The organism is Christiangramia sp. (assembly GCF_029937855.1).
In the GTDB taxonomy this organism is placed as follows: domain Bacteria; phylum Bacteroidota; class Bacteroidia; order Flavobacteriales; family Flavobacteriaceae; genus Christiangramia.
This window is the reverse complement of record NZ_JAPYPC010000002.1, coordinates 173,015-230,685: the sequence shown is the minus strand read 5'-3', so window position 1 is coordinate 230,685 and position 57,671 is coordinate 173,015. Positions and strand designations below refer to the sequence as shown.

General features: G+C 37.5%; 42 protein-coding genes and 1 tRNA gene (2 of these 43 running past the window's edge). 13 read left to right on the top strand and 30 right to left on the bottom strand.

The features are described 5' to 3' along the window. Together der and era are read right to left on the bottom strand one after the other, a co-directional pair. On the bottom strand, positions 1-1,253 hold the 5' portion of the coding sequence (gene der / locus Q1K34_RS02155) for a ribosome biogenesis GTPase Der (RefSeq protein ID WP_300434029.1). The gene continues 52 nt to the left of window position 1, outside the view; the window shows 1,253 of its 1,305 coding nt (coding positions 1-1,253); its start codon is at positions 1,251-1,253; its stop codon lies off the left edge, out of view. A 78-nt stretch (positions 1,254-1,331) separates the two neighbouring features. Continuing rightward, positions 1,332-2,219 (bottom strand): GTPase Era, encoded by an 888-nt coding sequence (gene era, locus Q1K34_RS02150; RefSeq protein ID WP_300434028.1) that lies wholly within the window; start codon positions 2,217-2,219, stop codon positions 1,332-1,334. A gap of 261 nt (positions 2,220-2,480) precedes the next feature. On the opposite strand from era, the gene Q1K34_RS02145 reads away from it, so the two are divergent. After that, positions 2,481-4,022: a SulP family inorganic anion transporter gene (locus Q1K34_RS02145; protein ID WP_300434027.1), complete on the top strand. Its 1,542-nt coding sequence runs from the start codon at positions 2,481-2,483 to the stop codon at positions 4,020-4,022. Here the strand turns inward: Q1K34_RS02145 and Q1K34_RS02140 are convergent. Beyond that, positions 4,019-4,468: a VOC family protein gene (locus tag Q1K34_RS02140; protein ID WP_300434026.1), complete on the bottom strand. Its 450-nt coding sequence runs from the start codon at positions 4,466-4,468 to the stop codon at positions 4,019-4,021. The two genes, Q1K34_RS02145 and Q1K34_RS02140, sit on opposite strands and share 4 nt — an antisense overlap. Positions 4,469-4,837: 369 nt before the next feature. On the opposite strand from Q1K34_RS02140, the gene Q1K34_RS02135 reads away from it, so the two are divergent. Further along, on the top strand, positions 4,838-6,277 hold the full coding sequence (locus Q1K34_RS02135; protein ID WP_300434025.1) for a TonB-dependent receptor: 1,440 nt from the start codon (positions 4,838-4,840) through the stop codon (positions 6,275-6,277). Between the two features lie 4 nt (positions 6,278-6,281). Here the strand turns inward: Q1K34_RS02135 and Q1K34_RS02130 are convergent, their stop codons facing one another. Both Q1K34_RS02130 and Q1K34_RS02125 read right to left on the bottom strand, forming a co-directional pair. Beyond that, on the bottom strand, positions 6,282-6,746 hold the full coding sequence (locus Q1K34_RS02130) for an RNA methyltransferase (RefSeq protein WP_300434024.1): 465 nt from the start codon (positions 6,744-6,746) through the stop codon (positions 6,282-6,284). A 115-nt stretch (positions 6,747-6,861) separates the two neighbouring features. After that, positions 6,862-7,851, bottom strand: coding sequence for a hypothetical protein (locus Q1K34_RS02125; RefSeq protein WP_300434023.1), 990 nt, complete (start codon positions 7,849-7,851; stop codon positions 6,862-6,864). Positions 7,852-8,078: 227 nt separating this feature from the next. On the opposite strand from Q1K34_RS02125, the gene Q1K34_RS02120 reads away from it, so the two are divergent. The 4 genes from Q1K34_RS02120 (at position 8,079) to Q1K34_RS02105 (ending at position 16,052) form a co-directional block, all read left to right on the top strand. After that, positions 8,079-10,022: an alpha-1,4-glucan--maltose-1-phosphate maltosyltransferase gene (locus tag Q1K34_RS02120; RefSeq protein WP_300434022.1), complete on the top strand. Its 1,944-nt coding sequence runs from the start codon at positions 8,079-8,081 to the stop codon at positions 10,020-10,022. A 3-nt stretch (positions 10,023-10,025) separates the two neighbouring features. Continuing rightward, complete coding sequence (locus Q1K34_RS02115; protein WP_300434021.1) at positions 10,026-11,672, top strand: trehalose synthase; 1,647 nt, start codon at positions 10,026-10,028, stop codon at positions 11,670-11,672. Between the two features lie 8 nt (positions 11,673-11,680). Continuing rightward, entirely contained in the window at positions 11,681-13,588 is a 1,908-nt protein-coding gene (gene glgB, locus Q1K34_RS02110) for a 1,4-alpha-glucan branching protein GlgB (protein ID WP_300434020.1), read from the top strand. A gap of 64 nt (positions 13,589-13,652) precedes the next feature. After that, a complete protein-coding gene (locus tag Q1K34_RS02105) occupies positions 13,653-16,052 on the top strand; it encodes a glycoside hydrolase family 31 protein (RefSeq protein WP_300434019.1) in 2,400 nt (799 codons plus the stop codon). Positions 16,053-16,214: 162 nt separating this feature from the next. Here the strand turns inward: Q1K34_RS02105 and Q1K34_RS02100 are convergent, their stop codons facing one another. The 3 genes from Q1K34_RS02100 to Q1K34_RS02090 form a co-directional block, all read right to left on the bottom strand. Next, positions 16,215-20,078 (bottom strand): triple tyrosine motif-containing protein, encoded by a 3,864-nt coding sequence (locus Q1K34_RS02100; RefSeq protein WP_300434018.1) that lies wholly within the window; start codon positions 20,076-20,078, stop codon positions 16,215-16,217. Positions 20,079-20,475: 397 nt separating this feature from the next. After that, positions 20,476-21,102, bottom strand: a complete 627-nt coding sequence (locus Q1K34_RS02095) for a DUF4403 family protein (protein WP_300434017.1) — start codon at positions 21,100-21,102, stop codon at positions 20,476-20,478. Between the two features lie 534 nt (positions 21,103-21,636). Continuing rightward, on the bottom strand, positions 21,637-23,070 hold the full coding sequence (locus Q1K34_RS02090; RefSeq protein ID WP_300434016.1) for an amidohydrolase family protein: 1,434 nt from the start codon (positions 23,068-23,070) through the stop codon (positions 21,637-21,639). Positions 23,071-23,423: 353 nt separating this feature from the next. Between Q1K34_RS02090 and pckA the strand changes: the two genes are divergently transcribed. From pckA to Q1K34_RS02070, 4 genes are all read left to right on the top strand, one after another. Further along, on the top strand, positions 23,424-25,001 hold the full coding sequence (pckA, locus tag Q1K34_RS02085; RefSeq protein ID WP_300434015.1) for a phosphoenolpyruvate carboxykinase (ATP): 1,578 nt from the start codon (positions 23,424-23,426) through the stop codon (positions 24,999-25,001). 123 nt (positions 25,002-25,124) lie between these two features. Further along, positions 25,125-25,277, top strand: coding sequence for a hypothetical protein (locus Q1K34_RS02080; protein ID WP_300434014.1), 153 nt, complete (start codon positions 25,125-25,127; stop codon positions 25,275-25,277). Between the two features lie 264 nt (positions 25,278-25,541). Further along, positions 25,542-26,075, top strand: coding sequence for a lipid-binding SYLF domain-containing protein (locus tag Q1K34_RS02075; RefSeq protein WP_300434013.1), 534 nt, complete (start codon positions 25,542-25,544; stop codon positions 26,073-26,075). Between the two features lie 221 nt (positions 26,076-26,296). After that, positions 26,297-27,004 (top strand): hypothetical protein, encoded by a 708-nt coding sequence (locus Q1K34_RS02070; RefSeq protein ID WP_300434012.1) that lies wholly within the window; start codon positions 26,297-26,299, stop codon positions 27,002-27,004. A gap of 115 nt (positions 27,005-27,119) precedes the next feature. Here Q1K34_RS02070 and Q1K34_RS02065 read toward each other — a convergent pair. The 7 genes from Q1K34_RS02065 to abc-f all read right to left on the bottom strand — a co-directional run bounded on the left by Q1K34_RS02065 (position 27,120) and on the right by abc-f (position 35,595). Beyond that, positions 27,120-27,192: transfer RNA gene (locus Q1K34_RS02065), tRNA-Met, on the bottom strand. A gap of 61 nt (positions 27,193-27,253) precedes the next feature. After that, positions 27,254-27,607 (bottom strand): STAS/SEC14 domain-containing protein, encoded by a 354-nt coding sequence (locus Q1K34_RS02060; RefSeq protein WP_300434011.1) that lies wholly within the window; start codon positions 27,605-27,607, stop codon positions 27,254-27,256. A 59-nt stretch (positions 27,608-27,666) separates the two neighbouring features. After that, entirely contained in the window at positions 27,667-27,849 is a 183-nt protein-coding gene (locus tag Q1K34_RS02055; protein ID WP_300434010.1) for a CPXCG motif-containing cysteine-rich protein, read from the bottom strand. A gap of 3 nt (positions 27,850-27,852) precedes the next feature. After that, entirely contained in the window at positions 27,853-29,187 is a 1,335-nt protein-coding gene (locus Q1K34_RS02050) for a TolC family protein (RefSeq protein WP_300434009.1), read from the bottom strand. A gap of 6 nt (positions 29,188-29,193) precedes the next feature. After that, the gene (locus Q1K34_RS02045) at positions 29,194-32,451 is read right to left on the bottom strand and encodes an efflux RND transporter permease subunit (protein WP_300434008.1); all 3,258 of its coding nucleotides are present in this window, start codon (positions 32,449-32,451) and stop codon (positions 29,194-29,196) included. Beyond that, complete coding sequence (locus Q1K34_RS02040) at positions 32,448-33,617, bottom strand: HlyD family efflux transporter periplasmic adaptor subunit (protein ID WP_300434007.1); 1,170 nt, start codon at positions 33,615-33,617, stop codon at positions 32,448-32,450. Before Q1K34_RS02040 ends, Q1K34_RS02045 begins: the two co-directional genes overlap by 4 nt. Before the next feature lie 61 nt (positions 33,618-33,678). Next, positions 33,679-35,595, bottom strand: coding sequence for a ribosomal protection-like ABC-F family protein (abc-f, locus tag Q1K34_RS02035; protein WP_300434006.1), 1,917 nt, complete (start codon positions 35,593-35,595; stop codon positions 33,679-33,681). A 53-nt stretch (positions 35,596-35,648) separates the two neighbouring features. Between abc-f and Q1K34_RS02030 the strand changes: the two genes are divergently transcribed. Next, complete coding sequence (locus Q1K34_RS02030) at positions 35,649-36,035, top strand: DUF983 domain-containing protein (protein ID WP_300434005.1); 387 nt, start codon at positions 35,649-35,651, stop codon at positions 36,033-36,035. On the opposite strand, the gene Q1K34_RS02025 is transcribed toward Q1K34_RS02030, so the two are convergent. The 8 genes from Q1K34_RS02025 to Q1K34_RS01990 all read right to left on the bottom strand — a co-directional run bounded on the left by Q1K34_RS02025 (position 36,032) and on the right by Q1K34_RS01990 (position 46,725). Next, positions 36,032-37,090 carry an FAD-binding oxidoreductase gene (locus Q1K34_RS02025; RefSeq protein ID WP_300434004.1) on the bottom strand — a complete coding sequence of 353 codons (1,059 nt, stop codon included), beginning with the start codon at positions 37,088-37,090 and terminating at the stop codon, positions 36,032-36,034. The genes Q1K34_RS02030 and Q1K34_RS02025 overlap by 4 nt on opposite strands. Positions 37,091-37,178: 88 nt before the next feature. Continuing rightward, positions 37,179-38,072, bottom strand: coding sequence for a gliding motility protein GldN (gldN, locus tag Q1K34_RS02020; protein ID WP_300434003.1), 894 nt, complete (start codon positions 38,070-38,072; stop codon positions 37,179-37,181). Between the two features lie 12 nt (positions 38,073-38,084). Next, positions 38,085-39,626 (bottom strand): gliding motility protein GldM, encoded by a 1,542-nt coding sequence (gene gldM, locus Q1K34_RS02015; RefSeq protein ID WP_300434002.1) that lies wholly within the window; start codon positions 39,624-39,626, stop codon positions 38,085-38,087. Between the two features lie 51 nt (positions 39,627-39,677). After that, positions 39,678-40,325, bottom strand: a complete 648-nt coding sequence (gene gldL / locus Q1K34_RS02010) for a gliding motility protein GldL (protein WP_300434001.1) — start codon at positions 40,323-40,325, stop codon at positions 39,678-39,680. 59 nt (positions 40,326-40,384) lie between these two features. Further along, positions 40,385-41,749 (bottom strand): gliding motility lipoprotein GldK, encoded by a 1,365-nt coding sequence (gene gldK / locus Q1K34_RS02005; protein WP_300434000.1) that lies wholly within the window; start codon positions 41,747-41,749, stop codon positions 40,385-40,387. Positions 41,750-41,864: 115 nt separating this feature from the next. Beyond that, entirely contained in the window at positions 41,865-43,025 is a 1,161-nt protein-coding gene (locus Q1K34_RS02000; protein ID WP_300433999.1) for a formimidoylglutamase, read from the bottom strand. 3 nt (positions 43,026-43,028) lie between these two features. Then, a complete protein-coding gene (gene topA / locus Q1K34_RS01995; RefSeq protein WP_300433998.1) occupies positions 43,029-45,557 on the bottom strand; it encodes a type I DNA topoisomerase in 2,529 nt (842 codons plus the stop codon). A gap of 151 nt (positions 45,558-45,708) precedes the next feature. After that, positions 45,709-46,725 (bottom strand): hypothetical protein, encoded by a 1,017-nt coding sequence (locus Q1K34_RS01990; protein ID WP_300433997.1) that lies wholly within the window; start codon positions 46,723-46,725, stop codon positions 45,709-45,711. 224 nt (positions 46,726-46,949) lie between these two features. Between Q1K34_RS01990 and Q1K34_RS01985 the strand changes: the two genes are divergently transcribed. Together Q1K34_RS01985 and Q1K34_RS01980 are read left to right on the top strand one after the other, a co-directional pair. Beyond that, complete coding sequence (locus Q1K34_RS01985; protein WP_300433996.1) at positions 46,950-47,174, top strand: hypothetical protein; 225 nt, start codon at positions 46,950-46,952, stop codon at positions 47,172-47,174. Between the two features lie 83 nt (positions 47,175-47,257). Next, positions 47,258-47,761 carry a hypothetical protein gene (locus Q1K34_RS01980; RefSeq protein WP_300433995.1) on the top strand — a complete coding sequence of 168 codons (504 nt, stop codon included), beginning with the start codon at positions 47,258-47,260 and terminating at the stop codon, positions 47,759-47,761. A 4-nt stretch (positions 47,762-47,765) separates the two neighbouring features. On the opposite strand, the gene Q1K34_RS01975 is transcribed toward Q1K34_RS01980, so the two are convergent. From Q1K34_RS01975 to Q1K34_RS01945, 7 genes are all read right to left on the bottom strand, one after another. Continuing rightward, a complete protein-coding gene (locus Q1K34_RS01975) occupies positions 47,766-49,832 on the bottom strand; it encodes a cytochrome c biogenesis protein CcdA (RefSeq protein WP_300433994.1) in 2,067 nt (688 codons plus the stop codon). A 166-nt stretch (positions 49,833-49,998) separates the two neighbouring features. Then, positions 49,999-51,207 (bottom strand): GAF domain-containing sensor histidine kinase, encoded by a 1,209-nt coding sequence (locus tag Q1K34_RS01970; protein WP_300433993.1) that lies wholly within the window; start codon positions 51,205-51,207, stop codon positions 49,999-50,001. Continuing rightward, a complete protein-coding gene (locus Q1K34_RS01965) occupies positions 51,208-51,657 on the bottom strand; it encodes a response regulator (RefSeq protein ID WP_300433992.1) in 450 nt (149 codons plus the stop codon). Next, positions 51,650-53,452 (bottom strand): PAS domain S-box protein, encoded by a 1,803-nt coding sequence (locus Q1K34_RS01960; protein WP_300433991.1) that lies wholly within the window; start codon positions 53,450-53,452, stop codon positions 51,650-51,652. Before Q1K34_RS01960 ends, Q1K34_RS01965 begins: the two co-directional genes overlap by 8 nt. 1,280 nt (positions 53,453-54,732) lie before the next feature. Beyond that, complete coding sequence (locus tag Q1K34_RS01955; protein ID WP_300433990.1) at positions 54,733-55,683, bottom strand: putative phage abortive infection protein; 951 nt, start codon at positions 55,681-55,683, stop codon at positions 54,733-54,735. Positions 55,684-55,822: 139 nt separating this feature from the next. Further along, on the bottom strand, positions 55,823-56,902 hold the full coding sequence (locus Q1K34_RS01950; RefSeq protein WP_300433989.1) for a serine hydrolase domain-containing protein: 1,080 nt from the start codon (positions 56,900-56,902) through the stop codon (positions 55,823-55,825). Between the two features lie 143 nt (positions 56,903-57,045). Further along, on the bottom strand, positions 57,046-57,671 hold the 3' portion of the coding sequence (locus Q1K34_RS01945) for a hypothetical protein (RefSeq protein ID WP_300433988.1). 1,309 nt of this gene lie beyond the right edge of the window; 626 of the gene's 1,935 nt are visible here — the last part of the coding sequence; its start codon lies beyond the right edge, outside the window — the gene reads right to left on this strand; its stop codon occupies positions 57,046-57,048.

The following is a 57,671-nucleotide window of genomic DNA, read 5'->3' as shown; positions in this document are numbered from 1 at the left end:
TGACGTAATTTGTTCTCTATAAATCTTTTATAAGGATCCCTTACATATTGAGGAAGATTACAGAAAAAAGCAAATTGTGGATGCGGCGTTGGTAACTGCATACAGAATTTAATCTTCACATACTTCCCTTTGTAAGCAGGTGGTGGATTTTTTTCTATAATAGGAAGCATCACATCGTTTAACTGACGTGTTTTTATCTTCGTACTTCTACTTTCAAATACTTTTACGGCAGTCTCAATGGCCTTAAAAACTCTTTGTTTGGTCAGTACCGAAATGAATATGATAGGAACATCTGTAAAAGGTTCAATCTCGCGACGTATCATAGCCTCGTACTCCTTCATGGTATTCGTTTCCTTATCTAAAAGATCCCATTTATTAACTAAAATCACAATCCCTTTATGGTTTCTTTGCGCCAGCCAGAAAATATTCTGAACCTGCCCATCAAAACCTCTGGTAGCATCCAATACCAGCAAACAAACATCACTATTTTCAATGGCTCTAACAGAACGCATTACAGAATAAAACTCCAGGTTCTCCTTAACTTTCGATTTTCTTCGAATTCCAGCTGTATCCACTAGATTGAACTCAAAGCCATATCTATTGTACCTGGTATCAATAGAATCGCGGGTAGTTCCGGCGATATCGGTTACTATATACCTGTCTTCCCCAATCAGCGCATTAATAAAGGAAGATTTTCCTGCATTTGGCCTTCCAACGACTGCAAATCTCGGTAATTCAGACTCTTCCTCTTCCTCGATTTCCGGTAAGGCTTCAATAAGTGCATCCAGCAGGTCTCCAGTTCCGCTACCATTGGTACTGGCTATGGGGAAGTATTCTCCTAAACCTAAGGAGTAAAATTCAACCGCATTGGCCAAACGCTTATTATTATCTACTTTATTTACCGCAAGCAGTACTGGTTTATTTACTTTTCTAAGCAAAGTAGCCACTTCTTCATCCATTGGGGTTACCCCAGATTCCACATCAACTATAAAAATTATAGCATCGGCTTCATCTATGGCCAGTTCTACCTGCTTATCAATTTCAGCTTCAAAAATATCGTCACTGCCCTTTACATAACCACCCGTATCGATTAAAGAAAATTTACGACCATTCCAGTCAGACTTTCCATAATGCCTGTCACGGGTTACCCCGCTTACCGAATCAATGATCGCTTCACGACGCTGTATAAGTCGGTTAAAAAAAGTTGATTTCCCTACATTAGGTCTACCCACAATGGCGACAATATTGCCCATAACTATAAATTGATTTCAGGGAGCAAAATTAATGGTTTTAAACCAATTAAACTTCCCCCCAGTATTATGCTGAAAAGTTTATTTTTTATCGGTATATCCGAATCTGCGAAGTTGCTGTGCGTCACTACGCCAATTTTTATTCACTTTTACGTATAGCTCCAAATGCACCTGTTTACCGAAGAATTTTTCCAGATCCTTCCTCGCCTCTACTCCAACTCTCTTTAAAGCCGTTCCTTTATGACCAATGATGATCCCTTTTTGAGTTTCCCTTTCCACCATAATAATGCTACGCATTCTAATAATGGTTTCTTCTTCAAAAAACTCATTGGTTTCAATTTCCACACTATAAGGAATCTCCTTTTTATAATGCATCAGGATCTTTTCGCGAATAATCTCATTCACAAAAAAACGTTCCGGTTTATCTGTAAGTGTATCTTTCGGGTAAAAAGCCGGTGATTCCGGCAATAATTCTATAATTCTATTGAATACTTCAGAAACATTGAAGCCTTCCAGAGCTGAGATTGGATGAATTTCAGCCGTAGGAACTTTCTCTGTCCAGTATGTCACCTGTTCTTCCAGTTGTTCCTGGTTAGATTTGTCAATCTTATTCAGCAATAACAACACCGGGACTTCTGAATTCGCAATTTTATTGAAAAAGGCCTCATCTTTTAAACCCTGCTCCCCTATCTCTACGATATAAATCAACACATCTGCATCTTCAAAAGCAGATTTTACAAAATCCATCATAGATGCCTGAAGTTCATAAGCCGGTTTAATTATTCCCGGCGTATCACTCAGGATCACCTGGAAATCCTCTCCATTTACAATACCAAGGATTCGGTGACGTGTGGTTTGTGCTTTCGAGGTAATGATAGAAAGTCTTTCCCCAATAAAAGCATTCATTAAAGTTGATTTTCCCACATTGGGATTTCCAATAATATTTACAAAACCAGCCTTATGTGCCATAATGAAAATTTTTGCAAAGGTATTTCATTTGCAAACTGCTACCTAATCTTTATTGAAATTCTAACAATTGTCATTGAACGATTTAATATTTTAAGGATATCCATTTAAACTATTTTAGTGACTCAATATAACTTACTGAAAATCATAATTTAATAAAAATAGGAATCTATACTATCCATGGCTTGCTCTTCTGTTTTTAATGACTATTTTTGCCGCTTCTTAAATTTTGCTGAAAAAGCCAGATTTAAAATAATATTCCAGATGAAAAGAGTATTGAACTTATTCGATTTTTCTCAAAAAGTTAATTATAAAACTGAAATTCTGGCCGGTCTTACCGTTGCCCTGGCCTTAATCCCTGAAGCAGTTGCTTTTGCCATGATCGCGAAACTTTCGCCGCTCACAGGGTTGTATGCCGCTTTTGTAATGGGACTGGTTACCGCTATCCTTGGCGGGCGACCGGGAATGATTTCTGGAGCTACCGGTGCAGTTGCTGTGGTGATCGTGGGGCTTTCAATTTCCCACGGACCGGAATATATTTTCGCCACCGTAGTATTGGCCGGAATTTTACAGGTGTTATCGGGAGTTTTCAGATTAGGAAAATTGATAAGGCTTGTCCCACATTCGGTAATATTTGGTTTTGTAAACGGACTCGCGATCATCATCTTTATGTCTCAATTAGCCCAGTTTAAAACGGTAAACGCAGTTGGTGAAACAGTATGGATGACTGGACCTCCATTTTATATTTTCTTAGGTTTGGTGTTAATTACGATGTTTATTATTTGGGGGCTTCCAAAGCTTACCAAAGTATTCCCTTCATCACTTGCAGCAATCCTCGCAATTTTCGGGATTGTAGTGGCATTGGGAATAGACACCAAAAGCGTTGGTGATATGGCTTCCATAAACGGTGGGTTTCCCCCGTTCCATATACCAATGGTGCCGGTAAACTTTGAGACTCTATCACTTATTTTTCCTTATGCCTTGATTATGGCTGGAGTAGGACTTATTGAAAGCCTGCTTACTTTGAATATTATCGATGAAATTACTGAAACCCGGGGAAGGGGAAATAAAGAATGTGTTGCACAGGGTTCAGCCAATATACTTTCCGGTTTCTTTTCCGGAATGGGAGGCTGTGCAATGTTGGGTCAAAGTTTAATTAACGTTTCTTCCGGAGCAAGGGCCAGGCTATCTGGAATTACGGCAGCCGTTATGCTGCTCGTTTTTATTATGTTTGGAGCCGATCTAATTGAAAAATTACCTATGGCTGCATTAACCGGAGTAATGGTCATGGTGGCAATAGGAACCTTTGAATGGGCTTCCCTAAAGACCTTTAATAAAATGCCTAAATCTGACGTGATCGTGATGGTATTGGTTACACTGGTCACTATCTTCCTTCATAACCTGGCGCTGGCGGTATTGGTTGGAGTGATCATATCTGCACTGGTATTTGCCTGGGATAATGCAAAGAGGATACGCGCGAGAAAAAGTATAGATGCAGATGGGGTTAAACATTATGAAATTTATGGTCCGCTTTTCTTCGGATCTATTTCTGCTTTCAATAGCAAGTTTGATGTATTAAACGATCCTGATGAAGTGATCATCAATTTTTCTGAAAGTCGTGTCGTAGATATGTCTGGAATTGAAGCTTTGAACAAACTTACGGAACGCTATTCAAAACAAGGAAAAACTCTTCATCTTAGGCATTTAAGCAATGATTGCCGCAGGTTGCTTGAAAATGCTGATGCCATTATTGAAGTAAATATCCTGGAAGATCCTACTTACAAGGTCGCAACTGATAAGATCTAAAGGCTGCCGTCATTAATCTCAATCCAGTAACCATCCGGATCCTGCAGGTATATTTGTTTAATACCGTCTGGCCGGGTATTCGTAGTTTCAACTTCACCTGTCCAGTTCTCAAAATGGATGTCCTTTTCTTTTAAGAATTTCATCACTTCCTGCAAGTTATTCGTATTCAAAGCCATATGCACCCCTTTTTGGTTCTCTGGAATACTATCACTTTCAATTAGGTGTATTTGCACCGCGTTACCTAGCTGGAACCAGCGAATATGTGCTGGCAGTCCGCCATTTGGAATTTCCTTTAAACCCAGAACATCACCATAGAATTTAGCAGAAGCCTTCAGGTCTTTCACCTGGATCGCATCATGATCTTTATTTAATTGAAATTGATTGGATTGCGCATTGGAAATAGCCATAAATAATAATGTAAATATCAGTATGTAACGTGTTCTCATGTAGGAGAATTTTTTAGAATCCACATGAAAATACATTTTATTTTCTTTCGATCCATTTTTTCCGCAATAATAATAAAGCATAAAATTAAAATGCATCGTTTTCTGTCCCAAAAATTCATTCGTCACACTAATTTAATGCGGCGTCTCAATATGGCCTGAATTTACCTGGAAATGAAATTCTGAAACAAGTTCAGAATAAAATCATTTTTCAATTTAGGATACTTTGCGCACAAACAAAATTTAAAACAAGACCAACTAAAAAAGCCTATAAAACTTGGTAAAATTATTTTAAACATTACTTAAAAAGACCTACCAGAAAATATAATATTCCTAACTTTCAGGAACCAGAAAATCAAAATAGTTTATTACATGGCCGAGCTAAGTGAAGATGAATTTCAGAATATCCTATCCATTCAGAATAAATGTACCAGGTTGAATCTCAACGAGAATATCTACGGGACATTTGCTGAAATTGGAGCAGGGCAGGAAACGGTTCGTCACTTTTTCCGGGCCGGCAATCCGAAGGGAACTATTGCCAAAACCTTAAGTGCTTACGATAAAGATTTTAGCGATGCTATTTATGGCCTGGATCCCCAAAACAGGTATGTAACTGAAGCCCGCTTAAAGCGGATGATAGATTATGAAGCTAACCTTATTGAAGAGCGACTTTCCCGAAAAAAATATCCCAATAAACTGTTTTTTAGTTATGCCAATACGGTGGCAACCATAGACTGGGCTAAAAAGTATAAAGGGCATGGTTGGTTGGGAATTAAATTTCAGCGTGAACCTAAGCAGGAATACAGTGAGATTTTGCTGCACGTGCAGTTTCACGAAAACAATGCTTCCCAACAACAAATAAGTTTGGGGATCATGGGTGTAAATTTAATTTACGCAGCCTTTTACCAGAGTGACGACCCAAAACAGCTTATCAAGAAATTATACGACCATCTTAGCGTAGATAAGATTGAAATAGATAATATTAACTTTAGAGGCCCCGTTTTTAAAGAGGTAGACAACCGATTAATGAGCCTGGAGCTGGTGAAAGAAGGTATCACCGATGCGGTGATGTTCTCTACCGACGGCAATAACATATTGCCTGCCAATGTACTTTACAAAAAAAATATCCTTACCCTAAGAGGAAGTTTTAGACCGGTTACTAATTTGAATCTCAATATGTATACCTCGGCCAGAAAACTTTTTCTGGAAGAAGAAGATGTGAATCCTGATAAGACGGTCATCATTTTCGAAATGACTCTAAATAACCTGAAAGCTGAAGGTGAAATTGATGAAAAAGATTTCCTGGATCGGGCAGATTTACTTTGTGCATCAGGACAAACGGTAATGATCTCTAATTTTCAGGAATATTATAAAGTGGTGGAATATTTTTCCATGCACACTAAAAAACAATTAGGTCTCGCCATGGGTGTTGATAACCTTGTCGACATTTTTAATGAAAAATATTATCGGCACCTTAGTGGAGGAATCCTGGAAGCCTTTGGGAAATTATTCTTTAAAAGCCTGAAAGTCTATTTATATCCCATGAAGGATGAAAAAACCGGTGAGATTATTACCAGTAAAAACTTAAAAGTGCATCCTAGAGTTAAAGAACTTTACAAATTTTTTATGGACAATGATAAAGTGATAGACATCAAAGATTATGATGAAGAGTCGCTGGGGATTCATCCAAGGAAGGTATATGAATTAATTCGTGAGGGTAATCATGAATGGGAAAATATGGTTCCGGGACTTACTGCTAAAATGATAAAGGAAAAGAATCTTTTTCAGGAAGAAGAAACTTCCAAAAGCTAAATAATCAGGTAGAAAAGTCGGTTTTCATTCCCCTATCATACATTACGATACTTCCGGCTACTGAAACATTTAAACTCAAAGTAGATTTAAATTTTACCAGATAATGGGCTTTATCGATAGCCTTATTAGATAATCCATGATCTTCAGCTCCTAGTAAGTAAACACATCTACGCGGATGCTTAAACTCCTCTAATGGCTGAGCATCTTTGGTGAGCTCCACTCCAACCAGCATTGCCCCTTTAGGTAAATGGGCGTAAAAATCCTCAAATGTTTTATAATGAAAATACGGCATGGCGCCTACCGCTTTATGGGTATCGCATGCCTGTTTAGAATATCGGTTTCCAATGGTATATATAAAACTAGCGCCCATATTCTGGGCAGAACGCCAGAGTACTCCAAGATTTTCAGGGGTTTTACCATTTTGAATCCCTATTCCGAAGAAACCCTGTTGCAGATTATTTGTTTGCATAAGGCAAAAATAAACTTCTTCTTATTTCTATCATAAAATTCCCAAATTGAACATGTATATTATCTTATTTCAAAACGCATTTATCAGTTACTTTACTGTTTATCTGAATACACCATTAGTTTACCGTAAATGTTTTTAACATCCCTTTACTTTGTGGATCCGGAACTTCAGCAATCAAGGCATATTTCCCCGATTTTAGATCTACTGTAAAATAACCGATACCGCCTTCTTTCATTTCCTGCATTCCTCCAAGAAATTTAAACCCGGCAGGAGCGGGTGTCTGTAATCCGTCCGGGGCAGACCAATTCACCCAGCTGTTTAATTTAGAAATATCGGCCCCTTCTTCAATCCATACTAAATTTACATCATGCATCAGGTAATGCTCATGTACCTTTTGTTTACCAAAATTCACAGCGAAGGTTCTTTTTCCCGTACTCACATTTTCATCAAACACAATTCCTTCATTTGCTGAAATTGTTATGCTATAATCTGCATCTGGTTGTTCCATTCCACTATTGTTTTCAACGACTTCAATTTGCTTTGCCATTCCTTCAGTAGTATGAAAAACCCCATTTGGCATTTTTACATAACACTCAATAATATAGGTTCCCGGTTCGAGGTATAGGGTAGATTGAGCCGTTGATTTCGGTGAAATAAGTCCAACTCCTCCCACAAACTCAACCTCCTGGAACCATTCTGGCAATTTTCCAAATGCCATTCCCGCTTCTTCTATTTTCCCTTCGTTAATAAGATCCATTCCCTGCTGGAATGGTGGAACAATATCTGTTTTTGTATCTTCTAATCCTTTTCCTTCAGGATATTTATCAAAAAGAATTAGATGGGTTTCATTAGATCTGTTCTTATACCTAATAGTATTCCAGCCGGAAGGAAACTCATCTTTAGTTTGAAATTCCATAGCATTAGTAAGAATGGTGATCACCTCCGTCTTTGCATCTTCATCAATTCTTTTTTGAAATTCTGCACGTACTTCATCCTGAACCTCATCATTTTTTTTCGCTTTATCCTGGCAGGAAAAGATGATTATGCTAAGAAGAGTAAAAACAAAGGATTTCCCTAAATATCTATTTAATTTTTTGATGTCCATAACTATAAAATTTAATTGACCTATTAAGAATATCTTCACTAACCTCTCTAATTTCTTAAATTTTAACGAATAGTCCAAGGATTTGATAGTTACAAATTTTATCAAAATCAATAAACCTTAATTAATTGTCAAAAAACTAAACAAGTTTCCTAATCGGTACGATTTTAAAAATCTGTTTATTAAATTTAATATTCTGACGATCAAAAAATTAAAACTCAAATATCTATATGCTAGAGAAGAGTAGAATTATAATTGAAAATATTAGCCCTGTAATAAACTGTGGCGAATATGCTGTTAAAAGGGTCCTGGATGAAATAGTAAATGTGAAAGCCGATATTTTTGGTGATGGCCATGATATTATCCAGGCTTCTATATTTTATAAGCACTCGGGGAAACGTACCTGGAATGAAACGAGAATGTATCCTCTTGAAAATGATAGCTGGAAAGGAGCATTTTCAGTAGAGACCCAGGGAAATTTTCAATTCTATATCCAGGGGTGGGAAGATCATGGCCTAAACTGGAGACATGGTATCATCAAGAAAATTGAAGATGGGCAAAAGGTAAGCTCAGAATTATTGGAAGGTGCAGAGCTTCTTAAACCCCTTTTGCAACAAAGTAATAAGACAGACGCGATTCTAATAAAACGGGCAATTACAGCCTTCAGCGAAAAAGAAAAATATGAAGAAGCGGTAAACATTTGCCTTGATAAGGAACTAGAAACTATCCTTATAAAATATCCACATAAGGCTGTTCCATTAGAAACTAAGAAATTCCCGGTCTATGTAGATAGAAAAAAAGCAAGGTACAGTACCTGGTATGAATTCTTTCCCCGTTCGGCCTCCTTGGAAAAAGGGAAACATGGTACTTTTAAAGATTGTGAACGCCTCCTGCCACGCGTAGCCGAAATGGGTTTTGACACCTTATATTTTCCTCCGGTTCATCCTATTGGCGAAGTAAACCGTAAGGGAAAAAACAACGCAAAAGATGCGGGAGAGGGTGATGTGGGCTCCCCATGGGGTATTGGTTCCAATAAAGGCGGACACAAGGATATTCATCCGGAATTAGGAAGTCTGGAAGATTTTAAATCGCTCGTTAACAAAGCAAAAGAAATGAACATTGAAGTTGCCATGGATTTTGCTTTGCAGGCCGCCCCAGACCATCCTTATGTAAAGAAACATCCAAACTGGTTTAAATGGAGACCCGATGGAACTATTCAATATGCTGAAAATCCTCCAAAAAAATATCAGGATATACTTCCTATCTACTTTGAATCTGAAGAATGGAAGAAAATGTGGAAAGAATTCCTGGATATCGTGTTATACTGGATTGAAGAGGCGGGAATACAGATTTTTAGAGTAGATAATCCACATACCAAACCTTTTTATTTCTGGGGGTGGCTTATTGATGAAGTTAAAAAGAAACATCCTGATATCATTTTCCTGGCCGAAGCTTTTGCCAGGCCAAAAATTATGGAGCAACTGGGAAAACAAGGCTTTACTCAATCGTATACCTATTTTACCTGGAGAACCAATAAACATGAATTAACCGAATATGTTAATCAATTAACCAAAACAGAATTAAGTGAATATTTCAGGCCTAATTTCTGGCCAAATACGCCAGATATTAATCCTTATCACCTTCAGGGTGCTAATGAGGCTATGTTCATGATACGCTATTTTCTGGCGGCCACCCTAAGCTCCAATACCGGCATTTACGGGCCTGTATTCGAATTTATGGTGTCTGATGCTGTTCCGGGAAAAGAGGAGTATATGGATTCTGAAAAATATCAGATTAGCCATTGGGATTGGAATGCTGAAAACAAGCTCATGCGCGTGATCACTAAAATTAACGAAGCCAGAAAAAATAATGCTTCCCTTCAACAAACCAATAATATCCAGTTTTGGGAAATCCATGATGACGGGTTGATGGCCTATTACAAATACGATCAGGAGAAAGAAAATCAAAGCCTTATGGTGGTGAGTCTGGATCCCTATAATTCCAAACAAGGATCAGTAAAGGTTCCCAGACACGAACTTGGCCTTCAGCCAGGACAATTCATTAGAGTTGAAGATCAAATTACAGGGAATTCTTACCACTGGGATCAGGAATGGTGCTACGTAGAACTACATCCTGGTATGCCATTCCATTTGTTCACGATCCATAAAAATTAAAAGATGACAAAGAAGGCACAACCAAAAGCCAATACTTCAGATTTCCAGTTTAAAAATAGCTGGGAAACCGCATTTGAGGATCAGGAATTTATAAAGACTTTCAGCACCGAAATTCTTGAGAATTATATTTTGAAGAAACGCTGGTATGCCGGAAAATCCAGCACCTTAAAATATATTGAAGTCGTAGATCATTGTAAACTTAGTTCAGAGAAGCATACCTATTACGGTGTTTTAATTGAAATTAATTTTAGTGAAGCTTTTTTTCAGGATTATTTTATCCCCATCTGCTTTTTCCCGGGCAACAAAGAAGATCTGGAAACCACTACTGTGATCGCCCCGGTAAGTTTTCACGATGAAGAAGGTTATTTGATAGATGCATTGCATATAGAAGATTTCAGGATCCTGATATTCGACAGGATTATGGGATATAGTGCAGATCAATCCCATAAAAAGATCCTTTTCCACAGGTCTGAAACCATGAAACCGGAGAATTATAAATCATCTACTTTTATGGGGGGTGAACAGAGTAATACCTCTATTATTTATAATAACAGTCTGGTAATGAAATTCTTCCGAAGGATATATACTAGCAAAAATCCAGATTATGAAATAAGCCGGTTTTTAACTGAAAAAAGCAATTTCAAAAATATCCCTGCTTATGCCGGAAGTATTAATCTGGCACTCGATAACGGAGACACGATTACCCTTGGCCTTATGCAGGATCTTATCGAGAATGAAGGTGATGCGTGGAAATATATGCTGGAAGAATTAAAGTCAGTTTTTGTCAATCTTGAAAAGAAAAAGATAAAGGTTAAAAAATTACCCCCTATCCCGCTATATCAAAGACAACCTATCAATTCCATTCCGCCCGAAATTATTGATTTTGCAGGATTAAATATTTTTCTAAAAGTTTCAAAATTAGCTCAAAGAACTGCTGAAATGCATATTGCTCTGGGTAGTGACATGCAGGATACTGCCTTCACTCCTACTAAGTACAACGGTGATTATGCCGTGTGGCTTAAAAACAGGCTTATTTATATGTTTCAGAATAGGTTGAATACTATTGAAAATAACATGCATAAGCTGGATGGGGAAGCGCTGGAACTGGCCAAAGAATTTTTGGATAAGAAAAAAGAGATCAGGGAACATTTTCTGAATTTCACCTGGACCCGTATGAAAAGTGAAAGGATCAGGATCCACGGAGATTACCACCTGGGACAGGTGCTGGTAGACCATGACGACTTTTACCTGTTGGATTTTGAGGGCGAACCTGAAAGTACCATCCAGGATAGAAAAGTTAAACAACCCCCTTTAAAAGATGTTGCTGGTATGTTCAGGTCTTTCCATTATGCCATATATTCCACTATCTTTAATAATGATGGAAGTTTCTCCACTTCCCAGGAAGATATGTTTGAGGCTGGTGAAATTCTCTATAAGTATATGATTGGGGTTTTTATGGAAACCTATGTGCATAAAGTACAGTCTGAAAACCTTAATATTGGTTATAAACAGGAAATAGAATTTTTACTGGATTACTGCCTCCTGGAAAAAGCAGTATATGAACTGGGATATGAATTAAATTCAAGGCCCCGATGGACCATTATCCCATTAAGAGGGATCGCCAGTATTTTAAAGAATAAGAAAAATTAAAAATTATTATGAAGAAAGAAGTACAGGTACACTCTTTATTTTCAGATTTCGATATATCTCTTTTTAAAGCAGGTAAACATTACAGGCTTTACGAAAAATTTGGTGCTCACCTTATGGAAGTAGAAGGCCAAAAAGGAGTTTATTTTGCAGTTTGGGCGCCCACGGCAAAATCGGTTTCAGTAATTGGAGATTTCAATTATTGGCTGGAAGGCGAGCATCCTTTAAACGTGAGATGGGACGAAAGTGGAATTTGGGAAGGTTTTATTCCCGGTGTAGAAAAAGGAGCAAAATATAAATATAAGATACATTCACATAATAGTGATATGAAGCTGGAGAAGGCAGATCCTTATGCCCTTAAGTGCGAGCACCCTCCAAATACAGCTTCTATTGTGTGGGACCTGGACTATACATGGAAAGACAAAAAATATATGTCTTCCCGAAAAGACAAAAATGGACTTGACAATGCCTATTCTATTTATGAAGTTCATTTAGGATCCTGGAGAAAGAATATGGATGAAAACCGCTCCCTTACCTATGTGGAGATGGCAGATGAGCTTGTCTCTTATGTAAAAGAAGTTGGTTTTACCCACGTGGAATTTATGCCCATTATGGAATATCCCTATGATCCTTCCTGGGGCTATCAATTAACCGGTTATTTCGCACCTACCTCGAGATTCGGGGATCCGCAGGATTTTATGTACCTCATGGATGCTTTTCATAAAGCAGGAATTGGGGTTATTCTGGACTGGGTTCCCTCCCATTTCCCCGAAGACAGGCATGGGTTGGGCCAATTTGATGGTTCCCATCTCTACGAACACCCAGATCCACGTAAAGGCTATCATCCCGACTGGAAAAGTTTGATTTTTAACTACGGAAGAAACGAAGTAAGGTCATTCCTTATTAGTAATGCCGTTTTCTGGCTGGACAAATACCATGCTGACGGCCTAAGGGTAGATGCTGTGGCTTCTATGCTTTATCTCGATTATTCCCGGGAAGATGGGGAATGGGAGACAAATGAACATGGCGGAAGAGAAAATCTGGACGCCATTAGCTTTGTACGTGACCTCAACACCGAAGTTTATAAAAGTTTTGAAGGGGTACAAACGATTGCTGAAGAATCAACTTCATTCCCTATGGTTTCCCGTCCTGTAGACCTTGGCGGACTAGGATTTGGAATGAAATGGATGATGGGATGGATGCATGATACCCTGGAATATTTCAAAAAAGATCCTATTTACCGGCAACATCACCAGAATGACATTACTTTTAGCATGACCTATACCTTTACGGAAAATTTTGCACTTCCCTTAAGTCATGATGAAGTGGTATACGGTAAAAAATCATTATTGGGTAGAATGCCTGGGGATGACTGGCAGCGGTTTGCCAATTTAAGGCTTTTATATTCCTATATGTTCACCCACCCCGGAGCAAAACTATTATTCATGGGTGCGGAGATTGGACAGTATGAAGAATGGAATTTTAATACCAGCCTCGATTGGCATTTACTGGAATATGAACCTCACCAGGGAATCAAGCAGGTACTTACAGATCTTAATAAAATATATAAAACTAAACCAGCTCTTCACGAAAAACAGTTTACGGCAGATGGTTTTGAATGGATTGCTTATGATGACAGTCAGAACTCTGTTTTAAGCTATATAAGAAAAGGGGAAGATCCCAAAAAATCACTTATAGTTGTTTGTAATTTTACCCCCACAGTACTTAAAAACTATGGCATAGGACTACCTTCAGCAGGAAACCTAAAGGAAATTTTCAATTCTGACGATAAGAAATATGGAGGTTCAGGAGTAAAAAATAAAACACTTAAAATCCAAAATAAAAAATTACATGGCCGGGAGTATTCGGCAGAAATAAACATTCCTCCATTAGGATGTGTTGTTTTTGAAATTTTATAAACAAGCCTGTAAAAATTCAGGGGAATAAACTTCTTTTGTAGATAGCTAAAAAGATTGCAAGACTATGATTACCAATACAGAACTAGAACATAAGGGAAACCTTTTTCCCAGTACCCTCATATCATACGAACATGATCAGGATACCATTCATTTTATCACTAAAAACGGGGTAAGACTTCAAATTACCGTGCTACGGGACAATATGCTGAGACTCCGGTATTCCACCACCGGAATATTTGACCACGACTTTTCTTATGCCATAGATGAAGACCATCCTCACGGATTTAATCAGCTTAAAGTTGAAGAAAGCGAAACCCATATTGTGATTACCACCGAAAAATTTATTTGCAAGGTCGCCAGGGACGATATACGGGTGGGAATGTATGACCTTAACGGCAAACCTATTCTGGAAGATGAACTTGGTTTCCATTGGGAAGAAAGCTTTGAATTTGGAGGTAACTTCGTAAAGATGAGTAAATCATCAAAAGACCAGGAAAATTATTTCGGCCTTGGTGACAAACCTACGAATTTCAACTTAAAAGGGAAAAGGTTAAGTTTGTGGAATACAGATCAATATGCCTACGGAAAAGATACGGTAGAGCTTTATAAGGCAGTACCGTTCTATATGGGATTACATTCAAACACCTCTTATGGAATTTTCTTTGACAATACATTTAAAACGCATTTCGATTTTTGTAGCGAACGAAGAAATGTAACAAGTTTTTGGGCTGATGGCGGCGAAATGAATTATTATTTCATCTATGGCCCCCAAATGGCTGATGTTTTAACAACGTATACAGATCTTACCGGAAAACCTGAACTGCCTCCAATGTGGGCACTTGGCTTTCATCAGTGTAAATGGAGTTATTATCCTGAAAGCAAGGTAAAAGAAATCACCTCCAGGTTTAGAGAACTTAATTTCCCATGTGATGCCATTTATCTGGACATTGATTATATGGACGGTTTTCGCTGTTTTACCTGGAACAGGGATTATTTCCCAGATCCAAAACGCATGGTACGGGAATTGGAAGAAGATGGTTTTAAAACAGTCGCCATTATAGACCCCGGAATTAAAATAGATCTTAACTATTCGATATTTAAAGAGGCTCTGGAAAATGATTATTTCTGTAGAAGAGCAGACGGCCCTTACATGAGAGGTAAAGTATGGCCCGGGGAATGTTATTTCCCAGATTTCACTAATCCTGAAGTAAGAGAATGGTGGAGTGGTTTATATAGAGAGCTTATTGGAGATATTGGAGTAAAAGGAGTGTGGAACGATATGAATGAACCGGCGGTAATGGAGGTTCCGGGGAAAACTTTTCCTCTAGATGTGCGCCACGATTATGATGGGCACAAATGTAGCCACCGTAAAGCTCATAACATCTACGGAATGCAAATGGCCCGAGCCACTTATGAAGGGGTTAAAAAATTCAATTTTCCTAAAAGGCCTTTTATAATTACCAGGGCCAACTATTCTGGAGGACAACGGTACACTTCTACATGGACTGGTGATAACGTGGCCAGTTGGGAACACCTATGGCTGGCAAATGTACAGATACAGCGACTTTGTATGAGCGGCATGAGCTTTGCCGGATCTGACATTGGTGGATTTGCAGAGCAACCTTCAGGAGAACTTTATACGAGATGGCTGCAATTAGGAATTTTCCACCCCTTCTGTAGGGTTCACTCTTCTGGAGATCATGGAGAGCAGGAACCGTGGTTCTTTGGAGAGGAAGTGCTTGACATTGCAAGAAAATACGTGGAATTACGCTATCAACTGCTACCCTACCTTTACACGGCATTTTATAAATATGTGCAGGAAGGCTTACCTATTTTGAAACCTTTGGTGTATTATGATCAGGAAGATGTTCAAACCCATTACAGGGCCGATGAATTTATCTTCGGAAACCAGATCCTGGTTTGTCCTGTACAGGAACCAAATGTTCAGGGAAGAAGAATGTATATCCCACGAGGAAAATGGTATAACTTCTGGAATGATAAATTAATAACTGGTGGCAAGGAAATGTGGGTAGATGCACCTTTAGATACCATTCCAATCTATATTAAAGAGGGAGCAGTAATTCCGAAATATCCGGTTCAACAGTATGTAGATCAAATAGACATGGACGAAATAGATCTCGATGTTTATTTCAAACTAGGCAAGGAAAATTCAGAATTTTATGAAGATTCCCACGACGGTTATGAATATCGCCAAAATATTTACAGCCTCCGCACCTTTAAACTTACCGGAAGAGAAGATACCATTATTATTCAGCAGCATAAAAGCGGAAAATATTCTGCTCCATATTCCAGGTTTAAAATAAAATTCCATGGTCTGCCTTTCGAGATCAAAAAAGTGATTTTTGAAAATCAGGAAATAGAGTTAGAGAGCCTTCAGTATAACGCTGATGAAAAAAGCATCGTGGTAGATAAGGAATTTAGTGATGTACAGTTAATAGGATAAATTATCTTATTACTTCAAATTAATGAGGCTGTCTAGAAAGTCCTTATTTCGTCAAGCTGAATTCACTTTAGCTTCTAACTTAGTTCGAATTACAATAAGTTAAGATGCTAAAGTGAATTCAGGATGACGTTTTTTTCGACTTTCTAGACAGCCACATTTTTGTTAGGGCAATTTAGTTTCCTCTACTTTTTCACTCAGATTGTATCCATAGAATTTTTTGAAGGAACTATAGAAAAGCTTCGGACTGGAGAACCCAGATTTATAAGCTACTTCCATAATATTCATATCTGTATGTTCCATGAGATCGTGGGCGTAATTGAGCTTTGTGAATTCCATAAAATCCTGCGGAGAAAGATTCACCAAACTTTTAAGTTTCATAAATAGGGTGTTACTGGAAACCCCCAAAGTAGCACTAAGATCATGTACAGAAAAATTCTCATTTCTTATATTTTGAACCACAATATCTTTAAGACTGGTAATAAAATGTTCGTCACTTTCAGTCCTAAATTTTATTTTATTACCCTCCACATGAGACTTCAAATAGGAGGTCCTCAAATCGTTCTGCCAGCTTAAAATTTCCGTAATCTTGGATAGCAGAAGGTTTATATCTATTGGCTTTCTTATTACCTCTACCATTTCCTCTAATTGGTCTTTTCCAATCATCTGTTCTTCGCCTGCCACCAGAAAGATATTGATATGGTTTAGGCCGGTATTCCTTTTGAGCATTTTTGATAATTGAAACGCATTCATATCGGGTAGCACGATAGCAGAAATTATAATATCGGGAAAGATCATTCCAGCTTTTTCAATTCCTTCTTCGGCAGTGTTGGCCTGATAGACCTGGCAATACTTCCCTATACTGTTTACCAGTAAGCTTCTTGTTTCTGCTTCACTTTCTATTATTAAGATCTTACTTTCGCTAAGGTCTTTGATCTTTGCTGGAAATTCAGTTTTTGGAGAATTTTTGGATTTTTCAGCTTTAAAGATGGTCGCTGCCCTCTCCGGCACTTTTCTATATTCTTTTTTTCTATTCTTTAATACAGCCGTAAAAGTGGAACCTTCATTTTTTTCAGTTTCAAAACTAAAACTCCCGCCGGTCCTGGCTATAAGATCCTGAGCCTTTAAAATATATCTAAGTCCGCTCTTGTCTCGAAATTTCATATTTGGACTCAGAAATTTCTTTTTTTCCAAAATCCGGATGTCATTCTCGGGAATGCCACGGCCATTATCGGTGATCTGTAATTTCAAATCGCCTACACTGGTCTGGATAAGGTTTATAATGATCTTCCCTTGTTTAAATGAATATCCCGCACTTCCTGAAATAAGACTGAAAAAGATCTTATCCAGCATTTCCCTATTATAATAGAATTCTGAACCTCCCCACTGATCGTTCATGATCATCTCCAATTCTTTAAGTTTATAAATTGGCTCAATTTCTTTTATCATCTGGGGAAGATGAGCTTGTAAATTGATCCTGGAAATCTCATAAACAGATTCATGATAATTGAAGTTCAGTATTTGATTAAAGAGTTCGTCAAATCTTGCCGCGTACCGCTGAAGATCTTCCGTATTCCCGGCATCTGCAGAAGCCGAAATTTTACTTAAAGATTGAACGGCACTTTCCACAGGCTTCTTAAACTCCTTCTTAAGCTGATCCCTTAATTCGGCCCTGGCCTGTAAATCGGCATTCTTAGAACGTTTTATAAAGACAACTACAAAAATTACTATCATAGCAAGTACTCCCACACCCATAAACAAATAAACGCTGCTTAGGGTTCCTCCAACAGGAATCACCTGAATATTCAGTTCCTCAGGAGTTGTCCATGAGCCACCCCTAAGTTTTGCGCGCAGTTTAAAAGTATAATTCCCGGGTACAAGATTCGAGTAACTGGCGGTATTGGCTGAAGAAGGTTTACTCCATTCCTCATCAAAACCTTCCATTTTATAGGAATACAATATAGACTCCGGAGCCAAATGTGAGATACCTGCAAATTCTATTTTAAAGCCATCTGTTTCATCAACTTTCACCTTTCCCCTATCTGCCAGGCGTCTACTGGCTTTTTTCTCTTTTTTTTCTGAAGGCAGGATCATTTTCTTAAATTCCAGCCTTGGCTTGAATTCCTGCTGTGCCAACATTGCTTTCGGTTTAAAAACATTGATCCCTTTAGAACTTCCAATAACTAATGAGCCATTATTTAACCTGGTGATATTAGAAGTAAGCTCGTTGGTGGTTAAACCGTTGAATTCAGAAAAAACTTTTAAGGATTCCTCCCCCGGATTATAAAAAGTCAGGCCTTTATCAGAGGTGAGCCATATCCCTTCATTAAGATCAGCTTCGATCCCAGCTATATTATTCGAGGGAAGTCCCTCTTCTTCATTAATGACAGCTACTTTTTCTGATTCAAAATCATACATCAAAAGTCCCGCTCCTTCCGTAGCAATTAGTCCCAGGCCTTCCCGGGTAATTTTCAGATCGTTTATAGAATAATACAATAGCTCTTTATTGGCAGTGAGCGCCTCCAGATCTACAATTCGCCCAGACACAGGATCTAAGGAATGCACCCTGGATTTTGTGGCGATAATCATTTTCTTAGGCCCAAGTTCAGCAATAGCTTTAACTCCTCTAATCGGGTAGGCCTTAATGTCATTGTTTGCGGTCACCCTGCTTAAATAACCTTCTTCACCACCTATCCAAATATTATTTTTAGCATCCACGAAAAGGGTATTGGCAGATTGTATTTTTGTTTTGTACAGGGCATCTGTGGAATAATGCGCGCGTAAAAGGGTATGTATATTAATTTTATAAACACCATCATCTGAAGTTGCCACCCAAACATGATCTCCTGTCGCCACAATAGCAGTGATATCATCTGGTTTTTTTAAATGACGATTGTAATTGAGGTTTTTAATATGCCTCCAGCGGTCTGTCTCGGGATTCCAGATGCTTAAACCATTTCCTGTTCCAAACCATACATTCCCGTTGGTATCGGTTTGCGCAGCTGTAACAAAATTATCTGCGAGGCTGGAATAAACAGCAGGGTCATGCGTATACTTTTTTATGGCAAAGCCTGAAAAGTTCTGAAGATATAAACCTTCCTTTGCTACTAACCATAAAAGGTGTTGATCATTAAGATGTACCTGAAAAATATGCTCCGGATAATTCTCGTCGCTGCCAATTAATTTTAGATCTGCACTCATACGGAATACTCCCGAGCCATTGGTAGCTATTATTATTTCATCATCAAACCTTTCAATATCAGTAATTTCAGCACTGGAAACTGCATAGGGTAACGAGTATATCTTTTGAATACTTTGAAACCGGGCATCGGTGGTAAACAAACCCGAATTTTTAGTTCCGAAGATCACTTTATCGTCCAGGGCCTGGATACTGGTAATATTGAGATTTTGATAATATCCCATATCCAGTTTATTAAATTTCCCAGAGCGCCTATCTATAGTTAAAATTCCGTTGGCACCGGCAAAGATCATTTGATTATTGAATAAGATAATATCTGAAGCGATAGTATTTTCAGAAAGAAACCGTGAAATTCCAAAATCTGCTTTATCTGAATCGACGTTCAGCTTAAAAATACCGTTCTCTGCAGCCAGCCAAAGCTGCTTGCCGCTATCTTCGAGCATCGAATAAATTCTACCGGTAATACTGCTAACGAACTGAAACTCCTCTTTCGCGGAATTAAAAACTGCCAACCCCTGATTGCCTGAAAGCCATATTTTATCCTCAGAATCACTATAGGTTTGAATAAATTCACTACCAATTTCGGGGGGAATACCGCGAAATTTATTGAAATCTTTTACCTCTACTGAATTATAGGCCATGACCTTTACAGGAGTAGTAATCCAGAGATTATCCCTAGAATCCTGTTGAATATGCACTTCTTCAGCTTTAACAAAAGGCTCTATCGCCTTAATCCTTTCCACCGAATTAATATTCTGCCCGATACCAGTACCGGTCATTCCTACAATAATTAAACAGGAATACAGAACTCTCCATTTAAAATGCCCCAAATCTCTAATTTTTATAGATATAAACAGGGATAATTTAGGAATTATCATATTTACAAACCCCTGTGAGTTAAAGATTTATAAGGCTATTTATTAAGAGGATATTAACAAAATGATGAAAGAATTTTCAGACAGAATTAAGTGTTTCTGGTAATCAACTATCCCTTGGACAAGCGATGGAATTTGGCAGATCAAAAAAGGCTAACCAATATACAAAAGCATATTTAGTTAGCCCTCGTGTTATCGTTTTACCGACTAACAACAATTTAAATTTACGATGGGAAAAGTTTAAATCCAAGCATAAATTAAAATCTTACTTAAATTACAGGATTTCCCTTAGTGAATATAATTTGGGATTTGACAAACGAGAATTCCTATTCCATAACCAATATTCATTTTATTAAAATTCAAGTTTTGTAAGTTCTATGATTCCGGTACCTTGGAGGGTAATGGAAACCCAAAGATCATTTTCCCCAGCTTTAAAGTTCGTAAGTTTCATATCCTCCATAGATCCAATTAAATTGATACCTTCTTTAGCTTCCAGCTTATTTTCCAGTTTTTTATTCAATGCTTCCAAATGCTCTTGAATATGAGGAAAAAAATTAAAATTCAGTTTCCTTTTCAACTTTTCATACATCCATTTATTAATCACCATTTCCAATACCTGATCTGCAATCCAATTGTTTGTTTCACCATCTATGCGGTAGTCTTTTAGCGAAATCTTTTGTTCCTGCTCATGTAACTCCACAGAAGCATGAAAAAAAACTTTTACCTGTTTGTTTTTAAAAAGACTGGTTAGTGTTTGCAGATTTATATCCAGACAAAGGTCGAAACCTTCTATATTACTTTTTGCAATAGAAACATTCAGGATTTGGGCGTAGTTAAACTTTTTACCTTCAGAATTTTCCTTGGCAATAATCTCCCCAGTCATTTTAGATTTTAAAAATCTATCCAAAATGGGATAGCTAATCTTTACCGGAATAGTAACATCTATATTAGTATCTGAAATTTTTTCGGTTTTCTCCATCTCGTAAATCCTGCTTTAAAAATGCTGAGGAGAAAGTTAAATAAAAGATTTGTATAAGCAGAATATGAGGCAGTATTTAGCAGATAATTACAATTTCTGAATTAATTTACACATGTCCGGCTAAAGGAACTAGACCGCTTCGCTTTTAGGCAGAAGATTAGACTTGAACTTACGTGATAAATAAAGGAAGTTTAAAATTGCGTGTTTTTGAAACATCAAAAATTTGTAAAAGCAGGCTAGATAGTAGTAAAATGCTTTGAACTATTAAGAAACTCGGTTGAGGTTCGTTCTTAAAATGTTTATAGGACACTATTAAATAATTATAAAGGACTACAGCCTGAGAAAAGAAAATTGAAAGTGCCCCGTAGTATTATTTGAAGCCATAAAAAGAAAAAAGGATCGATCTCCCTACAACATCGACCCTTCTTCTTTTAACTAAATTCTACCGCAAATATATTTCTAATCCTTTATAAGGATTAACGCTTCTAACTTAAATATTAGCATTATCCCTTAAAAAGGCTTTTACTTTTAAATTTATTCTGGTTGTTTAAAATCCCGTGCATCTTTTACATTTCTCAGGACACCATTTCGCATCACGTGGGAAATCGATCTGAGATTTGAAATATCTTCTGAAGGATCTTTCTCTAAAACAATCAAATCTGCCAATTTACCTGCTTCAAGAGTTCCAAAATCTTCCAGTCGTTCCATAGCCATTGCTCCATTTTTTGTAGCCATAATTATGAGATCCTTGGCTGGAATCCCGGCTTCCTGCATAGCTTCAATTTCGTCATAATAAGAAATTCCATGAACGGTTCCCGGATTTCCCGCATCTGTACCTACCACTATAGTTCCGCCCTCATCATACACATTCTTGAGGTTTTGCAGCATGATTTCTTTTTCTGTCTCCAGGTTTTTTAACATATCATCCAATCTATTTTTAATATTTTCAGTACGACCTGCATTTAAAAACTTTTTGAAATCTGAAGCATTTTCCAATATATTTCTGGTCTTAGAATCTACTACCCGATTAGGATCATTCAATTGAAAACCTTCTCCAAAAAGAGCATTATACGTATTATAATAACCTTTACCTACAATGATCGTGGGATTATAAATGGTGTTGTTCTGCTTCATTAATTCCAAAAATTCTGCATCTATCAAAGTATCACTCACACTATGCACCAACAATTTCGCCCCTAATTTCATCGCCATTTTAGCTTCCGTCAAATTGGTGGCATGAGCGATCATTTTATTATTCTGATTTTTAATTTCATCTGCAACTGCCATTATTTTTTTCTCAAATTCAGCATCTTTAGGCTTAAATCCCCAGATTTTTATTCCCGTGGCCCCGGCTTCTGAATTTTTTATAACGGCATTTCTTCCCTCTTCTTCAGATCCTAGAAAGGCAAAGGTATTTTCTCCGTTTACCTCAAAAATATTGATCAGCTGTTCAGGAGCAGGAGTTATTAGCGGTCCGGCCGAAGCAGTATGCGGCGCCAGAGGATTTTTATCGTTTTCCTTCTGAAACTTCAAAGTCCACATATAATCGCCTACATCATAAACGGCGGTGATGCCAGATCGCAAATAGGCCTGGTAATATCTTTCAGGATGATTCTTTTGATAGTTTACCACATTTTCCAACGTAATGCTATCTCTTAGATCGGCCGCATCTGGTCTTGAATCGAAAAACGCAGTTTGGAAAAAATGAATGTGGGCATCAATTAGTCCGGGCATAATATATTTACCGGAAACATTTATAATTTGTGCATTTTCTGGGATGTGCATTTCCGTATCGCCAACCCTTACTATCTTATTATTCTGGATAAGGATGATCCCGTTTTCTATTTTATTTCCATTACCATCAAAAATGGTAGCTCCTTTTAATGCTCTGCTGGAAATTTCGTCCTGTGCATGGATCGAGAAAACCAATCCTAAGAAAAAACACAAAAGCAATACTTTTATTTTCATAATTTTAATATTAAAAATGAATTATTCGGTAAGTTACAATAAATCAGTAGTGTCTGGTTTAGGAATATAGATGCCTTTTAGTTTTAGACATTCAATGCTAACATGATCCAAATAATTGCAAATTCTGAACTTATTCAGAATTTGATTTCGATGTATTTCAAGGTTAGTTGGTAACTCTAAAAATGCACCCCTGATATTTGTTGATTTAAGCTATAATTTCGTACCTATATTTTAACAAATAGGCTTAATTTTATTATAGAATTCAATAAAAATTGATAAAACCCTATAAAATAGTGTTTATTAATAATTTTTTCTACACATTGCTGTGATATCAATAATAACCATGCATCCTTATGAAACCATACACTAATTCCAAAACATCCCATCATCAATTAGATGCTGCTGAATTAATCAAAATTATAGAAAAAGAGGAGGGCGGCCAGAAAACTAATACGGGTAGTATCGCTATTAATACCGGAACCTTTACCGGACGCTCTCCACAAGACCGCTTTATTGTTGAAGAAGATCAAACCAAAGATAAAGTACATTGGGGACAGATAAACATTCCTTTTAGTTATGAGAAGTACAGCCGGTTAAAACAGGATGTTTTGAAATATCTTGAAGATAAAGAAATATACACCCGTTTTGCCAATGCCGGGGCTTTAGAAAAATATCAGTTAAAACTGGAAGTGATCACAGAATATGCCTGGTCCAACCTGTTCGCCTATAATATGTTTATAAGGCCGAAAGAAGAAGAGCTCGAAAACTTTAAAAAAGACTGGACGGTGATAGATGCCCCGGGCTTTAAAGCAAATCCTGAAGTTCATGGCACCCGCCAGGAAAATTTTGCCATTTTATGCTTTTCTGAGAAAACGGTCTTAATTGGTGGTACGGGATATACCGGCGAAATTAAAAAAGGTATTTTTTCAGCCCTTAATTTTATTCTCCCCACAGAACATGATGTTTTGCCAATGCATTGCTCAGCAAATGTGGGGGAAGATAATGATACCGCCATATTCTTTGGACTTTCAGGAACTGGAAAAACAACCTTATCTGCAGATCCCTCTCGAAAATTGATTGGTGATGATGAACATGGCTGGACCCCTGAAGATAAAATTTTCAATTTTGAAGGAGGTTGTTATGCCAAAGTAATAAACCTGAAAGAAGAGTCTGAACCAGATATTTATAAGGCTGTACGGAACGGCGCTTTATTGGAAAATGTGATTATAAACGACGGAGAGGTAGATTTTAAAGACACTTCCATCACCCAAAATACCCGGGTAAGTTATCCCATACACCATATCAATAATATCCAGCTTCCATCTGTCGGGGAATATCCCAAAAACATTTTCTTCCTTACCGCAGATGCATTTGGAGTTTTACCTCCTGTTTCAAAATTAACAACCTATCAGGCTGCTTATCACTTCATATCTGGCTATACTTCCAAAATCGCAGGTACCGAAGCTGGAATCGATGAGCCCGTACCGTCATTTTCTGCATGTTTCGGAGCTCCTTTCATGCCTTTGCATCCTACTGCTTATGCTGAAATGTTAAGTGAAAAGATTGCAACAAGTGGCGCCAATGTTTGGCTTATCAATACAGGATGGACTGGCGGTGCTTATGGCGTTGGATCACGGATTAAACTGGAATATACCAGGGCAATGGTAAATGCTATCTTAGATGGAAAACTTGATAAGAAGTATTCCTATGAAAAATATCATATTCATTCTGTATTTGGAGTCGCCCAGCCGAGATCATGCCCCGGCGTACCAGACAAGGTTTTAAGCCCTCGTGCAACCTGGAATAATGATCAAGCTTATTATAAGGCTGCATTCAAACTTTCCAATGCCTTTAGAAAGAATTTTGAAAAATTTGAATCTTATGCCAGCGAAGAAATTCGCCGTGGGGGACCTCAACGATTCGATTTTTAAATTACCAGCAAATATTGTAGATATATTATACTTTTCTTTTTACCGGTGGTGAAATGGCATTAAAACAAATAATCATAGGTTACCAATACTTCTTTAAGCTTTAAATAAGGCTAAAAGTTTAAAATGATTACTGATAATTCTGAAATTAAAGGTAGCAGAAAAATAGATCGTACCGCCACGTTAGTAGGATCGAACGGAATGGAAAGAGGAAGAAATATCTTCCTCTTTTTGGAGACTTTTTATACCGAAAATAACCAGGAAAAAATTGAAGTGTAAGGAATAGGCCAGGATGCTGATGCCATATTCAATTCAGGTGAATTCAAAAGTTTATTGAAAAATCACTTTTGGCTTAGCCTCTTCTTAAATAAAAAGCTGATTCGCGTTGAGCATTTTATTATTTATTTTTTTGGCTTAAACCTGTTCTAAATTAAATTAACATTCCTGTATAAAACTACTTAAAGTAATACTAAATAACTTCTGCTTAACAACTTATCTTCTCTCCAACCATTAAATTCGAATAACCAAAAAAATATAGTTATTATGAAAAATTTGAATAGAATAGGTTTATTAATGTTGTTTATAGCTTTAGTTGGCTGTGGACCTGGCAAAAACGGAAATGCCGATGATCTAATGCAGGATGTAAACGAGGCAAAAACAGCAATGAGTCAGGCAAACCAGAACGTGCAGGAATTATTCAATACCTCTGCAGGATATGCTATTTTTCCTAATGTAGGAAAAGGTGCTTATATAATTGGAGGGGCATCGGGTAATGGTATTGTTTATGAAAACGGAACCATGATTGGGTATTCTAATTTGAAGCAAGTTGATGTAGGACTTCAGATAGGTGGAAAAGCTTACAGAGAAGTAATTTTCTTCGAAACCCAGGAGGACCTGGATGATTTTAAAGATGGAGAATATGAACTTTCCGGAAATGCTACAGCCGTAATAATAGAAAAAGGAAAATCCAAAACCATATCCTTCAAGGATGGTATAGCAGTAGCCACCATGCCAAAAGCAGGTGCAATGGTAGGAGTATCGGTTGCCGGTCAAAGATTTGGTTATACTCCACGATAAATTTGAGAAGTATTAGAATTAATAAAGCCACTCAATTGAGTGGCTTTATTAATTTGTAGTAGTGGGAAAAAATTAAAATATCAAAACAGTTTATACAGGATTTAGTGGATCTGGCTTCATTAGAATATGAACAGGAGAATAGGGTATAACTCACACCAGTTGGCTCACATATAATGTTTTAGTTTTATATTTGTCACTTTAGAAATTTTAAACCTACAAAAATGAGATATCTATTCTCCAAACTACTGATGGTCACCTTAATAGCCAGTCTTTCCGCCTGTAGCTCAGATGAAAATTCTACCGCACAACCCATACTATCGGTAAATTTCAATACCGTAACTTCTTTATTTAATACCCAGGGTCAAACTGCCTCTGTTAGCAAGCAAGCTTCAGGTGGTAATTTCGTTTTTGACGACGGATTTATCACATTGACGGCTATGGAATACGAAGCTGAATCAGAGAATGATTTGGAATCAGTAGAATTTGAACTAGAGCAAGTGGTCGTCATAGATTTTGCCACAGGTATTCCTTCCCCAGATATCAGAGCTATTGAAATTCCGGCAGGAATTTATGAGGAAGTAAGCGTGGAACTAGAGATTTTGGATGAAACTGATGAGCCTTCAGTTGTCTTGACCGGAACCTATACATCACCTGGTGGCACCAGCACTCCTATTCGTTTTGAATTTAATTCAGGAGAAACTTTCGAAGTTGAGAGGGAAGGTACAATAGTTTTCGCTGAAAATGAATCGGCCGTAGCTCAAATCACTTTCGACCCATCTGCATGGTTTGCAGGAGTTACCGATAACCATATGGCCGATGCAACTCAGTACGACGGGGTAATCGTGATAAGTGAAAGTCAGAACAGCGAAATTTTTGACCTTGTTGCAGATGGCCTGGATTTAGCGACTGAATTAGAAATTGAAAACTGAGAGTTTAAATGTTCTACATCTGATTTTTCTATTTACGGAACTTGAACCATAGTAGGCTCTGAAAACAGATAGATAAAAATAAAAAACCACCCGATTTAGGTGGTTTTTTTCTTTGTAGCGGGAACTGGACTCGAACCAGTGACCTTCGGGTTATGAGCCCGACGAGCTACCTACTGCTCTATCCCGCGATATTGGACGGCAAATATAAGACAGAAAAAAGGATTCTTCCAAACTTTTTTGAAAAAATGTTTATATAGAAATCCATTGAATCGCTTCAATCCTGTCTTTCAGCTCAAAAGACTTTACCTCGGTACTTAAAAAGAAATTATCCACATCCATAATTCCTCGTATCCAGGCCAGATTGGTGACCATTGCAAGCTTCTGAATCTGTTCCGAATGATCAAATTTGAATTTAATATTTTCAACAAGAAATTTTAGAGGCACTTTATTATCCGGCATAATTTCACAAAACAAATTAATACGTTCGTGCTGTTCTAATTTCTTCTCTATAATACGGTGAATTTCATCGAGATAATCTTTGTTCACATCCCTGTCTATCATGATGCCTACCACGTGACCTGCCAATTCGAAACTTATCGCCATAATTATTTAAAAACCTAAAGTAGTGATTCTATATGAGTTAAGTGGATGAAAAATTCAATTTATTGTTCAATATCAGAAGCCTGAAATTCAATTAATTCATTCCCTTCAAAAGCCACCTGAAATTCAATAGGTCGACAACAAACCTCACAATCTTCAATATAGGTTTGTCTGTGAACAGAAGGATCCAGAAGTACTGAGATCTCCTCCCAGCAGTAGGGACATTGGAAAAAGTGTTCATACATAACCTACAATTCTACATTTAATAATTGTCCGGTTAGCTGAAGCAGTTGCAGTTCTGAAAGTTTTGCATCATATTTTGCAAGATTAAGACTGGTACGAGCATCCAGAAGATTTATTTGGGCTTGCCGGAATTCAATAGAACTTATCCTCCCGAGCTTATACTGTTCCTCAGATCGATTAAAATTATCCAGATTAGTATTTACATTCTCCTCCTGCACCTTTAAAATATAAAGCTTATTCCTATAATTCCCCAAAGCATTGGCTATATCCCTTCTAACCTCATTCTCCAATTGTTGTTTACGCAATTCTTCACTTTCATACCTTATTTTTGAATTCTGGATCTGCACATTGGTGGCGCCACCATCAAAAATATCCCATCTTAAGCTCACTCCTGCAGCAAAACCATCGGTAGTGGTAGTTGAACCTGGAAAGAACGCCGTGGCTGCACTACGGTTCCTATTCCAGCCGTAAGAACCTGTGAGATCTATGCTAGGTAAATAACCGGACTTACTAATTTTGATATCATAATCACTTATCTCCAGGTTTTGCTCAATTTGAAGCAGCGATACATTATTTATTTCAGCCTTGTTAATGAAATTCTCCAGTTCTAATTCTGTAATAAAATTTACCGTGGTGTCTACTGAAAATTCATTGGCAGTAATTTCCCGATCCAATAATACATTGAGATCTCTCTTCGTATTTTTCAATTGCTGTTCGGTATCCAGTAATGCCACGCTATCATTGTTTACATCTACTCTAGCATTGAGTACCGCAAGATTATTCACCTGCCCGTATTCAAACTGGTATTTTGCCCTGGTAACCCTGTTTTTAGAAATTTCCAAAGTTTCCTCCAGCACCTCTATATTTTCAGATAATCGCGCTATCTCGTAATAGACACTCATGATCTGAAGAATAGAATTCTCTATAGTTTCCCTGGCCTGAAGTTGTGAAAGGTCATATTGCTCTTTTAAGCTTTTGTAATTATAATATCTGCCCAATCCATCAAAAAGAGTGTAACCCACATTGATGGAAGCATTGTACCTGTTGCTTTCAATGCCTTGTTGATCCACTACATTACCCTCTTCCGGAATTGTCAAGCGGTCATTAAGATCGTAGTTTGCACCGGCAAGACCGGTTACCGTAGGAAGGTAACCAGAATTCCATATACTCTGGTTATTTTCAGCAATCTCCACCTCGTTATTGGCCAGCCGAATTCCAAAATTCTCCTCAAGGGCCCGGGAGATTACTTCTTCCTTCGTCAATATCTTTTCTTGACCAAAACCTTCAACACTACCAAAAAGTATGATTGAAAAATAAAAAATTGAATGTATTAATTTCATTAAATCCTATTTATCCTGTGGTTGAAGTTTCTTTCCATTTGAATTAGCATTTGCCTGGTCCAATTCGTTTTGGCGCTCGTCTTCTTCATTTTGTTCTTTAATAGCACGTTCAACAGATTCCCGACTGACTTTCTCGCCAGTTTTTAACCATTTAGCCCTGGCTTTTGCTGAATTTGTTAGCGATAAAAGCAGTGGTAATACCAACAAAGTTAAGAAGGTAGCTACAAAAATACCATAGGCGATAGAAATGGCCATTGGTTTTAAAAACTGGGCCTGCCGACTTTTTTCCAGTAAAAGAGGCGCAATACCCGCAATTGTAGTTAATGAGGTAAGAAAAATAGCCCTAAAACGTGATTTTCCAGCTTCAATAAGCGCTTTTTCAAAGCGCATGCCATCACGCAAATAGGTATTAAATTTTCCTATTAGCACCAGGCCGTCGTTTACCATTATTCCAACCAGGGCAATAATACCTAAAAGAGAGAGGATATTTACCGGAAAACTATGTAAAAAATGGCCCCACGCCACACCGATGATACTAAATGGAATCATAAGCATCAACAAGAACGGCTGACTATAACTTCTAAAAGTGAAAGCTATCACGGCATATATCAAAAAGAGAATAACAGGAAACACTTTTTTGGCAGAACTGGTTAATTTATCTGCTTCCCGGTTCTGACCTTCATAAGACACTGAAACGCTTGGATATTTAGCCAGTATTTCGGGCAAAATATTCTCATCTATGTTGGCAATAGCATCGGTTGCACTGGCATCGGGATCTTCCATATCGGCTTCTACCCGAATCTCCCTCAATCCCTCCAGGTGACTTATGGATTCTGTTCCACGTCTTATGTTGTAAGTAGCAATTTCACCAAACGGCACCCGGTTTCCTTCAGGAGTAACAATACGCATATCGTCCAGATCGTTGATAGATTCCCTATTGCCACGATCATAACGTACCCAAACTCTAATTTCATCCTGTCCGCGTTGAAAACGCTGCGCCTGAAGACCAAAAAATCCTGCCCGCACCTGGCTCATCACCTCGCTTAAATTCAGGCCAAGCGCATACGCATTCTCATTTAATTCTATCGTAATTTCCTTAATGCCATCAGGATCGGTATCGGTTACATCTTTTAAAGTTGGATTTTCTTCCATCGCCGATTTCAATTCAACTTTGGCCTGCTCTAACTCATTTAAATTGTTACCTAATAAAGACACAGAAACCGGTTTACCTCCAAAGTTTCCGCCAGAGCCAAAGGTTAAACGTTCCACACCATACACCTCTCCAACTTCATCCCGTATGGCATTGGTAATTTCTGGCGAACCAAAATCACGTTCTTCTCCAGGCAATAAATTTACGCGAAGAGAAGCTTTGTTATTTCCGGGACCAACGCGACGAACTATATTTTGTACCACCTGCTTATTTCCGGTCTGTCGTTCGGTAAAATCTTCATTTACACGCCAGGCAGCATCTTCCACCATAGAAATAATACTATCGGTCTTTTGGGGATTGGTACCTTCCGGCATTAACAAATCTATACTTACTCTGTCACTGGCAATACTTGGAAACAAGGTAACATTAACAACGCCGCCCATCACCGAGCCTATAGTTAGGATAAATAAAGTGATTAAAACAGACAGGCTTAAGAAACGGTTGGCCACAATTACACGAATTACCGGCTCGTAAAGTCGATCACGCAGGTATTGCATAAAACGGTCTCCATACTCGTTAAATTTCCTCAACTTCAGAAACAATTTGGCTAAGCCTTTCTTTTGCTTTTTTTCTTCTTCAGATTCTCTAACCAGTGCTTTAGAATGGGCAATATGCGCCGGTAAAATGATCAAAGCTTCAATTAAAGAAACCAAAAGGGTCAATATCACTACCGTACTTACTTCACCAAAAAACTGACCTATACGGCTATCTAAAAATAAGAATGTAGAGAAAGCGAGGACGGTGGTAATGATGGCAGAAAGAATCGGCGGCAAAACTTCCATGGTTCCATCTATAGCTGCCTGTACAGGTTTTTTACCTCTTTCGTAATGCTGGTAAATATTTTCTGAAATTACAATCCCATCATCTACCAGGATTCCAATTACGATGATCATTCCGAAGAGGGACAATACATTAATGGTCACCCCGAATGAACCTGCGAAAATAAACATTCCTAAAAATGAAATAGGCAGACCAAAGGCTACCCAAAATGCCAGGCGCGTATTCAGAAAAAATGATAAGAACAACAATACCAAAAGAATCCCCACAGCCCCATTTTCGATTAACAACTGTGTTCTCTGGTTTAGGGTGATACTACGATCATCCTCTACAATGATTTGTAGCGTATCATTCTTTTCATTGAACTCCTCTACATAATTTCTAACCTTTTCTGCTGCTGAAATAAGATCTTCATTATTGGTAGTAGAAATATTTACACTTACCGCTACCCGGCCATTGATATAAGAAGCATTTGGTGTTTCTGAAAAACGGTCCCGAATGGTGGCTACGTCTTCTAAAGTAACCGTAGTCCCATCAGGTTGCGATTTTACTACAAGTTTATTTAACTCTTTTCCATAGTAAGATCTATTGTCGGCACGAATTAAGAAGTCTTCTTCCTGTGTTTTAATACTCCCACCTGTGGTGAGTATGTTTGCCCGGGCCACCGCCTGAGCTACTTCTGTAAAAGTAAGGTTGAAAGCGAGAAGGTCATTTTCATTTACGGCAATCTCAATTTCCTCTTCTGGAAAGCCCGAAAGTTCAATTTGAGACAGTCCATCCATAGTACGCAGATCGTATTCTACCTGCCGGCCAATCTGTTTCAATGTGGCGAGATCAACCCCTTCACCACTTATAAAAAAATCAAAGGTTTCTCTGATATTTTCCTGCTTGGCGACCACCAGAGGCTCCATTCCCGTTGGAAAGTTAGGCACACGATCTACCGCATTTTTAACTTCGGAAAGCATCACATCAATATCTTCATCAGCATCTATTTCTACCGTAATGCTACCGCCATTTTCCCTGGATACCGAGGTCACCCGTTCAACACCTACCAGGCCTTTTAAATTATCTTCGATCTTCAGAACAATACCTTCCTCAATTTCTTCAGGTGCTGCACCGGGATAGGTGATGTTGATATTGATGATTTCTGATTCGATCAAAGGAAAGAAAGACGACTGCATACGCAGCATCCCCACCACCCCAAATATCACGAAGGCGATAATCATAATATTTACCGCTACGTGGTATTTGATAAAATAACTGATGATCTTTCTCATTGATTCAGGCTTTCAGCATTTTTAAACGTATTATTATTGCCAGCAGCGTTTTCTTCTCCGGCTATATTAACACGCATCCCGTTATAAGCCCCAGAAACCTGTCGGTTTAAAATCACCGTTCCATCTGGCACTCCTTTAATAACTACTTTCTTATCAGAAAAATAAACGGGTTTGACCTCTATGCTTTTTAAAACCGAATCTTTCACCGTAAATATCTCGTTCCTGTCATTCACAAGGCTACGGTCTATTTCTATGGCATTCTCTTCTTGTTTCGCATCAAGGTTAGCCTGCATGTACATCCCTTCTTTGAGAGAGCTGTTTTTTACTTCTATAAAGACACTAACCGTTTGCGTGGCCTGATCAATTTTAGCATTAACGCGGCTTACTCTTCCTTCATAAGTTTCAGTACCATTATTGTTCGTTAATACCACTTTTTCATCCACTCTTAATAGATCTGCATATTGCTTAGCGATGGAAACCTGTAATTCATAAATATCAGGATCGATGAACTCACCTAACTTCTGGCCATTTCTAATAAGCGTACCTTCTGTGACCAGTGCTTCGGTTAAAACTCCGTCAAAAGGTGCAGTGATTCGATATTTAATAAGGCGTTGCTCTAAGTTCTTGATATTATAATAGGCTGTATTGATCCCTCTTCCGTTTATAAAATATCGCTCTTTATCACTGGTTGGTTCTGGTAAGGGTGGAACAGAGCTATTCACATCAAAATTATTCAGATACTCCTGCCACTTCGGAAAAATTTCAGGATAATCCAGTCTCAAATCGGGCATTATAGCAGTGATTTGATTATAAAGATCGCTTTTCGCCGATTGTACGCTTGCTTCATATTCTGAAGCATCTATTTTTAAGAGTGTTTGTCCTTGTTTATAAGCCTGCCCGGCTTTAAACGGCTGCGCACTGTACCTGAACACACCCTGCACTTCGGCATATAGCTCCACCCGCCTTTTGGCTACCAAATTACCATTTGCCGGAATATTTATTGAAACTGTGGAATTTTGAATAGTATCCACAAAAACTGTTTTAACAGTCTTTTTAATATTGGGTTTTGGAGCCTCTTTGCTATCTATAATAGCCTTGGCGCCAAAAACAGCAGCGATAATGAGCACAATGCCCAAACCGGTAAGAATGATCTTGCGTGTATCCATAGTAGTACTAGGACTGGTAAGTGTCCATAAAGTTTAATCGATAAAAGAAAAAAAGTAAGTTCTAGCTTATTTGCTCAATATCCAACTGAATTTCCTCCCATTCTTCCATTAATTTTTCGAGCTTCTTCTTAGCTTTATTATAATTAGTAAGAAAATCGGGTTTGGTAACTGTCTCCTCGTAATTATTTGCGAGTTGTTTATCCTTGGACTTCAGTTCTTTTTCCAGTTTGGTAATATTGGATTCAATTTTACTAAGCCTGTTCTTTAATCTCTTCATTTCTTTTTGATCTGAAAATGAAGCTTTTTCTGAGCTGTTGTTCTTGGTTTTTGAAACCTTCACCTTATCTCTCTTTTCAACTGCCCGCATATCCTGAAGCTTTCGTTGTTCCAGGTAATAATTTATATCTCCAAGATATTCCCTGATCTCATGGTTTCTAAATTCATATACCCTGCTGGTAAGATCCTGAAGAAAATCACGATCGTGAGAAACAATGATCAAAGTTCCCTCAAAATTATTCAAGGCATCTTTTAGAACATTCTTGGATTTAATATCAAGGTGATTGGTAGGCTCATCCATTACCAACACATTAAAGGGCTCTAACAGCATTTTACATAGTGCCAGTCGGTTTCTTTCTCCTCCCGAAAGAACTTTTACTTTTTTCTCAACTTCATCTCCCCGAAAAAGGAAAGCACCGAGCATATCCCTAACTTTGGTTCGGTTAGTTTCATTGGAAGCATCTTCCATGGTTCTAAGAACGGTTTTCTCACCGTCCAGATAGTCACTTTGGTTCTGGGCAAAATATCCCAATTGCACGTTATGCCCCAGCTTTAATTTACCTTCATGCGCGATCTCACCAATGATGATTTTCGCAAGCGTCGTTTTTCCCTGGCCATTCTGCCCCACAAAGGCTATTTTACTTTGGCGTTCAATCAAGAGATTGATGTCCCTCAATACTTTCTTATCACCATAAGACTTTTCCAGGTGCTCTGCTTCTATCACCACTTTCCCGGGATTTACAGATACAGGAAAGTTAACACTCATCACCGAATTGTCATCTTCATCTACTTCTATTCGATCTACCTTTTCGAGTTTTTTAATAAGCGATTGGGCCATGGATGCTTTACTGGCCTTTGCCCGAAATTTATCGATCAGTTTTTCCGTGTTCTCAATTTCCTTCTGTTGATTCTTCTGGGCAGCCAATTGCTGTTCCCTAAGCTCTTTTCTGAATTCTATAAATTCTGAATAGGGTTTTCTATAATCATAAATGCTGCCCAGGGATATTTCGATACTGCGATTGGTAACGTTATTCAGGAACATTTTATCGTGAGAAACCAGCATGACTGAGCCGGGATAATTGTTAAGGAAACTTTCCAGCCAGATGATACTTTCAATATCCAAATGGTTGGTAGGCTCATCCAGTAATAAAATATCGTTGTTCTGAAGTAAAAGCTTGGCAAGCTCTATCCTCATTCTCCAGCCCCCGGAGAAAGTCTCTGTTAGTTTATCAAAATCCTTTCTTTCGAAACCGAGTCCCTGAAGTACTTTTTCGGTTTCGCCTTCATAGTTATAGCCCCCAATGATTTCATACTGATGGGTTATTTCGCTTAGATCCTGAATAAGATCATTATAAGATTCGCTTTCATAATCTGTTCTTGTGGCCAGTTGTTCATTGATGACAGCCATTTTAGCTTCCAGCTTCTTTATTTCTTCAAATGCCTGGTGTGCTTCATCAATCACCGTTCGCCCTTTTTCAAAATCCAGATCCTGCTTTAGAAAGCCAATTTTCAGTTCCTTATCTTTAGCGATCTGCCCTGAATCATATTCCTGTTCTCCTGAAATAATTTTTAATAGTGTAGACTTTCCGGCACCGTTCTTTCCAATAAGCCCAACCCTGTCTCCGGCTCCCAGCCTGAAACTTATTTCTTTGAAAAGATATTCTCCCTGAAAGGAGATCGAAAGATTATGAATATTAAGCATTAACGCGTATTTTTTTGCAAAGATGCTTAAATTTGTAATGCTAAAAAAATTAGATGAGTCTTCTTAAAGGTACCAAGATTTATAGTATTCTAACCGGCACATGTCCTGTATGCCAGGAAGAAAGCATGTATAAGGAAAGTAACCCCTATAAACTGCATAAAGTATTTAAAATGCACGAACGATGCAGTAATTGTGGTACTAAATATAAGATAGAACCTTCTTTTTTTTATGGAGCTATGTATGTAAGTTACGGAGTGGGAATTGCATTCTCTGTAGCTGCTTTTATAATTGCCCATTTAATTCTGAAAGCAAGCCTGCTCATTTCGTTTTTTGCTATCGTAGGGACATTAATAGTTTTTATGCCTATAATTATGAGGCTCTCTCGAAATATCTGGATAAATCTTTTTATGAGTTACAGGAAAAATGCGGGAAAAGCTTAGTCAAATTTAAAGTGTTTTTTTGTAAAGCGGCGTAGATCTATTTCCGGATCAAGTTCTTCATCTTCCTCAATATGATGTATTAATGCTTTGGCCATAGTAGGAGCGATGAGCACTCCCCTGCTTCCAAAGCCATTACAGCAAAATATATTATCAATTGCTGGGTGAGAACCGACCAGTGGCCGCCTATCTGAAACAGCCGGGCGAATTCCTGCAACCTGATCTACCACTTCAAAGTCGCACCTGATTAGTTTTTTAAGATCGTTTACTAGACGTTCCCTAGATTTAGCGGTGACTTCGGGCGTTTTATCCTGATGATCATAGGTTGCGCCAACCTTGTAAAGATTATTGCCTAACGGCATCACAAAAACTGAAGATTTTATTGCGAAATCAAGCTGAAGAGCTTCGGAATAAATGGTTATATACTCACCTTTATTTCCTCTAAGGGGCAAATAGTTGAAAAATGGATTTTTCTTTAATCCAAAACCTTCACAAAAAACGATTCTTTTAGCCTGAAAATTTTGATACTGAATATGATCCTGTTTAATTTCTAAACTGTCATAATCAAACCTTTCTTCTTTGAATTTTTCATTTTTTCTCAAATAATTCCTGTAAGTATCCAGTAAATTTTCAGTAGCAATATTTCCGGTTTTCAGAACTTTTCCGAAGGAATATTCTGCATTGAGATAGGGATTGGTATTTTTGATAATTTCAGGATGAAGAAACGGAGCTACTTGTGGTTTATCTAAGGCTACGAACCAGTCGTTTTGTTCTTCTACCGAATGGAACCTACGATAGATATTCCACTTATTAACTAACCCTACTCGTAACTTATCTTCAAGTTTTTTGTAAAATGGCAATGCTATTTCCATCTGTTCCGCAGCATTCCAGGCCGGTGTGAATCTTTTAAGAATCACCGGATTAAATATGCCGCCTGCAACATAAGACGACCTTTGCGAATTGTCTTCAAAAACCAGAAAGGACTTGTTTCTTTTTTCCAGTTCTTCAGCTACAGCCAGGCCACTAAGACCTAAACCAACAATTATATAATCCAGCATAATTTAAACTTAAAGGATCGTAAATTTTATCAAAAATAGACATAAAAAAAGCGCTCCAAGAGCGCTTTATAATTATTATTAAAAGAGTTTAATAACTCCACATATCCTGTTCAAAATTCCTGATTTGTTCTTTTATGCGCTGGGATTCGAGTAATTGCATAAATGCATTATCTGCAATATATTCATCAATCTCACGGTCACCCTGAACATTATCTTCTTTATAAATTACGCCATCAAATCTTCTTGCATTTAACAAATGATCAAAAGAAATAACCTGCGAGGTGTTACCACCTGTAAAAACCTTCGCATCATGTAATACTTCTCGGGCATCAGGATACCAAACCCAGAATAACTCCACAAGATCAGTCTGTCCTGAATCTATAAAATTCACATCGGGAGCAACAGGAGCAATTCCCAGTATTCTATATTTTAATTCTGCTAAACGCTTGTCAAAATACCACATTCCTCTAATATGATATTCAGCAATATCGGCAGCGCCAAGATCACGGCGATCAATAAACTGAGCATCTACTTCTTCCCCAGCATTATACTGCTCGATACCAAGATCTGTAGTATCAACTTTTGAAAGAGTTGCTCCAATGTCCTTTAAAGTTCGTTTCTCTGTGAAATATGAATCGGCATAAACATTTTGAATCTTACCCTGTTTAATCGCCCTTACCAGAACGTCATACAGCGATCTCCTGCTGCTCCCAATATTATTGGTATCTATAGGATAATATAAAGGGAAGTTCACTCTTTCATCAAGATCTACTATCTCCCAGGTGCCTTTAGACCATAAAATATCGCGATCTCCCACATAGCCATATTCTAACGGCTTATTCTCTTCCTCTACTAAAGCCTGGGCTTCAGACAACTTCCCAATATCCTCGGGCTTGTTGGCATTCAGGATATTCGCCTGACCGAAAGAAGAAACCCCGATCATCATCATACATCCATATACAAAAATTTCCTTCAAGCGCATTTTTAAAATATTTTAGTTTGTAAGCTCAATCACAACAGGAGCGACCTTCTTAAGCTTATAGCTTGAGTTTCCTGCAAGTGAAGCATTAATATCATAGATCTGAACTGACTCTCCTCTACCGGCACGTCTTAGCGCCGCTTTAGCTCTATCATCCAACCTGCTGCCATTAACTACAATGGTTGGTTGTCCCGGCACTTTAAACTTAAACCCGGTTACGTTCAGATTAAGGTCAAAATCAAAATCTGGCAGGCTCGCACCCACTGTAGCGATCTCTAGACTATTTCTTTGCATAGAAACAGATCCATCTTCCCCACGAATAGTTCCCACCGGTCGTGGAATATCTTTTACTCTAAAAGTTTTCTTGTCTGAAACAGATTTACCTCCTGGAAGCGTACCACTAACACTAATTGTAACTTCCCGGGCCTGTAAAGTAGTTACATCCATCAAATAGTTTCCAGTTCCTCCCGCAGATCTCAAACCTGGGGCATTAGCACTAACATTACTCACTCCAGGAATAGAAATTGTCATTGGGTTCTGTACACCACGATAAACCACGTTCATTTTATCTGCAGAAATAACTGCTGAATTTGGTAGAGGAATTACATTATAAGAATCTGAAATTGAAATACTCTTTAAAGAGTCATTCTCCATATACTGTAATTCACCTGTAATCTTTTGCTCCCCAACATTACCTGCAGGAAATTCTAACATTACCTGACCTGCCTGTGTATTTTCAATTTTTTTACCGTTTATTACAACGTTCTCAAATTGAAGTGTATTGTCAAAACGGCCAAGAACTACTTTTCCAGAAAAGTTTTCTCCACTGAAGAAAGCAGGTTTATCTGGAATTACGATTGCCTGGTAATTACTTAGAGAAACATCACTTTGAAGCTGGCCAGATAGCATAGATGAAAGAATTTCACTTTCTGTACTTTTAATATCTGCCTGCATTTGGGTTAACTGCGTGATGGAAGCTACTAGTGGGAAGCCTTCAAAACGATATTTTAACCATGGTACTTTCGCTCCTTCCACATTTTCGGGTTCTGTAGCGAATTCTTCCTTGACCTTAACCTTTTGAGCAATTACGTTATATTCACCCTCAAGGATTTCAGAAACCCCATTTCTATAAGTTTCAATCTGAGCAAGAAACTCTTCTCCTTTCGGCGAAATCCTACCACTTTGGAAAAACATCTCATCCATCGCGTTAGATTGATCCATCGTTTCATAATTTGAGGGATCGTCTACTGATGCTTTCAGCTCTTCCTTAATACCTTCAACGTACTGTGAAAAATTTGAAGATAATTCATGGATTCTATCTGCATCCTCTTTAATACTGGTATATTTCGCTGGCTGTTCATCTACTTTAGTAGCAAGTCCAGCCATTAGCGCATTATTCCTTTCCTCGTAATTTGCCGTGGAAGCATTTAGTTTTTCATTCATCAGTCCAAAGGCCGTAAGAACCTCTTTGGACATATTTAGTGCCATCATAGCGATGAAAACCAGATACATTAGGTTAATCATCTTCTGCCTTGGCGATTGTTTTCCGGATGCCATGTCTAATTTGTTATTTTTAAATTAATAAAAAGCTTAATTGATAAAAATCAATTAGACTCTTGGTTGTCCGTTCATTGCAGTTAACATTCCACCATACACATTGTTCAATGATGCCATATTATTTGCAAGTGAATCCATTTGCGCTTTAAGCTTTCCAGCATTTTCGGCAACTTCCTGATTAACTTCAGCCTGTTTGGCTGCAGATTCAACCTGGGCTTTATAAATATTGTTAAGGGTTTCCATTTGTGCTGCGGCAACACTTAACTCTTCGCTGTACTTCTTTTGAGAAGCCATCGAATCTACGGTAGGGGCAATACCTTTAGCGGCTCCTTCAAAATTTTTAATACTATCTCCTAAAGAAGCCATAAGGTTTGCATCTAATTTAGCCTCTTTAAGCATAGCATCCAGTTTCCTGGAAAGCATACCTTCAGCCTCTTTCTCTTCTACAACAACTGCTTGTCTATCTCTTCCCGGTCCTCCGGCTAGTTCCGGGTATACCAGTGACCAGTCAAGATCGTCATCTACCGGTTCAAATGCTGAATAGGCAAATACCAGTGCTTCTACTACAAGTCCTAATATTAACATGGGATTTCCACCAGGCCAGTGCATGATTTTAAAAAGGGCACCCAGGATTACTACCGATGCTCCCAGACCATACACCATATTGGTCACTTTTTTTGTTGATCTTGAATTCGCCATAACTCTAATGTTTAGATTTTCTTAATTGTTTTATTGATAGGTTTAAGTTCAATTTTTATTTACGGATTCTTCTGATTTAGGGTAACATCAGTTCCAAGATAGTCCTGTACGGTCCTAAAACCAATATAACTTCTTGCTGAATCCATATACTCATAATCCCTGGAGCTTACCTGAAGGAAATAAGCAACATCCTTCCAGGATCCCCCCCGCACTACTTTTCTTCGATCTTCAGGATTATTAACGGTAGGGTTCATAGTAGACATATATTCATAAGAGCCCGGGTCATACGAAGAATCTACCCACTCTGCCACGTTACCTGCCATATTATACAGTCCATAATCATTAGGATCATAAGATTTTGCCTCTACGGTATATAAAGCCTGATCTGCTGCATAATCCCCACGTAAAGGTTTAAAATTGGCCATAAAACAACCACGGTCATTTAAGGTATAAGGTCCTCCCCATGGATAAGACGCTCCTTCAAGACCTCCTCTGGCGGCATATTCCCACTCACCTTCTGTTGGCAATCTGTAGGATGGAACATTGGCATCTCCTTTTTCCCGACGAAAATCGTTATGATATTTTGTTCTCCATTGTGTAAAAGCTCTCGCCTGCTTCCAGGAAACACCTACTACAGGATAGTCATCAAAAGCACTGTGCCAAAAATAATCGTTATGCATTGGCTCATTGTATGAATAATTGAAGTCCCTAATCCAAACAGTGGTATCGGGATAGATAGGCACTACCTCGTTTTTTATAAAATTACTTCTATTACCCTGGGTTTTGGCCGCAGACTGAATATCCATATAAGAATATTTAAACTTCAGCTTCTTCACATCTATGGTACGCTGGCCGTTGTAAACTTCATCCATCGGGATATACATAGAATCCATTACCTCAGCGTAATATACATCAGGATAATCTTCGGTATCCCAGTATATCTCCACATCATTATTTAGTTTTCTATTCTCATAGTCATCGGTAGGGCCACCCTGACCATAGGTATTGAGCATATATTCCTGATATGGGGTAAGGTTCTCAGGATCGGCATCAGCAAATGCAAATTCCCCAATTCCATCATCTCCGGGAACAGCTCCCTGAAGTTCCGCCATTTTCGCTAGTTCCACACGAAGAACTGAATCCCTTACATATTCTACGAACTGCCTATATTCTGAATTGGTAATTTCCGTCTCATCCATATAAAATGAACGCACAGTAACTGTTTTAGGTGGTGCATTTTTCTGGTCGGCAATATCATCATCAGATTTACCCATAATGAATGCACCTCCAGGAATCAATGTCATACCATAAGGTTTCTCCGGATTCCACTTCTTTCCCTCCGCACCTACAAGCTGTCCACGATCGCCACCGCCACAACTCGAAAGCAAGGCCAGAACAGCAATGAGCGAAATATACTTCTTCATAATTATCTTAGGTTAAGACATTTTGATTTACGGCCGTAAACCTATCTATTTATTTTCTAAAAAACAATATTTCAGATAAAAATACAGTAAATCAAAATAATGTCTGAATATATTTTTATACTTCGTTTTTTCTTTTGGCTTTATACCAGCGTTCCGGAATTACCTGATTGCACGCCTCAAGATAATCTTCTTCGCTGCAAGGTAATAACGTATGCCTTTTTAATTTAGTATTCGTATGAGATAAAAATGGAATTTCTATCCACCACCGCCCACTCATAGGACTTTTGAAAAATACTAAAATTTCATCATCTATAGGTACCTGGTATTTTATAAACTCCTTTTTTGCTGAAATAGTATTTTCATTTGTTCGATAATTTACGCCTTCAATAAAATACCAGATAATTTGAGCAACCAGCATATTCGCCAGCGCTCCCAATTGATTTTGATATTCATACACCCCAAAGGAGGATACTTTATCACTGATCCCCGCATATCTTGAAAGAGCACAGATTTCCCTTCCGTTAAAACCATTTGGAGAATTAAAATAATCTGTATTCGCCGATGCTGAATCAATCGCTTTCAGGTCTAAACTAACCAGGTTCGCATTCCTGAAAATAGGTTCCATCAAGGAAATATCTGAAGTAACTTCGCCTAACCTGTAGGCCTCAAAAAAGAGACGTTCCATTAACTCAATTTCTTCCTGGGAATTGAAATAAGTTTGATATCCCACCGCGGAATAATTAAATAAATTATAAGGCTTATCTACTACGATTTTTCCTACATATGATTCATTGGAAATCATCTTTTCAGCATCCCCAAGATCAAATCCACTATCAATATTAACAAGGTTTACCATCTGATCTAATTTATCATAAGCTCTATATTGAGCATACACCAGATCTTGACCTCCCCCAATAATCACAGGCACGATATCCTGCTTTACTAAACCTTCAACGAGATTCTGCACCGCAAAATAGGTGTCTTCTACTGTGGCACCCGGTTCAATATCGCCTAGATCTGCCAGATTAAGCCTCCAGTTTCCTGGATAGAGTCTATAGAACTGGCTTCTTACCTCATTAAAATTTGGAACATCAGTTTTTCGAACAGTTCGCCTGTTCTCACGAACCCCAAAAATAGCCACTTGCACTTCCTCCAGATCGGGCAAACCAGATCTTTTAGTATGAAGTCTTATTTGAGCTCCAATGCTTTGCTGATATAATTGGGAAATTTCCTCCAGCAGATCATCCTGAACCGGACTAAGAAAATCGAACTCCATGCTTTATTTCTTTTTCGTAGTTTTTTTCGTCGACTTTTTGGACGTGCTTTTTTTAGCCGTACTCGTCTTTTTGGTGGTTTTCTTCTTCTTGGTATTTTTTTCCAGGATATCTTTTGCCTCTTCCAGGGTTAATTCATCAGCCTTTGTAGTTTTTGGCAATTCTACTTTTGTTTTGCCCTTAATAAGGTTAAATCTTCCCCATCTCGCTTTTTCAAGCCGAATACCTTCTTCTTCCCAGTGTTGAATTAATTTATCACGCTCTTTCTGAAGCTTATCTTCTATAAGTTGTTCAATATCATTATCAGAAAGATTATCAAAATCATACTTCTTGTTCACGTTAATGAACATATTATTCCATTTCAAATAAGGGCCGAATCTTCCTACACCCTTCTGAACAGGCATTTCTTTATATGTATAGATTGGAGCATCAGCCTTTTCTTTTTCCTTCACCAGTTCCATCGCACGCTCAAAGTCCACATTCAATGGATCTTCTCCTTTTTCCAGTGAAACGAATTTTTTACCAAATCTTACATAAGGTCCATATCTACCATTGTTAACCTCTACAACCTCTCCCTTATATTCGCCTAATTTCTTCGGAAGCTGGAATAGATCCATCGCTTCCTCATAAGTAAGCGTTTCCATATTCTGATCTGGACTTAGACTGGCGAATTTCGGCTTTTCATCATCCTCCACACTTCCAATCTGAACCATGGGCCCGAATTTTCCTAATCTTACGCTCACCGGCTTTCCACTTTCAGGATCTTTACCAAGGATCCGCTCCCCTACTTCCCTATCGGCATTTTTCGCCACATCCTGTACATGAGGATGAAAATCCTTATAAAAATCTTTCATCATGGCGGTCCACTCCCTATTTCCTTCCGCAATATTGTCGAAGCTTTCTTCAACTTTTGCCGTGAAATTATAATCCAGGATATTAGAGAAATGGTTAACCAAAAAGTCGTTCACCACCATTCCCGTAGCAGTAGGGACCAACTTACCTTTATCACTACCAACGGTTTCGGTTAATTTTTTTTCAGAAAGCTTATCATTTTTCAGCCGAAACTGCACATATTCCCTTTCGGTTCCATCTACAGATCCTTTTTCAATATAATTCCTACTTTGTACTGTAGAAATAGTAGGAGCATAAGTAGAAGGTCTACCAATGCCTAATTCTTCAAGTTTCTTAACTAAAGAAGCTTCGGTATATCTGTAGGGCGGTCTTGTAAACCTTTCTGTAGCGGTGATATATTCATTATTTAGTGGTTGATTTACCTTAAGAGCCGGCAGCATTCCGCTTTGTTCTTCATCTTCTTCATCGCTTCCTTCCAGGTAAACCTTTAAGAAACCATCAAATTTCAGAACTTCTCCATTCGCAGTAAAATGATTATCATGTTTATTTGCTTCAATCTTGACATTAGTCCTTTCTAATTGGGCGTCGCTCATTTGAGAGGCAATTGCCCTTTTCCAAATAAGCTCATACAGTCGCTGCTGATCCCTTTCGGCAGAAATAGAATGTTTTTCAAAACCTGTGGGTCTTATGGCCTCGTGAGCTTCCTGAGCACCTTTAGACTTTCCTTTAAACTGACGCGTTTTCGAATATTTCTCGCCATACGCTTTTAGAATTTCTTCTTTAGCTCCTTTTCTGGCATCTTCTGAAAGGTTAACACTATCAGTCCTCATATAGGTAATATGTCCTGCTTCGTATAAACGCTGAGCCAGGGTCATGGTCTTTCCTACTGAAAAATATAATTTTCTGGCTGCCTCCTGTTGTAAGGTGGAGGTTGTAAAAGGAGGTGCCGGATTTTTCTTAGCCGGTTTTGTAGTTAAATCTGCTACTTTAAAATTGGCGCCAAGGTTATCATTCAGAAACTTTTCAGCTTCCTCTTTTGTCTCAAAATTTTTAGGAATCTTTGCTTTAAAGGATTTTCCATCTTCTGTAGAAAATTCGGCATCTATTCTATAAGAAGCTTCAGGAGTAAAATCCTGAATTTCACGCTCTCTTTCTACGATAAGTCTCACTGCTACTGACTGCACACGGCCTGCGGAAAGTCCGCCTTTGACCTTTCTCCATAATACCGGCGATAACTCGTAGCCCACCAATCTATCAAGAACACGTCTTGCCTGTTGCGCATTTACGAGATTGTAATCTATTTTTCGTGGATTTTCTATCGCCCTAAGGATGGCCGATTTTGTGATTTCATGAAAAACAATCCGTCTGGTCTTTTCATCCTTGAGTTTGAGCTCTTCAGCCAAATGCCAGGCAATCGCCTCCCCCTCGCGGTCTTCATCACTGGCAAGCCATACCATTTCTGCATCTTTAGCGAGCCCTTTAAGTTTTTTAACTACATCCTTTTTATCTTTCGATACAATATATTTAGGTGTGAAATCTCCTTCTGTATCTACCCCAATTTCTTTAGTAGGAAGATCTGCTATATGTCCAAAACTGGAGGCAACTTTATAATCTTTTCCCAGAAATTTTTCAATGGTTTTAGCCTTCGCTGGAGACTCAACAATCACTAAATTCTTAGCCATAAATCTGTTGGTTTGTAAATGCAAAAGTATATCAAATTTTTCTTCTGCCCGTTAAACTTCAATTAAAACCGGCTGTTATAGCTTTGAAAGGCCTGAATTTGAAAGAGGTTCAAAGAAAAAATTATTTTACTTTAAGCCTGCATTCGAAAAATTATTCAGTAAAATAAAACACTGAAGAAACGCCTGGCAGTTCATATTTTAAGTCTGGCGCAATATTACCAGAAATAGAAGTGGCATCATTAAAAGCAAGGACCCGACCGCCTTTATTTAAGGCTTCAGCAACAAAAATCACATTATACGCAGCATCATAAACTATGTTCACAGGATTTCCCAATAAGGTGTTACCTCCAAATATCCTTAATTGATCCTGGCTTTGAATGAAACCTCCATTCGCCGTATTGCTAAATTTGGCATCGAAATCCTGGATAATATGAAGAGCACCATCTGTAGCTGATTCAGCTTCTCCAATATCTGAAAGCACCATAATACCATTATCGTAATCTAAACCATGCGTCCTAATGAGCCCCTGGAAACCAACAATTTTATCGGCTGTTACAATTCTATTATTGGTATTCGTCTCTATAAAATTTTTGTAAAGTGCTAATTTATTGGTTCCATCTACGGCGGCATAAAGATCTGAGCCTACAAATTCCAGTCCCCAAACTCTAAATTTTGTGATCAGGATGTTTCTTAAACTAAAGCCTGTTTCTGTTTTCGCGTAAACGAATAACCTACCTTCAGCGGTTGTTTCATCCCCATCCAAATCGGTATCATCAGAAACCACATAAAAAGATCCATTTACAGCAAGATCCCTGGGACTCTCAAGATCTGCGGTACCTACCAGCCCTAATTCAGGATTCCTGGTACCACCCTCACCAAGTTCATCAATATTCAGATAGGATTCAATTTGATTAGAAGATCTGGAAACCACAGTAAACGCATCCTCTTCAGCAGCATAGAAAAAACCTTCCATATCTGTGGAAGCAACATTATAATTTGTGGTTACCCCATTGTTAATATCGTAGCGCCTCACCTGCCCGTTATGAGTAGTTGCATATAAATGAGCAGTATTAGAAGTTTCTACCCCAGAGTTTAAATCATCATCACTACCACATGATAAAACAGAAATACTTAGGATACCTAAAAAAAGAAATCTTTTCAAAATCATATTTTTTACGAAGATATAACGAACAATAATTTGGTATCGTTTATAGAAGTTAAAAATCTGTTATTTGGAGCTATTTTAACGCGGATTCACATTCCTATTTTACATCTTAAAGACAGGAAAATATGAGGCTGAATAAATATTCCAACTCATTATAAAACAATATATAAATAGAACAAGCATCAGGAAAAACCTGATTCATAATCCACAATAAAAAAAACAATATTATGAATTTAAGTCATGTTTTAAAATTAGCCAGCAAATTTCTAGTTCGGGGGACTGTTCTTCGAGGAGCCAAGCATCTGGCTGTAAAAGGCGGTAGAGTAGGAATTGGCGCTTTCTCATTATTAGCAGGTGGCTATATGGCCTATAATTTAATGAAGAAAAGAGAAGAATGGATGGAAGAAGATAAACAGCTAAAAAAAAGAAATAAAAATAAAGCGGTTGATTAATCTGAATGCGAAAACTGGCCGACTCAGATCAAAAGTTCAGGCATGTAAGATTTTTTAGATAACTTATTCTGAAATTCGGTTCCATGAAGTATAAATTATTTTTCTTGCTGTTTATTTTTATTTCAGTTCATAGTTATGCCCAGCAAGTAGGTTGTGCCTGTTGCTCTCCTGAACATCAGCAATTCGACTTTTGGATTGGAGATTGGGAAGTATTCAATACAGAAGGAGATAAGATTGGAGAAAACCTGGTGAAAAAACTGGAAGACAATTGTATTATCAATGAAAACTGGATCGGTGAAAAAGGTGGATCTGGTAAAAGTTATAATTATTATGATCCCACAGATAAGACCTGGAATCAACTCTGGATAAGCAATACGGGAAATATCCTGAAACTAAAAGGAAAAGCCAAGATTAATAGCATGATCTTAAAAAGCGAACCAACGCAGGGGGAAAAAGGAACATATTATAACCAGATCACGTGGATAAAAAACGCAGATGGAACTGTTACCCAGAATTGGGAAATTTATGATCTTCAGGGAAAATTTTTAGATAATTCTTTCCAGGGAATTTACCGCCGTAAAAAATAACAGCCTATTGAAAGATACTCTCCGATTCTCCCTTCAAATCCTGGGCTGCGGAATTTGAAGCTTTAAAATTATCTACTCCTTCTTTTAACCAGTTTAGATACTCCTCTGCATCTGGTTGATAGGCTGAAGGCGATACGAGCATCTCCTCGTTATGATCTATTAATACATAATAAGGCTGGGCATTCGCTTTATATCTGCTTATTTGAAAATCACTCCATTTGTTACCTATACTTTCAATTTCCTTACCGGTGACTTCAGAAACATATTGTTCATTTTCCGGAAGTTTTCGCTTATCATCTACATAAAGCGACACTAACACCACCTCATTTCTCAATGTTTCCAATACCTGAGGCTCGCTCCAGACGCGCTCCTCCATTTTTCTACAATTCACACAGGCATGCCCGGTAAAATCGATCAACACCGGCAGATTTTTTTCCTTCGCATGAGCCAATCCGTCTTCATAATCATGGAAAGAAATTAAATCATGTGGTCCGTATTCAGCTCCCTCCGGCAGACTTTCAGAGTTTGGTATATAATTACCTCCTTTTGAACGGCCTATTCCATCAGGTGACTCACTATACTGTAATGGCGGTGGGAAGCCACTAATAATTTTCAGGGGAGCACCCCATAAACCAGGAATAAGATAAATTGTAAATATCAAGGCTATAAGTCCTGTTATTAAACGACCTACAGAAATATGATCTTCTTTTGAATCATGTGGCAACCGGATCTTTCCGAATAAATAAAGAGCGAGCATACCAAATATCGCAATCCAGATGGCCAGGAATATCTCCCGTTCCAGAATATGCAATTGTAAAACCAGATCTGCATTAGATAAGAATTTGAAAGCCAGCGCCAGCTCAAGAAAACCCAAGGTGACTTTTACCGTATTCAACCAGCCACCTGATCGTGGCAGGGAATTTAACCATCCCGGAAACGCTGCAAAAAAAGCAAAGGGCAAAGCAATAGCCAGCGAGAAGCCCAGCATCCCAATAATTGGAGCAATTCCTCCTTTAGAAGCGGCTTCTACTAATAAAGTGCCTACAATTGGGCCGGTACAGGAAAAAGACACAATTGCCAGGGCAAGAGCCATAAAAAATATTCCTACCAAACCTCCTTTATCAGCTTTTGAATCGATCTTGGTTCCCCAACTGCTCGGCAAAACAATCTCAAAAGCACCCATAAAAGAAATGGCAAAAATCACCAGGAGGATAAAAAAGATGAGATTAAACCAAACATTAGTAGAAAGGGCGTTTAAAGAATCGGCTCCAAAAATAAGCGTTACCAATGTTCCCAAAAGCACATAGATCACCACGATGGAAATTCCGTAGAAAATAGCATTTCTAATTCCCAATCCCCTTGATTTACTTTGTTTGGTAAAAAAACTAACCGTCATAGGGATCATAGGGAAAACACAAGGTGTAAGTAAAGCTGCGAATCCTGATAAAAATGCCACTATAAATATACCCCAGAAAGAGCGTTTTTCTTCAGGATTATTGAGCTCTACTCCTTCAGCCTTATCAACTTCGGAAACAGAATTAGCATGAGCATCTATCTCTGTCCCACCTGCAGTCGTGGATCCTGTTGTTAATCCTTCACCGGATGCTTCAGGAACATAGATTTTAAATTTTTCTATAGCGGGCGGGAGACATCTTTCATCATCGCAAACCATAAATTCTACCGTAGCATTAACTACCGCAGTTTCTTTTAATAATTTTATATTTTGACGAAAAGTAACCTGATCTTCAAAAAATTTAATACGCATTCCAAAAACGGGATCATTTACCGTTTTTCCCTCTTCTTCTTCAGTATCCCCAACTAACTCAAAGTTATCATTCTCCCCAAAAGAAAAACTAGTAGGAATAGGCCCCCCTTCAGGGACATTCTGCGCATAAAGATGCCAGTCCTTTTCAATATTAGCATCTATAATAAGCCGATACTCATCTTCACTTTCTTCAATTTTTTCTACGGAAGCGGACCATTCTACAGGATCGTATATCTGCGCCTGGGTTAAAAAACCGGTGAATAGAATGAAAAGAAAAAGTAATTTATATAGTAAGCTTTGTATCATTGCTTTTTAGAACCGATTGCTGAAATTAATTTCCCCGGACCAGGCTTAAAATTAACGAAAATGTACAAAAATTTATTTTTGATCTTCGCCTGCAAAAGTACCTATTCTTAAAGAGAAAAGAAACCCTATATCCTGAAAAGCGATTTCCATTTCAAAAAACAGTCGTTTAATTCAAGGGAATACTAATATTAATTTCTGTCCCTAAAGACCTGGCAGAGGTTATTTTCATTTTACCATTCCTGGAGCTTACCATTTCATCCACAAGCTTTAAACCAAGTCCAAAACCCTTTTCCCCGAGGGTACCTAAAGTGCTTCTACATTCATTAGAAATAATATCTATAATTGAATGAGGGAGGCCTTTACCATTATCGCTAACAGAAATTAGCAGGAGTTTGTTTTGTTGCTTATCATCTATATCCAGTAAAACCTTGATGGTACCGGCTTCTCCGGTAAATTTAATGGCGTTAGATATCAGGTTCCCTATGATAGAAAGCAGTTTCTTTTTTGAAAACCTTTGCCTGGCCGTGGCGCTGTCATGCTTCACCTGCAAATTTATATTCTTTAGATCGGCTCCTGGCTTATAGAGCCGCAGCAGGTGATCTCCAAGTTCTTCTAAATTATAGGTTGTGGAATTCAGTTGTCTTTCGATGTCCAGGTCCAGGATATCGCTGGTAAGTTCCATAAGCCCCTTTCCGGAATTATGGATGAGTTCAATATAAGGTATTAATTCATCTTCCGGAATTTCTTTATTTTTCATCATTTCAGATAATCCCACAATTCCATTAATTGGGCCTCGAATATCGTGCGCTACCTGATTTTTTATTTTAACAGCTTCTACCAGCGAAAAATCCAGGTCTCGTATTTTCTTTTTCATTTCAAGCTTCTGTACTATCTCGCCTGCAATAAGTTTAAGATGGTAAATGGTATCGTTAGAAATAGATGTTTCCTTTGTATTTAGCACGCAAATTGATCCAATATTCTCGCCAGAATTCAGTGTAAGGGGAATACCGAGATAATATTTGAATCCTCCTTCTGTTTTAACATAGGGTTTATTTTTAAAACGGCTCTCCAAATCCATACGGGGGATTTCAAGGTAATCTTCTGTTTCAATGGTATAAGTACAGGCAGATTCTTCTCTCGGCCTTTGTTCTATGGGAGAGTTTTTAGTTGAAACGGACCACTGGATAAGATTATCAATAAGATTAATGATAGAAATTGGAGTACCTGCTATTTTTGCAGCTAACTCCACGTAATTTTTTAAATATTCATGCAAATCTGTGTAATCCAGATCGAATTCACTGAGTTTCTTGATGCGTTGATATTCTCTTAGCTCAGCATTCATATTTTCAGTATTCAGCATAACTTCAACAGGCACTTATCCAATATTTTTTTCGACAGTACCAAATCCATTCATAACAGATTCTTGCAAACGGAATTCTTTCATTGCTTCCCAAACATTTTCTTTTTTTAGAGGCTTACTTACAAAGCCTATCACCTCATCATAACTTTTCGCGAGAATATGATCGGCCTTATATATGGAAGAAGTCACTATCATTATGGAAATATTATTTACATAGGGTTTTTTCCGGCATATTTCAATAAATTCCCAACCGTTCCTTCCTGGCATATTCAGGTCCAGAAAAATAAGGAACTTTGTATCCTCATCTGAATTCTCGTTCAGAAATTCTAATGCCTCATCAGCACCAAAAAAAGCTGTAGGCTCAATATTGGTTTCCCGCTGGATTAAATGAGCATGCAATTTCACAAATATCCTGTCATCTTCAACAATCATGATGTTGAGAATATTTTCGTTAATTCTAGACATTAGTATTTTCTATTTTTTTTATTCTGTTCATTATAATATCATCCACTTCCTTTGCAGAAAAGCTTATAAGCTGGATGAGTTCTTCCCTCTCCCAAATTTCATACTGTTGCTGTTCCAGGCACCCTATAAGTGCCTGAAGCCTTACCACGGGACCCCTCAATACATGTGCCTGTTCCCAGGCAGTTTCTTTCAGCACCTTATTCTGGGTTTCTGTTTTTTTTAGCAACTTTTTATGCCTGGACATGTCTAAAATAGCCCCCACAACACGTGTAGCTTCGCCATTTTCATTTCTTAGGATGTAAGCCCGGTCCATCACATAGGCTATTTTGCCATTACTTTTAAGTAACCGGTATTGCACCTTGACCTTCTCTGTTAAAGGGTTTTTAAGTGCTTCTTCAAATTTATTTTTTACTTCGACCCTGTCCCTCTTATCTATGATCTCCATCCAGGCAAGGCCGGAATAGTCGGAAAGGTTATAACCGTATTTTCTTTCAAAAACTTTATTTCTTTTTGATTTATTATTTAAGATATCCCAGTCATAGATCAAATCACCTGTAGCCATAAGGGCGAAATTTTGCCGGTCATAAAGCTCCTTCATTTCTTTTTTCTGGTTCATTTCAGCTGTAATATCCCTGGAATTGATTACTATACCTTCCACCTCCGGAGAGTCTATAAGATTCGTTGCTTTTGATTCGAGCCATCTCCAATTTCCACCTCCATCCATAAAGCGGAAAGCAGGGATATCCAGCTGCTTTTCGTGCTGTATTTCCATTAGATTCTTATTCAGTCGCTCCTGATCTTCGGGATGTATAAATTCAAAAGCATTCCTGCCAATAAATTCCTCCGGAGATATTTGTAATACTGAGTAAGAAGATTCAGTTGAAAATTTAAAATTTCCTTCCAGGTCCAGGATGGCAATAAGGTCTGAAGCTTCCTGAACCAGTGCCTTGAATTTCTTTTCATTTTTAAGCAGCCGCTCCTGGGTTTGCTTTACGGACAGTTGCGCCTGAAGTTTTTCGGTGATATCCTTAGCTATGCCATAAACGCCTTTTATTTCCCCCTTTATCTCCATAGGAGCCAGGGATATTTGCACGGAAAATTTCCTCCCTTTAAAAGAAAAGAAATCAGCTTGTAATTCCTGTTTTTCACCTTTGGCCGCTTTTAAAAAATGATCCAGTACTCTATCCCGGTCATAGGTTGCACAAAATGGGATAAAGCTCATATTTTTTAATTCCTGTACAGACATATCCGCCATGTTGGCAAGGCCCTCATTCACATTGATAAAATTACCTTCCAGATCCAGAGAATAAAGTCCATCAACGCTGTGCTCAATAAAATATCCATGATTTACCAGGTTCCCCCCTAGTTTTTTTTCTATAATTTTTTGTTCTCTTTTAAGCTGAATTTCAGCTGTTCTATCCAGAAAGGTCATAAGTACCAAAGCATCCCTTTTCTCTTCCAGTTTAACAGGTAAGAGTTCTAAAGACAAATACTTTTCTATTGAATCTGAACCAGGGTTTTCTTTCTCAAGTTTTATAGGACCAAATATCTCTTGTTTTCCTTTTTGAAATACTTCATCTATTGAAGCCAGAAGCTTATTAAAACAAAAATCTGATTTCAAAAAACTAGCAGGCAGGCATTCAGGGAGTTCAAACCCCACCACCTCATCTCTTTTTTTTAAGGCTAACTGAAGATAAGCCTGATTAGTATTTTTAATTATAATATTTCCCTGTTGCGGCTCTAGAAGCAAACAAGGTAGGGGCAATTTCTCGAAAATTTCATTATAGAGTTCCATACCTAATTTACTTTCAGTCTTTCAAAAATCAAAGCTTCTTCAACATTAGTTAAAGAAAAGCTAAAATAATTTCCAAATATATAAATATTCTTTTAATCGATATAATTAATAATTATACTCTATTCGAAATATATCTGTAAGAATTTTCCTTAATTTGGCAGGCAACTAACCGCCTAATGAGCATTTAATTAAATTTAAAAGATGATAAAATATTTGTGCTTTTAACAGCTTAAAAGAAACTGGAAGAAAATAGGCGAGGATAATTTATGGATAGCTCTGGTTACTTTAAGGAGATAGCGTAATTTAAAAAGACCGGCATTTTACCCCAATTAGTCACAGTACCAATAAGAATCTGACTTGAAGGATGGGAAGAATATTCTAATAATAGCTGGGATTTATTATAGTGTCTCAGATAGTATTTTTATTAGGACTGAAGAAGAATAATGAAGAGTATCCCGATTTTTTTTAAAAGAGCAAAATTTCAGCAATGAGAAGCCATTTCTTTAAGATAGAATATCGCTAAACTTATCTTTTTTTGAAATACTCATCAATCCCAAAATGAACCACCAGTAAATAAACGGTTATTATCAAAGCGAGGATCGCGAGAACAATAGAAGCGTAAAAGAAAAAATTGACCATAATATCTGATTCATAAAGGACAGACAAAGGCATCGTTTCAGATGAAAATGAATTCCATTTTAAAAAGCGAAGATACAGAAGGAGATTCCGGAGAATTGCAAGAATAGATTAAATTGTTACCGTTTTTCAATTGGTTTTCATCCTTAAAAACAAAAAAGCCTCTTCCCGTTTAGACGGAAAAAAGCTTTTCATTGGTTAACCAAAAATCCACACAACAAGGATCATAACTCGGTTAACTACACATCCCAGTCTCCCGGGACAAACAACACAACTAACCTTTAGTGCCAAAAAAAGCCCCCCATATAGAGGAGCTTCTTTGCAACTTTGCGGTCTGGACGAGACTCGAACGAATCGCCCAACGTCTTTATATATAGGCTTCTCCAGAGGCCCATTTTTAAGTAGCACCGAATTCGTCACCTTTTAACGAATTTTAACATTCTTAAAAGTAGGAAATACCCTATTGGTGACATTTGAATGCAAACGATGCTATTATGAATCTATTTTTTTAAAGAACTACCTCTATTTTCAAAGAGGGCTGGCAAATATAGTATTTCTTGTAGATAAGAGACAAAAAATTGTACTTTTATTTTACTCTTGTTTCTTAGAGTTATCAATTGCGCTATACGTTGTTTTGGCAAAAGTTATTGCATACCACTATTTTTATATAAATGGTAATGTTCTTTCATATCAATAAGAGTTTTAGGATTCAAAGTTTTTAAAATCTTGAATTCTTCAATTAAAGGTTTGAATTTTTTACCCATATCTGAAAGTCCATTATAAAATATCATGAAAAGTTCATCATTTGAAAGCTGCGCTCTTACCAAACTGGCATACATTTGCTTATTCTCAATATCAGAGTTCTTAATGAACTTGAAAGTATGGTATAAATTTCTAAAATAGTGACCTAAGTCTGATTGATGTTTTTCGTAATATTCGTCGTAAACTTTTTTTACAAAATCTATCTCATTTATTGAATTTGCTTCTCTTTTTTCATCTTTTTCAAAATATAAATACTTGAGTCCATTTCTAAATCTTACGAAGCAATCTCTACCAGTAGTTATTTCCAATATTTTTTCGTTTGGAGGCTTATTTCCATGATGATCTCGATTTCTCATTCTTTCAATAAGATCATATTTGTTTCTGGTACTTTTGAGATCTATTGAGTTGACAATTTGATGATGAAGATTTACAAGATTAAAAAAGGTAGATTCGAATTGTTGTTTTTTTAGAGTTTTACTCTGAATTTTAAAGACTTCTCTTGTTTCAGAAAGTTCTTCTCTCTGAAGTTCGAATTCCTTTATTTGTTGTTTTAAAGCATCGGTTTGTGCATCTAAAACCATTCTATTTGTTTGAAAATCTTTTCTTTGTTCTGAAAGTGCTACATAAAAGAGCATGACACCAGCTAAAGCCCAAAGAGATCCAATTAGTCCTCCAACAAAATCTCCGAATTGTGCAATTTTATCGGACTGTATTTTTGAATCGAAAGAAAAAAACCAATCTTTCCATACGAATATTAATATAGCAATTATGAGCAGGATAAAACCTCCAATTAAAATTCTAATGCTATTTTTTTCAGTTAGTATATTTCTCATAATTGTTGCCAACGGTTTCCCTTATCTGAGAAGTGCGGAATTTAACACACGGAGTTGTCGGTTTATGGTTTTGTTTTTTGGAGTTCTAAGATATTGATTTTGTTCGAACACTGCATATTTGCAATGAAACACCTTAAGTTTAATTTTCTAATTCTTTTTCTGCTATTAAGTTTTTAAAGTAGTCAGCTACTTTTGAGGCACCTGTTTTTCCTCCATCATCGATGTTAGATAAAATCACAATTGTGTAATTATCATCTAGGAAATCCATTAATTCACAGTGAATCCCATACCAACCACCGCTATGTCCAATTATTTTTTGGTTGTATCTATTGTCTATATCAATACCATATCCTAAATGCGTATTATAGCCTTTTACTTTAGGTTCCAACATTAAATCGGTGGTTTCTTTATCTAGTAGTTGATAGTTTCTTAAAGCTTTTGAGAATTTAAATAAATCATCAACTGTAGAATAGTAAAATCCGGCTGGAGATGCTTTAGTCAAGTAATACTCATTCTTTTTTAGATTTTCATTTTGACCAAAGCCTGATGTATATCCACTAGCTTTATTTTTTACAATTGAATCTACTTGAATTTCTGAGGTTGCAAACATATCTGCCGGTTCTAGAATATTCTCTTTTATATAATCGTAATAATTTTCTCCAGAAACTTTCTCAATTATTAAACCTAGAACCACGAATCCTGTTCCACTATAATCATACTTTGTTCCAGGTTTAGATAGTAAGGTGTCATTAGCAAAAAGTGGCACAAAATCAGAAATTTCTTCGTAATCGGAATTTTTGATCTTATCTAAATCATTAACGTAAAAATTGTTAAGACCTGAAGTGTGGGTTAATAGTTGATGTATTGTTACCGAGTTTCTAACGATCTCGTTTGGATAATCCGGTAAATATTTTCCAATCGGTGTCTTAAGGTCTAATTTATCTTTCTCATAAAGTTGTAAAGCTGCAACAGCGGTAAACATTTTTGTAATAGAAGCGATATTAAATTTCGTATCAATTTTATTTTTTACATCGTATTCTATACTTGAAAGTCCGTAAGCTCTTTTATCAATTATTTCATCATTTTTAGCTATCAAAATTGCTCCTGAAAATTCTGAATCATTCAAATTATTTAAATAATCCTTGATCTCAGAATTTGTCGATTGAGAATATATCGAAGAAAATATTATTGTAAAAAGAAACAGAATTTTAAATTTCATTGAAGTTGAATTTTGATAAAAAATAATATAACGGCTTCGCTTATCGCAAGTTTGCGGAATGAAGCACACGAAGTTGTCGGCTTATTGTTTTGTTAGTTGAAGTTCTAAGTTATCGATTTTGTTTGGATACCGCATATTTTTGATCAAGCGGTGTTGACACCAGTTTGTTGTATGAATTTCTTAATTTCAAGATCATCTTTTATTTTGTAAATAACTGAAATCAGAATTTTTAGAAGAATATATAAGTCATTTTTTTGTTCCTCATGAAGATTACTATTGGTTCCGTGCAAATATTTGTTTCTTAAATCTAAACCATTCGAAAACTCCTTCTTATTCAAATAGTAATTCAAATACTTTCTCTCTTCAATTGTAAATAATTTACTTTCAAATTTGACCATTTTGATTTTTTCTAGGTCTATAATCTTATTTCTTAGTTCCTCTGGATGATGCCAAAAATTTATTACATCTTCATAATGTAGTATCCCAATGACATTAATTAAACTGGAGTCCTTTATTTTAATAATATTGTCTTCATCAATAACTAAATAACCTTTAGAAATTAAATAATCTATTTCGCTTTTTTGATAATTTTCAAATTGATCATAATTGACTTTTTCGTTTTCAATTAATTGATAAAAGGTAGAATATTTCCCTTGATAAGGTTTTACATAATGTAGCATCGATTGTCTTGAAAAAAAATCTCGACGTAATCTTATAAATTCTTCTCCTTGTCCATAAACGTACTTTTTCTCTACTATACTTTTGACTT

Bases quoted from the DNA above. Each gene is read 5' to 3' on its own strand.
- era (WP_300434028.1), bottom strand. From the start codon at position 2,219: ATGGCACATAAGGCTGGTTTTGTAAATATTATTGGAAATCCCAATGTG.
- Q1K34_RS02145 (WP_300434027.1), top strand. From the start codon at position 2,481: ATGAAAAGAGTATTGAACTTATTCGATTTTTCTCAAAAAGTTAATTAT.
- Q1K34_RS02140 (WP_300434026.1), bottom strand. From the start codon at position 4,468: ATGAGAACACGTTACATACTGATATTTACATTATTATTTATGGCTATT.
- Q1K34_RS02135 (WP_300434025.1), top strand. From the start codon at position 4,838: ATGGCCGAGCTAAGTGAAGATGAATTTCAGAATATCCTATCCATTCAG.
- Q1K34_RS02130 (WP_300434024.1), bottom strand. From the start codon at position 6,746: ATGCAAACAAATAATCTGCAACAGGGTTTCTTCGGAATAGGGATTCAA.
- Q1K34_RS02125 (WP_300434023.1), bottom strand. From the start codon at position 7,851: ATGGACATCAAAAAATTAAATAGATATTTAGGGAAATCCTTTGTTTTT.
- Q1K34_RS02120 (WP_300434022.1), top strand. From the start codon at position 8,079: ATGCTAGAGAAGAGTAGAATTATAATTGAAAATATTAGCCCTGTAATA.
- Q1K34_RS02115 (WP_300434021.1), top strand. From the start codon at position 10,026: ATGACAAAGAAGGCACAACCAAAAGCCAATACTTCAGATTTCCAGTTT.
- glgB (WP_300434020.1), top strand. From the start codon at position 11,681: ATGAAGAAAGAAGTACAGGTACACTCTTTATTTTCAGATTTCGATATA.
- Q1K34_RS02105 (WP_300434019.1), top strand. From the start codon at position 13,653: ATGATTACCAATACAGAACTAGAACATAAGGGAAACCTTTTTCCCAGT.
- Q1K34_RS02095 (WP_300434017.1), bottom strand. From the start codon at position 21,102: ATGGAGAAAACCGAAAAAATTTCAGATACTAATATAGATGTTACTATT.
- Q1K34_RS02090 (WP_300434016.1), bottom strand. From the start codon at position 23,070: ATGAAAATAAAAGTATTGCTTTTGTGTTTTTTCTTAGGATTGGTTTTC.
- pckA (WP_300434015.1), top strand. From the start codon at position 23,424: ATGAAACCATACACTAATTCCAAAACATCCCATCATCAATTAGATGCT.
- Q1K34_RS02080 (WP_300434014.1), top strand. From the start codon at position 25,125: ATGATTACTGATAATTCTGAAATTAAAGGTAGCAGAAAAATAGATCGT.
- Q1K34_RS02075 (WP_300434013.1), top strand. From the start codon at position 25,542: ATGAAAAATTTGAATAGAATAGGTTTATTAATGTTGTTTATAGCTTTA.
- Q1K34_RS02070 (WP_300434012.1), top strand. From the start codon at position 26,297: ATGAGATATCTATTCTCCAAACTACTGATGGTCACCTTAATAGCCAGT.
- Q1K34_RS02060 (WP_300434011.1), bottom strand. From the start codon at position 27,607: ATGGCGATAAGTTTCGAATTGGCAGGTCACGTGGTAGGCATCATGATA.
- Q1K34_RS02055 (WP_300434010.1), bottom strand. From the start codon at position 27,849: ATGTATGAACACTTTTTCCAATGTCCCTACTGCTGGGAGGAGATCTCA.
- Q1K34_RS02050 (WP_300434009.1), bottom strand. From the start codon at position 29,187: ATGAAATTAATACATTCAATTTTTTATTTTTCAATCATACTTTTTGGT.
- Q1K34_RS02045 (WP_300434008.1), bottom strand. From the start codon at position 32,451: ATGAGAAAGATCATCAGTTATTTTATCAAATACCACGTAGCGGTAAAT.
- Q1K34_RS02040 (WP_300434007.1), bottom strand. From the start codon at position 33,617: ATGGATACACGCAAGATCATTCTTACCGGTTTGGGCATTGTGCTCATT.
- abc-f (WP_300434006.1), bottom strand. From the start codon at position 35,595: ATGCTTAATATTCATAATCTTTCGATCTCCTTTCAGGGAGAATATCTT.
- Q1K34_RS02030 (WP_300434005.1), top strand. From the start codon at position 35,649: ATGAGTCTTCTTAAAGGTACCAAGATTTATAGTATTCTAACCGGCACA.
- Q1K34_RS02025 (WP_300434004.1), bottom strand. From the start codon at position 37,090: ATGCTGGATTATATAATTGTTGGTTTAGGTCTTAGTGGCCTGGCTGTA.
- gldN (WP_300434003.1), bottom strand. From the start codon at position 38,072: ATGCGCTTGAAGGAAATTTTTGTATATGGATGTATGATGATGATCGGG.
- gldM (WP_300434002.1), bottom strand. From the start codon at position 39,626: ATGGCATCCGGAAAACAATCGCCAAGGCAGAAGATGATTAACCTAATG.
- gldL (WP_300434001.1), bottom strand. From the start codon at position 40,325: ATGGCGAATTCAAGATCAACAAAAAAAGTGACCAATATGGTGTATGGT.
- gldK (WP_300434000.1), bottom strand. From the start codon at position 41,749: ATGAAGAAGTATATTTCGCTCATTGCTGTTCTGGCCTTGCTTTCGAGT.
- Q1K34_RS02000 (WP_300433999.1), bottom strand. From the start codon at position 43,025: ATGGAGTTCGATTTTCTTAGTCCGGTTCAGGATGATCTGCTGGAGGAA.
- topA (WP_300433998.1), bottom strand. From the start codon at position 45,557: ATGGCTAAGAATTTAGTGATTGTTGAGTCTCCAGCGAAGGCTAAAACC.
- Q1K34_RS01990 (WP_300433997.1), bottom strand. From the start codon at position 46,725: ATGATTTTGAAAAGATTTCTTTTTTTAGGTATCCTAAGTATTTCTGTT.
- Q1K34_RS01985 (WP_300433996.1), top strand. From the start codon at position 46,950: ATGAATTTAAGTCATGTTTTAAAATTAGCCAGCAAATTTCTAGTTCGG.
- Q1K34_RS01980 (WP_300433995.1), top strand. From the start codon at position 47,258: ATGAAGTATAAATTATTTTTCTTGCTGTTTATTTTTATTTCAGTTCAT.
- Q1K34_RS01975 (WP_300433994.1), bottom strand. From the start codon at position 49,832: ATGATACAAAGCTTACTATATAAATTACTTTTTCTTTTCATTCTATTC.
- Q1K34_RS01965 (WP_300433992.1), bottom strand. From the start codon at position 51,657: ATGTCTAGAATTAACGAAAATATTCTCAACATCATGATTGTTGAAGAT.
- Q1K34_RS01960 (WP_300433991.1), bottom strand. From the start codon at position 53,452: ATGGAACTCTATAATGAAATTTTCGAGAAATTGCCCCTACCTTGTTTG.
- Q1K34_RS01955 (WP_300433990.1), bottom strand. From the start codon at position 55,683: ATGAGAAATATACTAACTGAAAAAAATAGCATTAGAATTTTAATTGGA.
- Q1K34_RS01950 (WP_300433989.1), bottom strand. From the start codon at position 56,902: ATGAAATTTAAAATTCTGTTTCTTTTTACAATAATATTTTCTTCGATA.